Genomic DNA, 56,494 nt, shown 5'->3' with positions numbered 1-56,494 from the left:
AATATCTGAACATGAAAGCTCCCTCACTTTTTAATTGTGGTTAGTTACTGAGGCAGTCACGGCCACGCAGCCGCAAGTACACGGAAAATTCTCCGCGCGATGACATCTTTTTATTCTTTAAACCGCACACAATTAGCGTGCGGGTAATGGTTCAGGAAACGCTCAACGCAATTGAAACCAGGTGGTTTTCAACTGGGTGTATTTATCGAACGAGTGCAACGACAGGTCCCGGCCGAAACCCGATTGCTTGCCACCGCCGAACGGCACGCTGACATCGAGGGCGTCCACGGTGTTCACCGAAACCGTGCCGGCCTTCAGCGCACGCGCGACCCGGTGCGCGCGATTCAGATCATCGCTCCACACCGAAGCCGCCAGCCCATAGATGCTGTCGTTGGCCAGTCGTACCGCTTGCTCTTCGGTGTCGAACGTGGAAATCGCCAGCACCGGCCCGAACACCTCTTCGCGCGACAGGTGCGAGTCATGATCGACGTCGGCAAAAATGGTCGGTTCGATAAAGTTGTCGGAACCGTTGAAGCTCAAACGACGACCACCGGTGAGCCGTCGGGCTCCGTCTTCGTGGGCGCGCTCGATAACGCTCATCACGCGCGACGCCTGGGCCGAATCGACAATGGCGCCCGCGGCGCTTGCAGGATTCAAAGGATCGCCGGGCATCCAGGCTTTGGCTTTTTCCAGAAGACGCTCGATAAACTCATCTTTGATCGAACGCTGTACATACAGCCGCGAGTTGGCTGAACACACCTCGCCCTGATTGAAGAAGATGCCGAAAGCCGCTTTCTCCGCCGCCAGATCAAGATCACGGCAATCGTCGAACACCAGGCTCGGGCTCTTGCCGCCACACTCAAGCCAGACCTGCTTGAGGTTCGATTGCGCGGCGTACTGCATGAAGTACTTGCCCACCTGAGTGGAGCCGGTAAACACCAGACAGTCGACATCGGGATGCAGGCCCAGCGCCTTGCCGGCGGACTCGCCCAGCCCCGGCAGCACGTTCAGAACGCCCGGTGGCAAACCGGCCTCCAGCGCCAACTCGGCCAGACGCAGCGCAGAGAACGGTGATTGCTCGGCGGGCTTGAGCACCACGCTATTGCCGGCCGCCAGGGCCGGGGCAAGTTTCCAGGCGGCCATGTCGAGGGGGAAGTTCCACGGCACGACGGCCGCGACGACGCCCAGCGCTTCACGGGTGATGGTCGCCAGCGCCGATGACGCGGTGGGAGCGACCTGATCGTAAAGCTTGTCCAGCGACTCGCCATACCAGGCGAACACATGAGCAGCACCGGGAACGTCGATGTTGTAGGCATCCATCACTGGCTTGCCCATGTTCAGCGAATCGAGCAACGCGAGCTCTTCACGATGGGCCAGAACCAGTTCAGACAGCCGCAACATCACCCGCTTGCGCTCAACCGGCGCCATCCGTGCCCACGGGCCTTCGTTGAAGGCGCGGCGCGCACTGCGAACCGCCAGCTCCACTTCCACTTCGCCACAAGCCGCAACTCGGGCAAGCAACTGATTGGTCGCCGGGTTGATCGAATCGAACGTCGCGCCTGAAGCGGCAGCGACCTGCCGGCCATCGATCAAGGCTTTATCAGAGAAGGTTTGCCGGGCAGCTCGTTGCTGCCAATAGTCGAGGTCGAACACGCTACGCTCCCTTTACGACCACCAGGGTGGTCGGGGTTGTTATCAGAGGTTGTAGAGATAGTGCGTCAACCGTACGAAGAGGAAAATTATTAAAAATGTGCTCGGGGTATAAGAAAAAACTTGGCAAGCGCTTACCCAGCCCGGAACCCTCATAGGGTAAGGTTCAGTCAAGAATCTGTGCGACGGCCATCCAGGCTTTCAGCGCAAAACAGAGCAGAACGAGGTGCGTGTGGCTTCCTATACATTGCGGCAACTCAAGTATTTCGTCACAACGGTAGAAGCCGGCAGCGTCGCCGAAGCCTCGCGACAGCTGTATATCGCGCAACCGTCCGTTTCCACGGCGATCAAGAGTCTGGAGGAGTCGTTCAACGTCCAGCTGTTCATCCGCCACCACGCCCAAGGCGTTTCGCTGACGCCCACCGGCACGCGCTTCTACCACAAGGCGCAAGAGCTGCTGCGAATGGCGAGGGAGTTTGAACAGAACGCGCTGGCCGATAACGACACGGTGTCCGGACAAATCGACATTGGCTGCTTCGAGACCGTCGCCCCGTTATATTTGCCACAACTCATCGCCGGCTTTCGCAAGCTTTACCCGGGCGTGGACATCCGCATTCGTGATGGCGAACAACAAGAGCTGGTGCAAGGCCTGACCGCAGGCACTTTCGACGTGGCCTTCCTCTACGATCACGGGCTGGACGGCACCATCCAGACCACGCCGCTGATGCCGCCCCAGAAGCCTTACGTCCTGTTGCCTGAAGGCCACCGCTTCGCCGACCAGAAAGAGGTATCGCTGCGGGACCTGTGCAGCGAGCCGATGATTCTTCTCGATGTGCAGCCGAGCCGGACCTATTTTGTCAGCCTGTTCCACGAGCTGGAATTGACGCCCAACATCGTGTTCAGCTCACCCTCCATAGAGATGGTGCGCGGCATGGTCGGCCAGGGATTCGGCTTCTCGATCCTGGTCACCCGCCCGCACTCGGAATGCACCTACGATGGCAAGAAGGTGATCTCGGTGAACATAAAAGAGCCGGTCACCCTGTCCGGCCTGGCGTCCGCCCACCTGAAACGCAGTCAACTGACCAAGCCTGCGCAGTTGTTCGTGGATTTCTGCCGCGAACAGCTGACCCAGAAAGTCGCAAGCACCCTGTAGGAGCGAGCCTGCTCGCGAAGAACGTGCAGGCGCCGCGCTTATTCAGACAACACGCGTTATCGTTAACGACCATCGCGAGCAGGCTCGCTTCCACAGTTCGCGTCGCCACACAGATAGTCGGCCAATCGAACCAGCATCGCATCGCAGCCGTTCAACTGATCCAACGCGATGAACTCGTCGGGCTTATGCCCCTGATCCATGCTGCCAGGTCCACAAACAACCGTGGGAATTCCAGCCTGATCAAACAGCCCGCCCTCGGTGCCGAACGCGACCGTTCCAAACGCCGAAGAGTTGCTCAACAACGCCAGCAGCCGCGCCGCTTCACTCTCGGGCGGGGTTGCCAATCCGGGATAAGCACTCAACGGCCGCAGGCGGATGTCGGTGTCCGCTTGCACTGCGCGCATCTTCGGCAGGACATGTTCCTCGGCGTAGGTCTGTAGCTGGTCTGCGACGTCTTGAGCATCGAAGTCCGGCAGCGCCCTGACCTCGAAATCGAACTCACACTCAGCGGGAACAATGTTCAGCGCCCGGCCACCTTTGATCACACCCGTTTGTACCGTCGAAAACGGCGGATCAAAACGCTCGTCATGATGATCAGGATGAGCGAGCCCGGCACCGATAACACCCAACTGGCCAATCAGCTGTGCGGCATATTCGATCGCGTTCACCCCATAAGGCGCATACGCCGAATGGCACGCGGCACCGCGCACCTCGCAACGCATCGCCAGTTTGCCTTTGTGGCCGAGCACAGGCTTGAGCCCTGTCGGCTCACCGATCAGGCACAACCGGGGTTTGTGTGGCCGTTTCTCCAGTTCGGCGAGCATCGGCCTGACACCCAGGCAACCGACTTCTTCATCGTAGGAAAACGCCAGGTGCACCGGCCTCAGAAGTGGACGCTGCACAAAGGTCGGCACCGCCGCGAGCACCGAGGCGATGAACCCTTTCATATCCGCTGTTCCGCGACCATACAGGCGCCCATCCTTTTCCGTCAGACGGAACGGATCGACCGTCCAGGCCTGCCCGTCAACCGGCACCACATCGGTGTGACCGGAGAGCACTACGCCACCTGACGTGAGCGGGCCGATGGTCGCAAACAAGTTCGCCTTGGTCCGTTCTTCGTTGTAGAAGAGCTCGCTCTGAACGCCGTGCCCGGCCAGGTACGCCTCGATGAAACGAATCAATTCGAGGTTGGAATCCCGGCTGACGGTGGCGAAGCCGATCAGGCGTTCCAGCAGGTCACGACTGGACGCTTCACTCATCCCCCGGCACTCCGTAGCTCGGTGCAGTCGTCGGGTTGAGTGCGCGCGTCAGGTAGTCCTGCATTTGCGGTCGATACGCCTGCCAGAGTCCGGCAAGCTGCCCGATAGGGTCTTCCTCGGCCCAGTCGACCCGCAAGTCGATGATGGGCCAGGTGTGGTCACCCACCACTTTCAGCGCGGCGGAATGAACCGGCCCTGCTTCGCCACCGGCCGCCATGGCCGCATGCATGGCCGCCAGCAAACGGTCCGCCAACTGACCCGGCTCGGCCTCGAACGCCGCGACCATGGCCTCGATGACCCGCACATCGCTGAGCAGGTTACCTGCCGCGACACACTGCTCGCCCTTCACCGCGTTATGCACGCCCAGCGACTCCTTGCCGCTGAAAAAAGCAATCCGGCCCGACGCATTGATCACCGTGACTTGTCGGTACTGACTCCAGCCGTTGGACGTCAGCGCCTTGTCCAGGGCCGCGTCAGGCTCCAGATGCTGATGTTCCAGCAGGTCCAGGATCTGCGGCCCCAACGCCGGCAGCGTAATGTTCTGCGTAGACACCGCACCGACACCCGCCCGCGCCCACGGGCAACGTGCGCCGACCGCAATGCTTGAAGAGCTGATGGCAATACCGAGCTGCCCGGTTTCAGGGCAGCGTCCGATAATCGAGAACGTCATGACTCACTCCTTAAAATTCCAATGCACGCGCAGTTGCATTCTGTTCATGCACTGGAAAGGGAGAAAGCAGGTTTTTTGTGGTTTTGGGGAAGGAAAAAACTGGTCAGCCCCGCAGTCTTACTCAGGTGGATCAATCTGATCCAGCACCCGGTTCGCCGTGATCTGCGCCAGCATCACGCTGTTGGAAATACCCAGCAGCGCATTGCGCGATCCGCCGTCCAGGTGAGGCGCTTTGATACACCCCGAGCGACTAAACCCGATCACTGATGAGCAGTGACACGAATCAAGTTACCGATGGCCTCCAAAGCGCACAAGCCGGCGGATTCTGGCGTAACGGTAGGCAACGGCGCAAGGTCTTTTAGCTTGCAGGAAGTATCCTTAAACGCCTTTAAACACGCGCTTTCCAGCGGTAAAATCTGTAGGAGCGAGCCTGCTCGCGAAAGGCTCAAGACCACCGCTGGGCATCTGGTTTTACGCGTTATCGTTCACGACCTTCGCGAGCAGGCTCGCTCCTACAGGGTACTCGCTGGATTTACTTGCGCGGTTTGATCCGTGCGGTCGCCTCAGCCACCAAGGGGTCATCCGGCCAATAATGCTTCGGATAACGACCCTTCAAATCCTTCTTCACCTCGGCGTAGGTACTGCGCCAGAAGTTCGCCAGGTCCTGGGTTACCTGCACCGGTCGCCGCGCCGGGGACAGCAAGTGCAGCTTGACCACTTGCCGGCCACCGGCGATGCGCGGGGTTTCGGCCAGGCCGAACAGCTCCTGCAAGCGCACCGCGAGAATCGGCGGCTGTTCGCTGTAATCCAGACGAATCGATGAACCCGACGGCACGCTCAAATGATGCGGCGCCAACTCGTCGAGCCGTTGCGGCAGCGGCCAGGGCAGCAGATTGTGGACGATGCTCGACAGGTCCAGATTGGCGAAGTGACTGAGCCGCGAGACTTTCCCCATATACGGCATCAGCCAGTGTTCGAGGCTTTTAAGCAGGGCGGCGTCGCTGACATCCGGCCACTCACTCTCACCCTTGCTGCCAAGGTCCAACTGCCGCAACAACGCCACCCGCGCCTGCCACTGACGCAACTCCGGGGTCCACGGCAACAGCTCCAGCCCTTTGCGCCGCACCAGGTTTACCAACGCCTGACTACGGGCGGTTTCATCGAGGCCGGTCAGCGGTTCACGGCTGAGGATCAATTCACCGACCTTGCGCTGACGCTCGGCCCGTAACACGCCTTCGCGCTCATCCCAATCCAGTTGATCGACGCAGCGCACTTGCTCGGCCAGCACCGAGTCGAACAGCGCCGGATCGAAATCCGCCGCCAGATAAATACGTTCTTCACGCTGCCCCTGACGGCTGCCGAGATCGGCGATTACCAGCCACGGTTGTTTCATCAAACTGTCGGCTTCGGCGAACAGCGCTGCGCGACCGTTGGCCAAGCGATACTCCGCGCCACCGGCCCGTCGCTGTTGGGCGACCCGATCCGGATAAGCCAGTGCCAACAGCGCGCCGAGCCAACGCGGATGATCCGGATCGCTGACCGGTTCCGACGCTTTGCCCCGCAGGTAACCGCGATACTGCCGCGCCAATTGCCGGGCACGTTGAACGCCGCCCTGAGCGCCGCGTGCGGCCCGCTCTTCACCGGACAACAACACCAATCGGCTGTGCAGATCCGCTCCGGCACCACGCAAAATATCCCGCTCACCGAGCAATGCCGCGACGTCGCACGCCATCTCTGCCAGGCCGAGCGCCTGACCGCGCAACAACAAATGGGCGATGCGCGGATGAGCCGGCAGTTCGGCCATGGCCTGACCGTGACGGGTCAATGCTTCACCGTCCAATGCACCCAAGCGCTCCAGCAGATCTTGAGCCTGTGCATAAGCCGCCGCGGGCGGTACGTCGAGCCAGACCAACTGTCCCGGCGTAACGCCCCAGCGACCGAGTTGCAAGGCCAGACCGGCGAGATCCGCCGAGAGAATTTCCGCGCTGGCGTAGGCCGCCAGTTGTTCGTGCTGATCCTGCGACCACAACCGATAACACACGCCCGGCTCCAAGCGCCCTGCCCGACCCGCGCGCTGAGTGGCGCTGGCACGAGAGATACGTTGGGTGTCGAGGCGGGTCATGCCGCTGCCGGGATCGAACCGCGGCACTCGCGCCAACCCGGCATCGATCACCACACGCACGCCGTCGATGGTCAGACTGGTCTCGGCGATGTTGGTGGCCAGCACCACTTTGCGAAAGCCTGCCGGTGCCGGATCGATCGCGGCGCGTTGCGCGGCCAGGTCCAGTTCACCGTGCAACGGGCAGAGCCACACCTGCGTGCGCTCGCCCAGCGCATCGGCGAGTTGCTGATGCACCCGACGGATTTCCGCCTGCCCCGGCAGGAACACCAGCACGCTGCCGGTTTCATCATTCAAGGCTTCAAGGATGGTCTGTACCAGACGTGGTTCGATGAACTCACCGGGCTGGAACGGTCGGCCCCAGCGCATCGCTACCGGATACATGCGACCTTCACTGCGCAGAATCGGCGCGTCGTCCAGCAACCCGGCCAGGCGTTCGCCTTCGAGCGTTGCCGACATCAGCAGGATTTTCAGCGGCTGATCATCACGGAACAGTTCCCGGCCATTGAGGCTCAGGGCCAGCGCCAGATCGGCATCGAGACTGCGCTCATGGAATTCGTCGAAGATCAGCAAGCCCACGCCTTCGAGCGCCGGGTCGTCCTGCAAGCGTCGGGTGAGGATGCCTTCGGTGACCACTTCGATACGGGTTTTGGGGCCGACTCTGCTGTCGAGACGAATGCGATAACCGACGGTTTCACCGACCTTCTCGCCCAGCTCACTGGCCAACCGCTCCGCGGCCGCCCGCGCCGCCAAGCGACGCGGCTCAAGCATCAGAATGGTCTGCCCGGCCAGCCACGGCTCGTTGAGCAAGGCCAACGGCACGCGTGTGGTTTTACCGGCGCCGGGCGGTGCTTCGAGCACGGCTTCGTGGCGTGTCGCCAAGGCTTCACGCAGGGCGGGTAAAACTTCATCAATCGGCAAAGAAATCATGCTGGCTCCCAAACAGAGGGCCGAGTATAACGGCGAACTGCTCGGTGTTTGTCGCGGTCCTAATTCATACAGATGCCCCTTCGTTTCCAGATAACTCAGGAGATTTCACATGCGTGCTCCCTTTCGCTTGATTGGCGGTGTACTGGTCGCGACCTTGCTGACCCAAATAACTGCCTGCGGCACGATTTTCTACCCCGATCGTCGCGGTCAGATCGATGGCAAGATCGACCCGGTCATCGTCGCGCTGGATGCCGTGGGTCTGCTGTTTTATATCATTCCGGGCCTGATTGCCTTTGCGGTGGACTTTGCTACTGGCGCCATTTACTACGAGCCCGGCCGAACCGCCCAGGTGGCTCCGGAAAAACTCAAGGAAGCCATCGGTGCCGATGGCAAGGTCGATAACCACAAGTTGCAGACTATTCTCGAAACTGAGTTGGGCCGCAGCTTCCCGCTGGACGATCCACGTCTGATCCAGCACAAGGGCAGCACCCAGCAACTGGCCATGTTCGGTCTGCAACCTGCTGCGTAATCCGTGTATTGAAAGAGACACTTAAAGGAAAAGCCGCACCTATGATTTCCAGTTCCGAACACGCCCGCCTGTTGCGGCTGGCGACCCGCGCCTCGGTGGCGGTGGCGTGTACGTTGATCGTCGCCAAGGCCATTGCCTGGTGGTTGAGCGGTTCGGTGAGCATGCTCGCCGGACTGACCGATTCGGCACTCGACGGCGTCACCTCGCTGCTCAACTTGCTGGCGGTGCATTACGCCTTGCGTCCCGCCGATGACGATCACCGTTACGGGCATGGCAAGGCCGAGTCGCTGGCGGGCATGGCTCAGGCGTTGTTCATTGGCGGCAGTGCGGTGCTGATTGCCTTGCAGGCGTTTGATCGGCTCAAGCATCCGGAACCGGTGGGTGCGCCGTGGATCAGCATCGGCGTGATTGTGTTCTCCCTGGCGCTGACCCTGGCCCTGCTGACGTTGCAACATCGGGTGGTCAAGGCCACCGGCTCCAACGCGGTGCGCGCCGACGCCCTGCATTACCGCTCGGACATGCTGCTCAATGGCAGCATTCTGGTCGCGCTGGTGCTGGCCGGGTTTGGCTGGCATCAAGTGGATGCGTGGTTCGGATTGGGGATTGCCGCTTACATCCTGTGGAGCGCGATTCAAATCGCCCGGGAAAGCTTTACGGTGCTGATGGATGAGGAGCTACCGCCGGATGTCAGCCAGCACATGCTCGAATTGGCTTGCAGCGTGCCAGGGGTTTTGGGCGCACACGACTTGCGCACCCGGGTGTCTGGCAACCAGTGGTTCGTGCAGCTGCATCTGGAGTTACCGGGGCATTTGACCCTGTCAGTTGCCCATGGCATCAGCGATCAAGCCGCCGATGCAATTCACGCCGCCTACCCGCGAGCCGAAGTGCTGGTGCACGCCGACCCGAAGGAAGTGGTGCTTGCAGCCAGGGTTCAGAAAGAAACCTGATAGCCGCGACTGCTCAGGCAGTTGCCCTGGGCCTGGCGGTAGGCTTGCACCACCGACGGGGCCGGTTGATAGGTAGCCGTTCGCGGATCGAAACCACTCTGCTGCACCGCGTATTGATAGCACTCGTAACCGTCCTGACTGACTTGCTCCGGCGACTGCCCGTTAGCCGGGTAAGCCACCACATCATAACTATTGCTGACCGGTTGCGGCTGCGGTTGCACGGGCGGCTCGACCACGACGTAATCCTGAGTGCTCTCCTGATAGGCGTAATACGAACCCGCCGCCAGGAACAGCAGCGCACCGCCAATCCACACTTCACGCGCGTAATCGGGCAGGTAGCTGACGCGAATCCCACGAGGCGGCTGCACCACCACATAACGCGGGCCGAGCGGGCGATACCAGTAGCCGCCGGAGTAGAAAAAATCCTGACCTCGATAAGGCACGCGGTAGTCACGATCCGGGAAGCGATCGATCACATGACCGGGGCGATATTGCGGGCCGGGACCCCAGCCATTGCCGTGCCCATCCGGGCGACCGGCCCAGCGATGGTCATCGGGACGCAGACCGTTGTTGTTCTGCCAGTGCTGGTTGTTGTCGTTCTGCCAGTGCTGATTGCTATCGTTGCGCCGCGGCACGTCCTGATAGTAACCACGTTGTGGCTGCTGGGTTTGGCGCACGGTGTCGGGCCGGCCCTGGATCGGCAGGTCATTGGCCGGTAGTTGCGGCGGTGGTGGCGGCGGCCGAACCGGGCTGTTGTAGTCGTGCGGCTGACGGTTCTGCTGATTCTGGCCGTTGTGCTCGAACTGGCGGCTATTGTCGCCACGAATGATGTCGTTGTTCTGCGGACGCGGTTGATTGTTTCCGCCATGGCCCTGACTGTTTCCCTGATGGCCGTCCGAGCCACGTTGTCCGCCATCGGGACCCCGGTTTTGCGGCTCATCGGCCAGCGATTGCGCAGTGACACTGATACACAGCAAACCAACCCCGGCCAAACGCCAGATGCGCGACTTCATGCTTTTCCTCACTGCGGGGTAGGGCCTGTACGTAAGACTGGGAAAGCACCGGCCGGTTCTGCAACAGGTTATCAGCCCTCCACTTATTTATTGAGGAAGACTTTCTCAAGGGCATACCAAATTCCAGGCAAAAGAAAAGGGAGAACCGTCGGCCTCCCTTTGAGAACTTCGTCCGTGCTCGACGCTTATGACGTCGGCTCACCTCACGCCGTCTTCTGGACAGTGTGTAGCTCGGGGGCCGGCTCATCCCCTGTGGGGGTGGCGACCGCGGCTGGCCGGATTGGGCGAGCCGCTGTGGACTGTTTGTCCGAGCAGTGATTCTGGTGATAAGAATAGGCTCGCGGCACCGACAGAGGATTGCGAAGATTGCTCAAATAAACATCACTTGCGCAATTTTTAACCCTGGATAGATAATCCACCGCAATAGTTATGACAAAGGCCTGATTGATGAGCAAACTCGACCGATACGACCTGAGCATTTTGGCGGAATTGCAGCGTGACGCGCGCATCTCCAACCAGGAGCTGGCCGAACGCATCGGCCTGTCTCCCTCGCCCTGCTCGCGCCGCGTCAAACAGCTGGAAGATGACGGCTACATCTCGCGCCAGGTGGCTTTGCTGGATCGAAAGATGCTCGGTTTGAGCCTCACGGCCTACGTATTGATCGGCATGGACCGACATACGCCGGAGCGTTTCGAGAACTTTGAAGCCGCGATTCGCACGTTACCGCAGGTGCTGGAATGCAGCTTGGTGACCGGGATGGATGCCGACTATCAGCTCAAGGTGGTGGTGCCGGACATGGACCATTATCAGAAATTGCTGCTGGGGCATCTGACCCGGATCGAAGGGGTGACGAGCGTGCGGTCGAGTTTTGTGTTGAATCAGGTGCTCAACAGTACTGAGCTGCCCTTAACCCATCTACGCAGCTGAGACCCGCTTCTGTAGGAGCTGCCGAGTGAAACGAGGCTGCGATCTTTTGATCTTGTCGGTACGTGTCAAGGTACCTGTCGCCTTGGTACTCCTGCTGCTATGCCATCGCGGCCTTAACATCAGGGCGTTCGGGGTTCAAATACACCGCATCTGCCAATTTCCAGTTGCGCGTTCTGGTACTCCAGCGGCTCGGATTAGCTTCCCTGGCGTCTTCATACAGTGCTGCTCTGGCTTGTAATAGAGCCGTTGCCTTGCCTTCGTGGCGCTCGTTCGGCGTCACGTATTTCAAGGCACTGTGACGGTGGTCTTCGTTGTACCACTCGATAAATTTTTGCACCCAAAGCCTTGCTTCAGTGAGCGTATCAAACGGTTGGTCCGGCCAGAGCGGGCAGTACTTTGCCGTACGAAAAAGTGCTTCGGCGTAGGCATTGTCGTTGCTTACTCGCGGGCGGCTAAATGAAGGCTCGACGCCCAGAGCAACCATGCTTTCGCGTAATAAAGAGCCTCTCATGACGTGGCCGTTGTCCGAGTGCAGCACCAAAGGACGTCCCGCCGTTTGCTCTCGTAGACAGCCCTTTTCAAGCAGCTCACATGCATGCTCGGCGCACTCCACTTCATGCACTTCATTGGCTACCAAAAAAAACGGCCCTTAACTGTGCTCGGCAACCAGGTGATATCCCAGCACCAAACCTGATTGGGGCCCTCAGCACGATGTGTCGTCAGCACTCTGCGTTTCGGGGCTTTGACCCGACCACGGCGAACGTTTTGATTGGCGGCTTTTAATACGCGATAAAAGGTCGATTCCGAAGCCAGATAAATACCTTCATCTGCCAGTTTGGGCACGATCTGGTGGGGTGTGAGGCTGGCGTAGCCAGCCTGATTAGCGGCATCAAGCACTGCTTGGCGTTCTGCCTCGCTGAGTTTATTTGACGGTGCTGTCCGCTGAGCTAGCAGGCGCCCGTCGCCGTCGGTGTGTCGCCAACGTTGAACTGTGCGCAGGCTCAGTCCCAGCTCATCACATGCTCGATATCGGCGAGCCCCACCCAAGACCGCTTCAGTAATCAACTTCATGGCTTGCGTGCGATCAGAGGCGCTGATCAGTCTTCCTTGTCCTTGCCCCAAATCGCATTGGCTTTTTTTCTGAGTTCCAGCAAAGCCTCCGCTTCGGCCCGACCAGCGTCTGATCGGATCAACTGACGCTCCAGCTCTTTGATCCGTCGTTGCTCGGCAGTTTTCTCTGCGCTGGGCTTCAGATCAGCCAAGGTGTTGGCGTTTTGGCAGGCTTCGCGCCATTGCTGGATTTGCTCCGGATAAATGCCCTTTATTCGGCAATATTGAGAGATCTCCACCTCGCTCAACGGTGCGGTTTCCATGACGGCATTGAATTTGTCGGCGCTGGACCATTGATCACTGGTCTTTCCGTTCCCGGGCACGATCAGACCTTTATCTCTAGCCATTTGTCTCCAGTTACGCAGTGACTGTGGCGTGAGTTTGAGCGCAATCGCGAGCTCTGCCACCGAGCGATTAAGGGGCGGCATCATCTGCAGGACAACCCAGTCTTTGAAGTTGTCGTCATAACGTTTGGGCATTGCTAAATACCTTCGCCCTCTTGAATGAATGAGTCAATCAACAAGGGCGACAGGTAGCCTGACACGGAGGGTTGTTCTTAAAAGCAAAATCAAAAGATCGCAGCCTCGTTTCACTCGACAGCTCCTACAAGAGCAGGCCGGGCGACGAATAGCTGCGACACACTGCCGCAGGTCAATCCTCGACCACTCCCCCATGCCGTATACTCCAGCGCCTTTTAGCCCCGTCCGCGCTGGAGATGTTCGATGGATCCTGCAGTATTCGAAGAGTGGATGATGACCGGACTGGTCAGCATTCTGATCATTTTCATGGGTTTCATCGTTTGGGACCTGGCGAAGAAGTCCAAGGCCGGGCGCTTTGGCTCGTTCATTCTGTTTTCCGTACTCGGCCTGGGCGTGGCCGCGTTCGTGATCAAAAGCGTGGTGATCGGCCTGATCGAATCCGGCTCGTTATAAACGCGCCGGCACTTCCTTCCACTGGCCCTGATCAAGCCCTTCGATCGACCAGTCGCCGATTTTGACCCGCACCAGGCGCAACGTTGGCAAGCCAACCGCCGCGGTCATGCGCCGTACCTGGCGGTTGCGACCTTCGCGAATCACCAGCTCCAGCCAACTGGTCGGCACGCTTTTGCGAAAGCGTACCGGCGGGTTGCGTGGCCACAATTGCGGCTCATCCAGTTGCCGCGCCTCGGCCGGCAAGGTCATGCCATCGTTCAGTTCGACGCCATCGCGCAAGCGCTGCAATTGCTCGGCACTCGGCTCGCCTTCCACTTGCACCCAATAGGTCTTGGCCAATTTGTGTTTCGGATCGGCGATCCGCGCCTGAAGCTGGCCATCGTTGGTCAGCAACAGCAAACCTTCGCTGTCACGGTCCAGCCGTCCTGCCGGGTAAATCCCGGGAATCTCAATGAAGTCCTTGAGCGTCGCCCGCCCTTCGCCGTCGCTGAACTGCGTCAGCACATCGAACGGTTTGTTGAACAGAATCAGCTTCGGCTCGGCCGGCGGCGCTTTGGCGACTCGGCGCGGGGCTGAGGAAGGTGGCGCAGGCTTCACGCCAGGACGGCGGGAAACGGGACGTTGAGGACGAGACATGGGAAAGGAACATCTAACGGTCAGGGCTGCTAATGCTAGTGCCCCGACCGCCAAATGACCATGACAACTATTACCGGAACGGCGGTTCGTCAAAGCTGCGCAGTTTGCGTGAGTGCAGCGAGTTGAGCTCGGTGCGCAACAGGTCCACCGCTTCGATGCCGATCTTCAAGTGCTGGCTGACGGCGCGCTCATAGAAAGCGTTGGCCGAACCCGGCAGCTTGATTTCGCTGTGCAACGGCTTGTCCGAGACACAGAGCAACGTGCCGTACGGAACCCGCAAGCGATAACCTTGCGCTGCGATGGTGCCGCTTTCCATGTCCACCGCCACGGCGCGAGACAGGTTGATCAGCGGACGTTCCTGAGCCCAGCGCAATTCCCAGTTACGGTCGTCGTAGGTCAGTACGGTGCCAGTGCGCAGGCGTTTCTTCAGCTCATCGCCCTTCTCACCGGTGATATTGGCTGCCGCTTGCTGCAACGCCATCTGCACTTCCGCCAAGGCCGGAATCGGGATATTCGGCGGCACGACCCGGTCGAGAATCCCGTCGCGACGCATGTAAGCGTGCGCCAGCACGTAATCGCCGATGGTCTGCGACTGACGCAAGCCGCCACAGTGGCCGATCATCAGCCAGCAATGCGGACGCAGCACTGCCAGGTGGTCGGTGATGTTCTTGGCATTGGACGGGCCGACGCCGATGTTGACCAGGGTCACGCCATGGCCGTCGGTGGCGATCAGGTGATAGGCCGGCATTTGATAGCGATGCCAAACCACGCCCGCGGCAATCGCCGAGGCTTCTCCGTGGTCCATGCTCTTTTCGATGATCACGTTGCCCGGCAAGACCATGCGCACGAAACGCGGATCGCTGCGCAACTGTTCCAGACCATGGACGATGAACTGGTCGACGTAGCGGTGGTAGTTGGTCAGCAGAATCCATGGCTGCACATGACGCCAGTCGCTGCCGGTGTAGTGCACCAGGCGGCGCAAGGAGAAATCCACCCGCGCGGCGTCGAACAAGGCCAACGGCAACGGATCGGTGTTTTCCCAATCATACAAACCGTCGGCGATGCCATCGGTCGCGGCCGACAGATCAGTACTCGGGAACACCCGCGCCAGCACGGCAGCGGTGACGCCGGAGCCGGCCAGCTCATCGCCCTGCTCGACCACGTACGGATAAGGAATATTCTGCTGGCTGATACCGACTTCCACCGTCACGGTGAAGTCGTGCATCAAAGGAACAAGCTGTTCCAGCAGATATTTTCGAAAAGCCGCCGGATGGGTGACGGTGACGCTGTAGGTTCCCGGCAATTGAACCTTGGCATAGGCGCGCGTGGTCTGTGGGACTTCGCCATGGCAATGGTAGGTCAGACGCAGTTCGGGATAACGAAACATCGCACGCTGTTCGGCGTCCGGTTCGACACGATCCTTGAGGTAACGCTTGAGCGCCTGGTTCAGCGCGGTGGTTGCACGATTGTGCAAGAGCGCAAGCCGGTCCACGGCTTGCTCGGCGGTTTGAACGACAATAAAAGCTTCGGTCACGATCAGCATCCTGTGTTCTGACTTGCAGACCTTCATCTTGCCTGCAAGTCAGCGCGATCAGAAGCCCTGTGGTGTCGAGCGGGCCACAATGGCTTCAACATCCAGTCCACGTGGCAACGCGCCATACACCCGACCGGCCGAACCGAGGCGGCTGGCGATGAAGGCATCGCTTACGGTGGAGTTGCCCGCTTCCAGCAACAACTTGGCCTGAAGACCCAAGGCGATGTCTTCGGTCAACTTCCGGGCGCGGTATTGAATGTCGCTGGTGTCTTTGAAAGCCACCTTCAATTGGCTGATGTGCGCAGCGAGGCGTTGGTCGCCATGACCATCGCCCAATTCGCTGAACAGTACGTCGAGCACACCTGGCTCCTTCGACAACGCTCGCAATACGTCGAGGCATTGCACGTTGCCGGAACCTTCCCACGTCGAATTGACCGGTGCCTCACGGTACAACCGCGGCAAGATGCTGTCTTCGACATAACCGGCACCGCCCATGCATTCGGCGGCTTCATTGATCATTCCGGGCGCGCGTTTGCAGATCCAGTATTTGCCTACCGCCGTGACCAGCCGAGCGAATTTGCCTTCATGGTCGTCATCCAGATGATCCAGCGCCCTGCCCATGCGCAGGCTCAAGGCCAGGGCGGCTTCGCTTTCCAGGGCCAGGTCGGCCAGTACGTTCTGCATCAAGGGTTGTTCGCTGAGCAACTTACCGCCGACTCTGCGGTGAGCGCAGTGATGGCTGGCCTGGGTCAGGGCCTGGCGCATCAGCGAGCTGGAGCCGACCATGCAATCGAAGCGGGTCATGGCGACCATTTCGATGATGGTCGGAACGCCTCGCCCCTCCTCGCCGACCATCCATGCCAGCGCACCACGGAACTCCACTTCACTGGAAGCGTTGGAGCAATTGCCGAGTTTGTTTTTCAGTCGCTGTATATAGAACTGATTGCGCGTGTCGTCCGGACGGTGGCGCGGCAGCAGGAAACAGGTCAAGCCCTTGTCAGTCTGGGCCAGGGTCAGGAAGGCATCGCACATCGGTGCCGAACAGAACCACTTGTGACCCACCAGTTCATACGCCTGGCCCGGACCACTGGCGCCGACCGGATATGCCTTGGTGGTGTTGGCCCGCACATCCGTGCCGCCCTGTTTCTCGGTCATGGCCATACCGATGGTGACCCCGGACTTGTGGGCCATGCCGACATTGCGCGGGTCGTATTCGGTAGAGAGGATTTTCGGCAGCCACTGCTTGGCCAGATCTGGTTGCAGGCGCATGGCCGGGACACTGGCGAAGGTCATGGTCAGCGGGCATCCACTACCGGCTTCGGCCTGGCTGTGCAGGTAGGTCATGGAGGCGCGGGCGACGTGGGCGCCGGACTGCGGATGCGCCCAAGGCAACGAGGTCAAACCGTGCTCGACCGCCGTGCGCATCAGTTCGTGATAGGCCGGGTGAAATTCCACCAGGTCGATGCGATGGCCGTAACGGTCATGACTGCTGAAAACCGGCTTGTTCTGATTGGCCAGGAACCCCGCTTCCATCAGCGGCCCGCCGGCCAGCGCGCCGTAAACGTCAATCCGCGACTCGGCCCACCCGGCCCCGAAACGCCGCGACCACTCCTGCAACGGCAGGTCGATGCGATACAGGTTGGTACCGTCCAGCGACGGTGGCTGGTTGGTGACTTCGTGGGTTTCGGCGAACTGATGCAGGTTCATGACGGGGCTCCTTTGGTCAGCCAAGGGACTTCAGTTAAGCACCGCCCCATGACCGAACAAAGTGTCATACCCGCCTAACTGTCGGCGCTTTCGCCTTGCGTCGGACACAACACGCGACGATAGAGCGCTGCCTGCAGGTCTTCGAACTTCACGGGTTTGTTCAGGTAATCGATCAAGGCACCGGTCGGGTAGCGTTCCCGATCAATGCTCAAGGCAATTACGAATACCGGCAATTCGCTGCAGCCCGGCAATGCGCGGATCTGGCAACAGAGGGAGGCGCCGTCCAGAGGTGTCAGCTGGCAATCGAGCAATACCGCATCAAAGGTTTCGCGCTGCAAGTGATCGAGCGCGGTAGCGCCATTGTCGGCGGTGCGCACCCGGAACCCCAGCTTGAGCAACATCCCGCGCATCACCAACTGATTGATGCTGTTGTCATCGACCAGCAGCACCCTGCAGTCCTGAGGCAGTCGCAGGCGAGGAAATTCCCGGGTCATCAAGGGCACTGACGGCCGTTCCACCACGGGCAGTTCGAACTCGACGTCGAGCTGAAAGCGGCTGCCCCGGCCAAGCTCGGAGCGGTGAGTCAGGCGCCCGCCGAGCAATTCCACCAGTTGTCGACAGATCGCCAGGCCGACGCCCAGACCGCCGTATTCTCGGGTCATCGAGCCGTCGAGCTGGAAGAACCGCTGATAAAGGGTCGCCTCCCCCAGATCGGTAAAGCCGATGCCGGTGTCGATCACCGCAAAGGACAGTGCCAGTCGGTTGGGCTCCACCGGTTTACCCGTCACCCGCAGCGCTAACCCGCCAGTTCGAGTGAATTTGATCGCGTTATCCAGCAGACATTCCAGGCACTGCGCCAACTTGGCGCTGTCGCCGTGCAAGCGATCCGGCAGCCCCACCGTCACGTCGACTTTGAAGTCCAGCGACTTGCTCAGAGCGTTGCCCTCGAACTGCAGGCGCAAAGCATCAACCACGCCGCGCAAACTGAAGGTGGCCGGATACGCCTTGAGTTTGCCGGCCTGCAACTCGGTCAGGGTCAGGATGCCGTTGACCATGCGCATCATGTCTCGCGCCGAACCTGCAGCCGTTTGCTGGTATTGCTCCAACTCCGTGCCCATCTCGACGGTCTGCATCAGTTCCAGCGAACCAATTACACCATTCATGGGCGTGCGCAGTTCGTGGGTCAGGGTGGCGAGGAATTCGTCCTTGAGCTTGTTACTGTGAGCCAGTTGCTGGTTCAGCACTTCGAGCTTTTGACCGGCATCGAACAGGGTCTGCGCCTGTTGCTCGCGCATGTCGTTGATGCGATCGGCCAGTGCCAGGGACAGCAGCGCCACTTCAATCGCCGAGCCGATCTGGCTGGAATACATGGTCAGGAACACGTTCGGCAGGTAACCCAGCACCATCAGGGTGTTGACGATGCCGCCGAGCAGGAAGGCCGACCAGGCGATGATGAAATACCGCGCCACTCGCAGGCCACGCAGCCAGGCGAAAATCCCTGCGGCAAAAATCACTAGGGTGAAGGTCAGTGCCAGCGCTGTCGCCAGACGCAAAGCCAAGGCGTAACTGGCCAGCAATGACAAACCGACCACCACCGCGCTGAACACAATCAATGCCAACAGCAAACGGTCGAGCCAACGACTGTACGTTGAGGTCTGCAAGAAACTACGGGCGAACTGGGTGCCGAAGAGCCCCGCGCAACCGATGAAAAACGGCGTGGCGGCGTTGGCCCACCACGGGTTGTCCGGCCAGAAATATTCCACGGCTGCGCCGTTCACCGAGAGCTGATACAGGCCGAACGAGGCGATGTAGAAGATGTAATAGAGGTAACTGGTATCGCGCACGCTGAGGTAGATGAACAGGTTGTAGACCAGCATGCCCAGCAACACGCCGTAGATCAGGCCCAACACATAGAGTCGGATCGGTTGTTCTTCGAGGAAAGCCGTGCTCGACCACAAGGTGACCGGTGCCTGGATCGACCCTTCACTCTGCAGGCGCAGGTACACGGTTTGCTCTTTATCAGCGGTGAAGTTCAAATCGAACAGGTAGTTGTTCTGGCGGATCTCGCGAGTGGCGAACGGCAAGGCATCACCGGTCTGTCGGGCCAACTGATAGCCACCGGCAGCATCGGGCAAGTACAGATCAAGGTGATCAAGGGGCGGATAGGCCAGTTCCAGCAACCAGGTGCGTTGTACCGCGGGGTTGGTCGGGCGGTAATGCAGGTCGATTTTCAACCAGAACGCTGAACGCGAGTAACCGGCGTTGAGGGTGTCTTTGTCGTGGGGCTTGAAGTTTCCGGTGGCGGCTTGCGCACGGACATCGGCGATGGTCGCCTGACCGCCCGCGTCTTCGAACACTTGCAGGGTTCGGCCCAGGGGAAGGCTTTGAGTAGATTCATCGAACTCGACGGCACTCGCCATGAGGGGCAAGCACAACAGCAACATCAGCAAATAGAGCATTTAAGCCCCAGCGTGGCCTGTCCGGTTATCTCAGGAAGCCCCTCATTCCTTTTGAGTAGACGTAAAACCGGTATTACCTGTTATTGGTTTGGATCCACTCTAGCATAGCCGTTGATGGCCATTGAACACCATTGAAATTTTTCCTACAAAGGCTCTAGAACGGGCGTTCCAGCTGCATGCATTGGGCTAGAGCTGTTTCGCCGGTCAGTTTGTGACAACGGCCTATATCCCTGTAATTGGATGGACTCGCCCAAGCCGAGGCGTCAATGCGCCACGGTGGCAGTCTAAACAGCCAACGACAGCGAGGGCGAGTCCATGAAAAATCATAGTTCGATTGATCAATCCCTGTCTTCTTCCGATTTGTCGGCCTGCACAACCTTGGCGGTCGATCTGGCCAAGCAGGTCTTTCAGGTCGCCGGTGAAGATGTCCTCGGCCAGGTGCGCTATGAGCAGCGGATCAAGTCGCGTGAGGCGTTTTATGAGTTTCTCCAACAGTTACCGCCTCATGTCGTGGTTTTGATGGAAACCGGTCCGGGCGCTCAAGCCTGGGCCCGGCAGCTGCAAGACCAAGGCAATCTGGCGCGCATTCTTCCAGCCGGTTTGGTGGCCACACACCGCAGCGGGCCTAAAAATGATCGCAACGATGCGCTGGCGATTCTGCGGGCTGGTCGCGATGAAAAAATCTGCGCAGTACCGGTCAAAAGCGTTGCGGCGCTGGCAATGCAGGCGCTGCATCGCGCCCGTCAGGGCTATGTGCGTCGACGCACGGCGGTAAGTAATCAGATGCGCGGCCTGCTGCTCGAGCACGGCGTGGCCTTGGCGCAGGGCGATGTTGCGATCAGCCAGAAAATTCCGCGGGTACTGGAAGATGCTACCCAGCCGGTGCCTGGCCTGCTGCGTGAACTGATCGACGAACTGTTGGCCGAGTGGCGCCATTTGGGCGAGCGCATCAGCGTGCTGACGGGACGCCTGGAAGTGGCCGCCAACGCCGACATGACGGCGAAGCGACTGATGACTGTGCGCGGCATCGGCCCAGTCACTGCCACGGCACTGGTGGCCAAGGAAACCAAGCCTGAGCGATTTCCCAATGCCCGCAAGTTTGCCGCGTACTTTGGCATGGTGCCTGACCAGCACAGCAGCGGGCAGACGGTCCGGCTGGGGGACATGACCAAGCGAGGCGATGTTTATTTACGCAGCCTGATGATCCAGGGAGCCCATGCGGTGCTGCAACAACTACGACCTGATTCCCAGCAACCCGATGACCGCCGCTTGTTGCGCTGGATGAGCCGGCTGGGTCGTAAGGAGGCTGCGATCAGGCTAGCCAACCGCAACCTGCGAATCGTCTGGGTGCTTCTACAGAATGACCAGACTTATCGTCGCCACGCTGGTGATGGCCAGCAAGCGACGATGAGCCACTGAGCGACAGAGTTCTGCCACCGAGGTACTGACTGTCCGACCCTTTGCTGAAGAAAATTGACCCCAGGTAAGACCGGCGTGGATTGATGCCTTAGCTGCTACTGGCCTTCGAGGCCTGACTGTAATCGGCATACCACGAGCTTTTCCAATTTTGGCCAGAAGCCGAAGACGGCTTCCACGAATAGGCCTAATACATAGATGCAACGGGGCGACGGTTTTTTCAAAAGCGGGTAGACAGTGGGGGCGAGTCCATACATAGCAGCTGGCGAAGCCTGCGTTCGGCTGCGCAGCAGTCGTAAAACCTGGACACGCGGTCTGCCTGATACACCGCAGCGACTGACTTCACGACTGCTGCGCAGCCGAACGCAGCCTTCGGCAGCTGCTACATGGACCGTCATGACTCGTCGGTCGACTGGTGGTAAGCTCGCGCACCATGAATATCTACAGCTCTCGCCCCGTTGTCCTCTGTCTCTCCGGCCACGACCCAAGTGGTGGCGCCGGCTTGCAGGCAGATATCGAAGCCCTGCTCGCTCAGGGTTGTCATGCGGCCCCGGCCGTCACCGCCCTGACCGTGCAAGACACGGTCAACGTTACTGACTTTCGCGTTCTCGACCGAGAGTGGGTGTTGGCTCAGGCCAACGCCGTGCTCAACGACTCGACGGTAGCCGCAGTCAAACTGGGCATGCTCGGGTCCCTGGAAATGGTCGACACCGTGGTCGAACTGCTGTCGGCGCACCCGCATTTGCCGGTGGTCTGCGACCCGGTGCTGCGCGCTGGCGGCGGCGGACGCCTGGGCAAGGACGAGGTCGGCTACGCCATGCGCGAACGCCTTCTGCCCCTGTCGATCATTGCCACCCCTAATCTTCCCGAAGCCCGCATCCTCGCTGAACTGCCCGAAGGCACCGCGGACGAGTGCGCTGAAAAACTCCTGCCATTCGTCAAACACCTGCTGATCACTGGCGGTCATGGCGATGAACACGAAATCCACAATCGCCTGTACAGCCGCGACGGTCACCGCGAAACCTTCACCTGCCAACGTCTGCCCGGCAGTTATCACGGTTCCGGTTGCACCTTGGCCAGTGCCCTGGCCGGTCGTCTGGCCCTGGGTGAAAACCTCGCCAGCGCGGTCAAGACTGCGCTTGACTACACTTGGCGCACCCTGCGTGACGCGGAACAGCTAGGCAAAGGCCAGTTCGTGCCGCGCCGCCTGCCGCTGGACTTCTGTTCGTAACTTTCTATAAGCAATGCGGTGAGGCTTGTCCGATGAAACTACGTGGCCTGTACGCCATTACCGATAGCCAGCTGCTGGCCGGTAAATTTCTTTCGTACGTGGAGGCGGCGCTGGAAGGTGGCGTCACTCTGCTGCAATACCGCGACAAGAGCAGCGACGAAGCCCGCCGCCTGCGCGAGGCCGAAACGCTGCGCGATCTGTGCGAGCGCTACAAGACCCATCTGATCATTAACGACGATGCCGAACTGGCCGCGCGCCTGAACGTCGGCGTGCACCTGGGCCAGACTGATGGCCCGTTGACCCCGGCGCGCGCGTTGCTCGGTCGCCAGGCGATCATCGGTTCGACCTGCCACGCGCAACTCGAACTCGCCGAGCAAGCGGCGAAAGAAGGCGCCAGCTATGTCGCGTTCGGCCGCTTCTTCAACTCCAACACCAAACCCGGCGCCCCGACCTGCAGTCTCGAACTGCTCGACCAGGCCCGCAACAAACTGCACCTGCCGATCTGCGCGATCGGCGGCATCACCCTGGACAATGCCGCGCCGTTGGTGGCCCATGGGGTCGATCTGCTGGCGGTAGTCCATGGCTTGTTTGGCGCCGAGAGCACGGCTGAAGTGACACGCCGCGCCCGCGCCTTTAACGAATTGCTTCATATTTAGAAAGCTAGTCTGACTTTGAGAGCCAAATCATGTCTCGTTCCGAAACGCTGTTTGCCAATGCCCAGAAACACATTCCCGGTGGCGTGAACTCGCCTGTTCGCGCGTTCAAAAGCGTCGGCGGCACGCCGTTGTTCTTCAAACACGCTGAAGGCGCCTACGTCACCGACGAAGATAACAAGCGTTATGTGGATTACGTCGGTTCCTGGGGGCCGATGATTCTCGGTCACAGTCATCCGGACGTATTGGATGCGGTACGCAAACAGCTTGAGCACGGATTGTCCTACGGCGCGCCGACCGAGATGGAAACCCAGATGGCTGATCTGGTTTGCTCGATCGTGCCGTCGATGGAAATGGTGCGCATGGTCAGCTCCGGCACCGAAGCCACCATGAGTGCGATTCGTTTGGCCCGTGGTTTCACCGGCCGCGACAGCATCATCAAATTCGAAGGCTGCTACCACGGTCACTCCGACAGCCTGCTGGTCAAGGCCGGTTCCGGCGCCCTGACCCAAGGCGTGCCGAGCTCGGCCGGTGTGCCGGCGGCCTTCGCCAAACACACCCTGACCCTGCCGTTCAACGACATCGACGCGGTCGAAACCCTGCTCGCCGAAGTCGGCCAGGAAGTGGCGTGCATCATCGTCGAGCCAGTGGCCGGCAACATGAACTGCGTGCCGCCGGCGCCAGGTTTCCTCGAAGGCCTGCGGACCCTGTGCGACAAGCATGGCGTGGTGCTGATTTTCGATGAAGTGATGACCGGTTTCCGTGTCGCCCTCGGTGGCGCACAAGCCCACTATGGCGTGACGCCTGACCTGACCACCTTCGGCAAGATCATCGGTGGCGGCATGCCGGTTGGCTGCTTCGGTGGCAAGCGCGAAATCATGTCGCACATCGCGCCATTGGGCCCGGTCTATCAGGCGGGGACCTTGTCGGGTAACCCACTGGCCATGGCTGCCGGTCTGACGACCCTGCGACTGATCAGCCGCCCGGGGTTCCACGCCGAGCTGAGCGACTACACCAGCCGCCTGCTCGATGGCCTGCAACAGCGCGCCGATGCGGCGGGCATTCCGTTTGTGACCACACAGGCCGGTGGCATGTTCGGCCTTTACTTCAGCGGCGCCGACGACATCGTGACCTTCGATGACGTGATGGCCAGCGACGCTGCCCTGTTCGGGCGCTTCTTCCACCTGATGCTCGAAGGCGGCGTGTACCTGGCGCCGAGCGCATTCGAAGCGGGCTTCACCTCGATCGCCCATGGCGAAACCGAGCTGAAACTGACGCTGGATGCCGCCGAGCGTGCATTTGCCGCGTTGAAATAACGCTGTACCGCTGACGTTGGCGATTGCCAGCGTCAGCTTTCACCTACCTTCACGCCTTTATTCCTAAGCTTCTGCTTAATATCCCCAGCAAAGTGGGCGATATATTCCCCGCGCAGCAGAAAAACGAGTAAAGACTTTGTAAGGTTGGCCCTGCTTATTTCATAATGCGCGCTTATTGGATCCCTCGATGGGTCCGCGCGCCCTTCAGAGGTAAGTCGATTCCCATGAACCGCACCGGCCGCGCCCTTTCATTGGGCTGCCTGTTGCTCCTTCAGCCCCTGCTCGCGCTCGCACAAGCAGGCGGCAACTCGTTGTTAATCCCAGCGATGGGTCGTTGCACCCTCAATACTCAGCCGCAAGACCTGGCGCAGGCTCTCGCCGCCTGCCAGAAAGCGGCGGATGAAGGGGATGCGCAAGCGCAATACGAGTTGGGTGAGTTGTACTACGATGGCAAAAACACGCCGCGCGACCTCAAAAAAGCCATGGGCTACTTCGAAAAGGCCTCGCTGCAAGGCCACGCCCAGGCGCAGTTCAAACTCGGCACCATGTTCTTCCATGGCGAAGGCGTACCGGCCAATAACATCCAGGCTTATATCGTGCTGAAAATGGCTGCGGTCAATGGCGCTGAAGATGCGTTGGACACCGCTGACGAAGTCGCCGAGAAAATGCCCCGCGAAGAACTTGAGGTGGCTACCCAGGTGCTGGGGCAAATCTTCCGCAAATACCTGTTGGAATTGCAAAGCGCCGATGGGCGTACGCCGTTTTCGCCACTTCCCTGAATTCTGCGTCGTTCTGACTGGCCCCTTCGCAAGCAAGCCCGCTCCCACAGTTTTCTCTGGCGTACACAGATAATGTGTTCACAGACAATTCATTGTGGGAGCGAGCCTGCTCGCGAATGGGGGCGACTCGGTCTTGAGGCCTACTTCTCAGGCATCGGCATCGGAAACGGCATGACGTTGCCGACCGCACCGCGGGCTTCGCTGATTTTCGGCGTACCCAGGCGCTCGACCTCGTCGATCCGCACGATCGAATGCATTGGCACAAAACTGCGCACAACGCCTTCGAACTGAGCCTTGAGCTTCTCTTCGCTCGGATCGACGACCACTTGCGTGCGCTCGCCAAAGACGAACTCTTCCACTTCCAGGAAGCCCCACAGATCACTTTGATAGATCTGCTTGGCATACATTTCGTACACCTGGCCCTGGTTGAGGAAAATCACCTTGTAGATTGGAGCTTCACGTTTGGTCATGGCGGGCGAGCAACACATCGGGGGATAAAAATGAGGGCGCGAACTATAGCATAGCCGCCGGACGCACAGCGGTAGGAACCTTGGGACATGTTCCCTATAATGCGCGGTTCTTTGAATCACGTGAGACTGGGGTCCATGGCCAAGAAGCTTTACATCGAAACCCACGGTTGCCAGATGAACGAGTACGACAGCTCGCGCATGGTTGATCTGCTGGGTGAACACCAGGCCCTGGAAGTCACCGCTCGCGCTGAAGATGCCGACGTGATCCTGCTCAATACCTGTTCGATCCGTGAACGCGCCCAAGACCGCGTGTACTCCCAACTGGGCCGCTGGCGCGAACTGAAACTGGCCAACCCGGACATGGTCATCGCCGTCGGCGGTTGCGTGGCCAGCCAGGAAGGGGCGGCCATCCGCGACCGTGCTCCGTATGTCGACGTCGTGTTCGGCCCGCAGACCCTGCACCGCCTGCCGGAAATGATCGACGCCGCGCGCTCCACCAAATTGCCACAAGTCGACGTCTCGTTCCCGGAAATCGAAAAATTCGACCACTTGCCCGAGCCGCGCGTCGACGGGCCGAGCGCCTATGTGTCGGTAATGGAAGGTTGCAGCAAGTACTGCACCTTCTGCGTGGTGCCTTACACCCGAGGTGAAGAAGTCAGCCGACCGTTCGATGACGTGATCGCCGAGATTATTCACCTGGCCGAAAACGGCGTGCGCGAAGTGACGTTGCTGGGTCAGAACGTGAACGGTTATCGCGGGACCACGCACGACGGCCGCCTGGCGGACCTCGCCGAGCTGATCCGCGTCGTGGCCGCCGTCGATGGCATCGACCGCATCCGTTACACCACCTCACACCCGCTGGAATTCTCCGACAGTCTGATCCAGGCCCACGCCGACGTGCCGGAACTGGTCAAACATCTGCACTTGCCGGTGCAGTCGGGCTCGGACCGAATCCTGGCGGCGATGAAGCGCAACCACACAGCGCTGGAATACAAATCCAAACTGCGCAAGCTGCGTGCCGCTGTGCCGGGGATCTGCATCAGTTCGGACTTCATCGTCGGCTTCCCGGGTGAGACCGAAAAAGACTTCGAACAGACCATGAAGCTGATCGAAGACGTCGGTTTCGACTTCTCCTACTCGTTCGTCTATAGCCAGCGCCCGGGGACTCCGGCTGCCGATCTGGCCGACGAAACGCCGGAAGCGTTGAAGAAAGAACGCCTGAATGCGCTGCAACATCGCCTGAACCAGCAAGGTTTCGAGATCAGCCGACAAATGGTCGGTTCGATCCAGCGGATCCTGGTGACCGATTATTCGAAAAAAGACCCCGGCGAACTGCAAGGCCGGACCGAGAATAACCGCATCGTCAACTTCCGCTGCGACAATCCCACGCTGATTGGCCAGTTTGCCGACGTGCACATTGACGCCGCCCAGCCGCACTCGCTGCGGGGCTCGCTGATCCAATAACCGCAGCAGATCAATGTGGGAGCGGGCTTGCTCGCGAAAGCGGACTGACATTCAACACAGATGCTGAATGTGATGCCCCCTTCGCGAGCAAGCCCGCTCCCACAGGGACCGTGCCAGACGCCCGATTCAGATTGGCCTGTATAAGAGCTTTCGCACCCAGGCCACTGGCGTTATCCTTGATTTCATCTTAATTGCCCCAGGGCGGCTAAATACGACCTTGAACGCACCCATAGAACCACATCGTTTTATCCTCGAGCCCTTTGAGGCCCGTCGCTTCGCCAATCTGTGCGGGCAATTCGACGAGCATCTGCGCTTGATCGAACAGCGCCTGACCATCGAGATCCGCAATCGCGGAAACCAGTTCGAACTGATCGGCGACCCCAAGCACACCACTTCCGCGGAAAATCTGATTCGCCGCTTGTACCGGGAAACCAAAGGTACCGAGCTGTCGCCGGATACGGTTCACCTGTTCCTGCAGGAATCCGCCGTCGAAGAGATGGACAACGTCTCCCCCTCCGAACCCTCCGTCGCCCTGCGCACCAAAAAAGGCATGATTCGCCCTCGCGGCTTGAATCAGTTGCGCTACGTGAAGGAAATCCTCGGCAACGACATCAACTTCGGCATCGGCCCGGCCGGTACCGGCAAGACCTATCTGGCCGTTGCCTGCGCGGTAGACGCGCTGGAACGCGAACAGATTCGCCGCATCCTGCTGGTGCGTCCGGCGGTTGAAGCCGGCGAAAAGCTCGGCTTCCTGCCCGGCGACCTGTCGCAGAAGATCGACCCATACCTGCGCCCGCTCTACGACGCACTCTACGAAATGCTCGGCTTTGAACACGTCGCGAAGTTGATCGAGCGTCAAGTGATCGAAGTTGCGCCGCTGGCCTACATGCGCGGTCGCACCTTGAACAACAGTTTCATCATCCTCGACGAAAGCCAGAACACCACCGTCGAGCAAATGAAGATGTTCCTGACCCGGATCGGCTTCGGTTCCACGGCGGTCATCACCGGTGACATCACCCAGGTCGACCTGCCAAAAGGCACCAAGTCCGGCCTGCACCATGTGATCGAAGTACTCAAAGACGTGCCGGGCATCAGCTTCACCCATTTCAAGCCCAAGGATGTCGTGCGCCATCCACTGGTGCAACGCATCGTCGAAGCCTATGAGCGCTTCGAAAATCGCGTGGACGATGAAGCTCCGAAGGATAGCCGCCGCGATGCTTGAGCTTGATCTGCAACTGGCTACCGAAGCGCCTGCCCCAAGTGAAGCCGAGTTCCGCCAATGGTGTGAATTGGCCCTGCGCCAGCGCACAGCCGACTCCGAAATGACCATCCGTTTGGTCGATGAAGAGGAAGGTCGCGAGTTGAACCACACCTGGCGGCAAAAGGATTACGCCACTAACGTTCTTTCGTTCCCCGCCGATGTCCCCGATGAATTTCTGGATATTCCGCTGCTGGGCGATCTGGTGATCTGCGTGTCGGTGGTCGAGCGTGAAGCCACCGAGCAAGGCAAGGAACTAAAAGCCCATTGGGCGCATCTGGTGATTCACGGCTGCTTGCACCTGCTGGGTTACGACCATATAGATGACGACGAAGCCGAAGAAATGGAAGCACTGGAACGAACGTTACTTGCAGAGTTGGGCTATCCCGACCCTTATGCGGACGATGAAACAGACGCATCCCCTATCGTTACAACAAAGGATTCAGAGTAATCGCTATGAGCGAAGATCGATCGAGCAACGGGCAAAAGTCATGGCTGGGTAAACTCACCCAGGCTTTTGCCCACGAGCCGAAGAACCGCCAGGAGCTGCTGGAGCTGCTGCGCGATGCACACCAAAACAAGTTGCTGGACAGCGAAGCGCTGGCCATCGTCGAAGGCGCCATCCAGGTCGCTGACCTGCAAGTACGGGACATCATGGTCCCGCGCTCGCAGATGATCAGCATCAAGGCGACCCAGACACCCCGCGAGTTTTTGCCCGCCGTGGTCGACTCGGCCCACTCCCGCTACCCGGTGATCGGCGAAAGCCACGATGACGTAATGGGCGTGTTGCTGGCCAAGGACTTGCTGCCGTTGATCCTCAAGGAGAACGGCGACAGCTTCAACATCAAGGACCTGCTGCGCCCGGCCACTTTCGTGCCCGAATCCAAGCGTCTGAATGTGCTGCTGCGCGAGTTTCGCGCCAACCACAACCACATGGCCATCGTCATTGACGAATACGGCGGTGTGGCGGGCCTGGTGACCATCGAAGACGTGCTGGAACAAATCGTCGGCGATATCGAAGACGAGCATGACGTCGAAGAAGACAGCTACATCAAGCCACTGCCCAGCGGTGACTTTTTGATCAAGGCTCTGACGCCGATCGAGAACTTCAACGAGTTCTTCGACAGCCAATTCTCCGATGACGAATTCGACACTGTCGGTGGCTTGGTGATGAGCGCGTTCGGACACTTGCCAAAACGCAACGAAATCACCGAAATCGGCCCTTATCGCTTCCGCATTCTGAACGCCGACAGCCGTCGGATTCACTTGCTGCGCCTGACGCCCATTGCCCGTTAAGGATTGACATGCTCCGCGTAACCCGCCCCGGCTGGCCCGGTAATCTGCTGGCCGTGGTGGCCGGTGCAATCACCACCCTGGCCCTGGCGCCGTTCGATATCTGGCCGTTGGCGTTGTTGGCGGTCGGCTTCTTCTATGCCGGCTTGCGTGAACTGAACCCCCGTCAGGCCCTTGGCCGCGGCTGGTGTTTCGGTTTCGGCCTGTTTGGCGCCGGTACCAGCTGGATCTACTACAGCATTCACCACTTCGGCGGCGCTTCAGTGCTGCTGGCCGGTTTCCTGATGTTGATCTTCACAGCGGCGATTGCCTGGTTCTTCGCCCTGCCCGCCTGGATCTGGGCGCGCTGGCTGCGCCGTAACGAAGCACCGCTGGCCGACGCACTGGCGTTCGCGGCGTTGTGGGTCGGTCAGGAAGCTTTTCGCGGCTGGTTCCTGACCGGCTTCCCCTGGCTTTATTCCGGCTACAGTCAGCTCAACGGCCCGCTGGCCGGGCTCGCACCAGTGGGCGGGATGTGGCTGATTTCCTTCACCCTGGCCCTGACGGCCGCCCTGATCTATAACGCCTTGCGTCTGGTCCGCACAGGCCGCAAAGGTTTCATCGCCGCAGGCGTGTTGCTGCTGGTCGGCCCTTGGGTGGCCGGCGTGGCGCTCAAGGAGCATGCCTGGACCAGCCCGGCGGGCGCACCGCTGAGTGTCGCGGCGATTCAGGGCAACATCGAACAGAACATGAAGTGGGACCCGGCGCAGCTTAACGCGCAGCTGGCGTTGTACCGCGACATGAGCTTCAGCTCGAAACGGGTCGACTTGCTGATCTGGCCGGAAACGGCCATCCCGGTGCTCAAGGAGTCCGCCGAGGGCTACCTGAACATGATGGGAAACTTCGCCGCAGAGCGTAAGTCCGCGCTGATCACCGGTGTACCGATCCGCCAGGAAGTCCATCACGAGAGGCGCTTCTTCAACGGTATTACCGTGGCGGGTGAAGGCGATGGCACTTACCTCAAGCAGAAACTGGTGCCGTTTGGCGAATACGTTCCGTTGCAGGAAGTGTTGCGAGGGCTGATCGCTTTCTTCGACCTGCCGATGTCGGACTTTGCCCGTGGCCCCGCCGACCAGCCGATGCTGCAAGCCAAGGGTTATCAGATTGCGCCGTTCATCTGCTACGAAGTGGTTTACCCGGAATTCGCCGCCAGCCTCGCGGCGCGTAGCGATTTGCTGCTGACCATCAGCAATGACACCTGGTTCGGCACCTCCATCGGCCCGCTGCAACACCTGCAGATGGCGCAGATGCGCGCGCTTGAGGCCGGTCGCTGGATGATCCGCGCCACCAACAACGGCGTGACCGGCTTGATCAACCCGTTCGGCCAGATCACCGTGCAAATCCCGCAGTTCGAACGCGGCATTCTGTACGGTGAAGTGGTGCCCATGCACAACCTGACGCCTTATCTGGAATGGCGTTCGTGGCCGCTGATCATTGTTTGCGTGCTGTTGTTTGGCTGGGCGCTGGTAGCGAGCCGGATGGCGAAAACCGTTTAAGTATTGCGGTATCTGCACAAAGATCGCAGCCTCGTTTCACTCGACAGCTCCTACAGGGGATTGCGTACTCTGTAGAAGCTGTCGAGTGAAACGAGGCTGCGATCTTTTGATTTTCAGCGATAGAAAAGTGAATACCCGATCTGCCCCACCGCCTCATTCATCAACTGCCCGCTCTGCCAGATCGACTTGAATTCCGGCATCCAGCCGCCCAGTGGCCGGGCGTTATCCACGCCTAAAAACCCCACCGGCGCTGGCACTACTTCAAATCCTGCCTTTTTGAAACTCCAGACCGCTCGGGGCATGTGCCAGGCCTGAGTCACGACGACCACGCGCTTGATTCCTTCCGGCAACAACACCTCGGCGCTGAACTGCGCGTTCTCCCAGGTCGTGCGGCTGCGCCCTTCCTGCCAACGCACGGTCACACCGAAATCATCCTGCAACGAGTCGGCCATCAACCGGGCTTCAGTCGGCGGCGTGCCGTAGTGCAGGCCGCCACTGGTCAGGACCGGCAAGCCCGAGGCCTTGGCCAGCCGCGCCGCATAACGCTCGCGCTGCAGCGCCACACCCGTCGGCTGGTCGCTACCCCAGGCCAGGTCGCCACGTTCACGCCCCGCCCCCAGCACCACAATCGCGTCGGCTTGCTGCGCCAATGTTGCCCATTCGTCGCGCGCCAACGGCGCTTCACGCTCCAGCGCCTTGGCGCCCCACTGCACGACCACCGGCAAACTCATCAGCCAGAAGCCGCCCACGCCCAGCGCAAAGCACAATCCGGCAAGGCGCGGTCTTGAGCGGCGCAACCACCACGCAAGCAGCAACAACAGCAAAAGAATGCCGGGAGGCAAGAGAAGTTGTTTAACGAAATATCGAAAAGGCATCGAGCATCTCCAAAAGATGCCCGAAGCCTAAGTGGGTTGACGCAATGCGACAACAAATGCGGAAGGACTATGCTTCAAAACACCATACGTCATGGCTTCAAGCGCCCTTACTTGAATTGCAGAGACCGGACCTTTACCGCGTCCCTGCCAGGTGTTTTGTCCTTGAGCCAGATGATCTTGGCCGAACGTGGTGCGTCGAGTTGCTTCACTGCTTCTGACAAGCATCCGTGTGTCTCACGTTCACTGCGATCGAGATACGCCTTCACCAGTGCAAACTCTGCGGGGCTCAGGCCACGCAGTTCCAGCTCCAAGGGGCGCTCATCACGCAACCGATCAGCGGTTTTGGCCGCGTCCAGGGCCATTCCCAGACGATCGATCAATCTTTCATACAGCTCCGGTTTTGTAACTTTACGTTGTGACTCAACCATCCCTCACCTCATTGAAGATAAGACTCACTCCCCAATTAGGAGCTTAGCTTCCATGAACAAACCGGCTGAACACTGCGACCAACGGCCCTCGCAGCGGTTTTTGGGAGGCCCGCAGCAGTAATCAGGGTTTCCCTCGGTAGAGTGCGGTCATGTATGCTACGGCGCTTCCTGTAACTCCACTTCCAGCTCGTCTGGACACCGAACCGCCGATTTGGCGTGATCACCGTCCAGCGTTGCATTGAAGAGGATTAGGCCACCCCTATTCAGTTCAAAAGTAGCCATGCACGAACAATATCAGCCCCGTGAAATCGAAGCCGCCGCCCAGTCGTTCTGGGACGAGCAAAAGTCCTTTGAAGTCAGTGAACAGCCAGGCAAGGAGACTTTCTACTGCCTGTCGATGTTCCCTTACCCCAGCGGCAAGCTACACATGGGGCACGTGCGCAACTACACCATCGGCGACGTGATCTCCCGCTACCAGCGCATGCAAGGCAAGAACGTCCTGCAACCCATGGGTTGGGACGCCTTCGGCATGCCGGCGGAAAACGCCGCGATGAAGAACAACGTAGCGCCCGCCAAGTGGACCTACGAAAACATCGCCTACATGAAAACCCAGCTGCGCAGCCTGGGCCTGGCGGTGGACTGGTCCCGCGAAGTCACCACCTGCAAGCCGGATTACTACCGCTGGGAACAATGGCTGTTCACTCGCCTGTTCGAAAAGGGTGTGATCTACCGCAAAAACGGCACCGTGAACTGGGACCCGGTCGATCAGACCGTTCTGGCCAACGAACAGGTGATCGACGGTCGCGGCTGGCGTTCCGGCGCGCTGATCGAAAAGCGCGAAATTCCGATGTATTACTTCAAGATCACCGCTTATGCGGATGAGTTGCTGTCGAGCCTCGACGAACTGACTGGCTGGCCTGAACAGGTCAAGACCATGCAGCGCAACTGGATCGGCAAGTCTCGCGGCATGGAAGTGCAGTTCCCTTACAACGTCGATTCCATCGGCGAAGCCGGCGTACTGAAAGTCTTCACGACCCGCCCGGACACCCTGATGGGCGCGACCTACGTCGCGGTAGCCGCCGAACACCCTCTGGCGACCCTGGCCGCGCAGAACAACCTTGAGCTGCAAGCGTTCATCGCTGAATGCAAGGGCGGCAGCGTCGCCGAAGCCGACGTCGCCACTCAAGAGAAAAAAGGCCTGCCGACTTCGCTGTTCGTCGAGCACCCGCTGACCGGTGAGAAACTCCCGGTGTGGGTCGCCAACTACGTGCTGATGCACTACGGCGACGGCGCAGTAATGGCGGTCCCGGCGCACGACGAACGCGATTTCGAGTTCGCCACCCAGTACAACCTGCCGATCAAATCGGTAGTGCGTACCAGCTCCGGCAGCACTAACCCGTCGCCATGGCAGGACGCCTACGGCGAACACGGCACGCTGATCAATTCCGGTGAGTTCGACGGCCTCGACTTCGAAGGCGCCTTCGATGCCATCGAAGTCGCGCTGATCAAGAAGAACCTTGGCGTTTCGCGCACCCAGTTCCGCCTGCGCGACTGGGGCATCAGCCGCCAGCGCTATTGGGGCTGCCCGATTCCGATCATCCACTGCGATACCTGCGGTGATGTACCGGTTCCGGAAGATCAATTGCCTGTCGTGCTGCCGGAAGACGTCGTACCGGACGGCGCCGGTTCGCCGCTGGCGCGCATGCCCGAGTTCTACGAGTGCACCTGCCCGAAATGCGGCGCACCGGCCAAGCGTGAAACCGACACCATGGACACCTTCGTCGAGTCCTCGTGGTACTACGCCCGTTACGCCTCGCCGCACTATGAAGGCGGCCTGGTGGAGAAATCCGCGGCTGACCACTGGTTGCCGGTGGATCAGTACATTGGCGGCATCGAACACGCGATTCTTCACCTGCTGTACGCGCGTTTCTTCCACAAGCTGATGCGTGACGAAGGCCTGGTGAGTTCCAACGAGCCGTTCAAGAACCTGCTGACCCAGGGCATGGTAATCGCGGAGACGTACTATCGTCGCGAAGCCAACGGTGCCTACACCTGGTTCAACCCGGCGGACGTCGAACTCGAGCGCGACAGCAAGGCCAAAGTTGTTAGCGCCAAGCTGATCGCAGACGGCCTGCCGGTCGAAATCGGCGGCACCGAGAAAATGGCCAAGTCAAAGAACAACGGCGTCGACCCACAGTCGATGATTGACCAGTTCGGCGCAGACACCTGCCGTCTGTTCATGATGTTCGCCTCGCCACCTGACATGAGCGCGGAATGGTCCGATTCCGGAGTCGAAGGTTCGCACCGTTTCCTCAAGCGCGTCTGGCGTCTCGCTCAAGCCCACGTCACACAGGGCCTGCCGGGCAAACTGGACGTCGCCAGCCTGAATGACGAGCAAAAAGCCATTCGCCGTTCGATCCACCTGGCTATCAAGCAGGCCAGCCACGACGTCGGCCAGAACCACAAATTCAACACCGCCATCGCTCAGGTGATGACGCTGATGAACGTGCTGGAAAAAGCAGCGCAAGGCACCGAACAGGATCGCGCACTGGTTCACGACGGTCTGGAAGCCGTGACGTTGCTGCTGGCTCCGATCACCCCGCACATCAGCCACGAGCTGTGGAATCAACTGGGTCACCCTGACCCGGTGATCGACGCCAGCTGGCCGGTGGTGGACGAAACCGCGCTGGTGCAGGACAGCCTGACGCTGGTCATCCAGGTCAACGGCAAGCTGCGCGGCCACATCGAAATGCCGGCCAGCGCCAGCCGCGAAGAAGTCGAAGCCGCTGCACGGGCCAACGAGAACGTGCTGCGCTTTGTCGATGGGCTGACTATTCGTAAAGTGATCGTAGTGCCCGGGAAACTGGTCAATATCGTCGCCAGCTAATTGGATCAGGCGCCAGGTCATGCCTGGCGCCGAGTAAAACCTTTCGGGCCGCATGATCGGCCCACCTGGTTTCAAGGGGAGCAACAAGATGATCAAACGCAATTTGCTGGTGATGGGCCTTGCGGTCCTGTTGAGCGCCTGCGGTTTCCAGCTGCGCGGCACCGGCACCACCGAACTGGCGATCAAGGAACTCGACCTGAGCGCCCGTAACGCCTACGGCGAAACCGTGACTCAACTGCGTCAGGTGCTGGAAAGCAGCGGCGTCAAGGTTTACACCGGTGCCCCCTACAAACTGGTGCTGACCGATGAGCAGGAAAGCCAGCGCATCCTCAGCTATGCGGGTGCCGGCCGCACTGGCGAGTACCAGGTCTCTACGGTGCTGAGCTACGATATCCGCGGGGAGCGCGACCTGCCGCTGCTGAGCGACAAGCTCGAAGTGCAGAAGATCTTCATCCACGACGGCAACAACCTGGTAGGTTCCGACCAGGAAGCCACCACTGCCCGCGTAGAAACCCGTCGCGAACTGGTTCAACGCATGATGCTGCGTCTGCAGCAGCTCACTCCGACTCAGCTGGATCAGCTGCAACAGACCGCCGACGCGAAGGCCAAGGCTGAAGCCGCGGCACTGGAAGCGGCGCAGAAAGCTGAAGCGGACACTCCGCGTCAGTCGCCTATCCAACTGCCGCAGCAGTAAGACTTACGGGGCGCTCAGGCGCCCCGTTCGCCCTCTCCTATGAAACTCGCCCCCGCCCAACTCGCCAAACACCTGCAAGGCGCCCTCGCGCCGGTCTACATCATCAGTGGCGATGACCCACTGCTGTGTCAGGAAGCCGCCGACGCCATTCGTGCCGCCGCCCGTCAACAGGGATTCGACGAACGCCAGGTCTTCGCCGCCGATGCCAGTTTCGACTGGGGTACGTTGCTGCAGGCTGGCGCGAGCATGTCGTTGTTCTCTGAAAAGCGTCTGCTGGAACTGCGTCTGCCGTCCGGCAAACCCGGTGACAAAGGCGCCGCCGCGTTCATCGAGTATTGCTCGCGACCGGCCGAAGACACGGTGTTGCTGATCAGCCTGCCCAAGCTTGATGGCAGTGCGCAGAAAACCAAGTGGGGCAAGGCGCTGGTCGAAGGTCAGCAGACACAGTTCGTGCAAATCTGGCCGGTAGAGGCCAACCAGTTGCCGAGCTGGATCCGTCAACGGCTGTCCCAGGCCGGGCTTTCCGCCAGCCAGGACGCCGTCGAATTGATCGCCGCGCGGGTCGAGGGCAATCTGCTGGCTGCCGCCCAGGAAATCGAAAAGCTCAAACTGATGGCCGAAGGCGGTCAGATCACTGTTGAAACCGTGCAAGCGGCAGTAGCCGACAGTGCGCGCTTCGATGTCTTCGGCCTGACCGATGCGATTCTGAACGGTGAAGCGGCCCATGCCCTGCGCATGCTCGAAGGGTTGCGCGGTGAAGGCGTCGAACCACCCGTGATTCTCTGGGCGCTGGCCCGTGAGCTGCGTCTGCTGACCAACCTTTCGCTGCAATACAGCCAGGGTGTGCCGCTGGACAAAGCCTTCAGCTCTGCCCGACCGCCGGTCTGGGACAAACGCAAACCGCTGATGAGCAAAGCCCTGCAACGCTACTCGGCGCAACGCTGGGCGCAGTTATTGCTGGAAGCGCAGCGCATCGACGCACAGATCAAAGGCCAAGCGGCCGGTTCGCCGTGGATGAGCCTCAGTCGGTTGACGCTGTTGATGGCTGGCCAAAGATTGTCGTTGCCCGCTGAATAAGATCAAAAGATCGCAGCCTCGTTTCACTCGACAGCTCCTACATTGGAATGCGTCCCCCTGTAGGAGCTGTCGAGTGAAACGAGGCTGCGATCTTTTGATCTTGCTTCCTACAAATCAAATCTGAATTTCCCCTCTAGACAGCCCCCCAACTTCGGCAGACTATTTCCCCCGCAAAACCCACTCAATCGAGAGATCTGATCATGAGCAAAAAGCCATCCAAAAATGGCCCCAACAAGGCCAAATCCATCATCGCCCAGCCACTGTTCCGCAGCCGTCAGGAACCCGCCGGCAAGGGCAAAGGCAGCTACCGCCGCGAAGCCTTCCAGTCTAATAGCTGGGAGGCTTCTTACTTTCTGGCGGCCTGAAAGGCAAGCGCTCGCTCAACATGTTAAGGTCTGCACCTGATTCGTACTCCCTGGACCCGTGCATGCCCCTTTGTATTTCCCGTCGTTGGCACCTGCGCCAACTGATAGCTGCCTCCAGCCTCATTTTGCTTGTTGCCTGCGCGGAAAAACCCACCGCAGCCGACGCCAAGCCGCTTCAGACCCTTCCCGTCGCGACAGCCCCTGCGATCATTCCGCCCGTGGTTCCGACCGGTGAAAACCTCGATATCCAGCCAACCCAGACGTTCGCCGAATGGCAGGCGGGTTTCCGCAAGGATGCGCTGGCCGCTGGCATCCGCGCCGACCTGTTCGATCGCGCCTTCGCCAATGTCAGCCTGGACACCAGCGTGATCCGTGCCGACCGCAGCCAACCGGAATTCTCTCGCCCGGTCTGGGAATACCTCGACGGCGCCCTTTCGCCGCTGCGGGTACGCAATGGTCAAGCGCTGGTCAGCCAGTACGCCGATATCCTGCAAAGCATCGAACAGCGCTACGGCGTCGACCGTCAGGTACTGGTTTCGGTGTGGGGCATGGAAAGCAACTTCGGGCAGTTCCAAGGCAACAAGTCGGTGATTAATTCCCTGGCGACCCTGGCTTATGAAGGCCGGCGCCCCGGATTTGCCCACGCACAGCTGATCGCCGCCCTGCAGATCCTGCAACAAGGTGATATCGAACCTGAGAAAATGCTCGGTTCCTGGGCGGGTGCCATGGGTCAGACCCAGTTCATCCCGACCACTTACAATACCCACGCCGTGGACTTCGATGGCGACGGCCGCCGCGACATCTGGGGCAGCCCGGCCGACGCACTGGCCTCGACGGCGCACTACCTGCAAAGCTCAGGTTGGCAGAAAGGCCAGCCGTGGGGCTTCGAAGTGCGACTGGCGAGTGGCTTCAACTACGTCCTGGCCGATGGCACGATTCGCAAGAGCGTCGCTGAATGGCTGCAGCTGGGCGTCACCCTGCCCAATGGTGGCCAGGCTCCGGCAGGCTCCGAACACCTGTCAGCCGCCCTGTTGCTGCCGGCCGGATACCGTGGCCCGGCGTTCCTGGTCCTCGACAACTTTCGCGCGATCCTCAAGTACAACAACTCGTCGTCCTACGCATTGGCCGTGAGTCTGTTGTCCGAGCGTTTCAACGGCGGGGGTCTGATCAGCGGCACATGGCCCAAGGATGATTTGCCTCTGAGCCGAACCGAGCGGATCGAACTGCAAAGCCTGCTGAGTGCGCAGAATTACGACGCGGGCACAGCCGACGGGATTATCGGCGCCAATACCCGCAAAGCGATCCGCAGTGCACAGCAGTCGTTTGGCTGGCCGGCGGATGGGTATCCGACGCGCAAGTTGCTCGAAGGCCTGCGTAACCGCTAAAAAAGCTTCGTCGGAACGCCGCCCGGAGCCGGCTCGCTCCCACATTTGATCTTCAGTAAATACAGCATTTGTATTCGACGCAGATCAGTGTGGGAGCGAGCCTGCTCGCGAAGACTGACTATCAGACGACCAAGCTCTAAGCCTTGACCACCACATCCTGCTCCAACACCAACTCCTTGTTCACCGCATCCAGTCTCACCAGCGCGCCCATCGGCAACGTCAGGTTCGGATCGCAATGCCCGCTGCGCCACCCTGCCAGTACCGGTATGCACAACGGCTCAAAGGTCTGCTTGAGCAAACGCTCCAGCGCAACCGTATCAACCCCCGCCACATCCCCCACCAGAACCCCGCGCAGTCTGTTCAACGTGCCCGCCAGGCGCAGATGGGTCAGCAGCCGGTCGATGCGATACAACGGCTCGTTGATGTCCTCGATGAACAGGATGACGCCCTCGGCATCCATCTCATACGGCGTGCCCATGGTCGCCGCGATCATCGACAAATTGCCCCCCAGCAAACGCCCGTGAGCAATGCCAGGCTCAATTGAGGTCAACGGGTAGGCCACCGGGTGCGCCAGCACGCTGCCCGCCTTCATCTGCCCTCTGAGCATGTTGAAGAACGAAGACTCGGTAGGTTTTTGCTTGTCACCCAGCAGGTCCGCATTGAGCAAAGGGCCATGAAAGGTCACGAAACCCGCATAACGGCTGATCGCAAGGTGTAACGCTGTGATGTCGCTGTAGCCGATGAACGGCTTGGCATTGTTGCGCAGCAATTCGAAATCAATACGATCGAGCAAACGCGGCGTACCGTAACCCCCGCGCAGACAGATGATTGCATCGACCTCAGTGTCGGCGAACGCTGCGTGCAGGTCATTGAGCCGTACATCATCACTGCCGGCCAGGTAATCATCTTTCTCGTACACGCTGGGGAAAACCCGCAGCGAATATCCGCGAGCGCGCATCCAGGCAATGGCTTTATCGGTGTCCAGCGGTGCGGGACCGGCGGGCGCGATGACGCCAATCAGCCCTTGGGACGGCAAGGCCGGAACGGGTGTGTGAGGACAAAGCGTGTGGGTCGGTCGAACGGTCATCCATGAATCTCCCTGCGTGAAAGCGTCAAGCACACAGTAGTCAGGAACGGGGACAAACAGAAGAGGGTCAGTCGCCCCGCAAGTTGCAGGAAAATACTGTCATTGCCGTGGGCAAGGCAAAAAAACGCCCGCAAGGTTAAATGCCTTGCGGGCGCTTTTCATGTCTTGCAGCTAATCAGGACGACATCAGCTCGGCCTTGACCAGTTTCGCCTGCTCGTCGGCGTGGTACGAGGAACGTACCAGCGGGCCGGAAGCGACGTTCTTGAAGCCCATCTTGTAACCTTCCTCGGCGAACCAGGCGAAAACGTCCGGGTGCACAAAACGCTGCACCGGCAAGTGGCTGCGGGACGGTTGCAGGTACTGGCCCAGGGTCAGCATGTCGATGTCGTGTTCGCGCATACGCTTCATGACTTCGATGACTTCTTCGTCGGTCTCGCCCAGACCCAGCATCAGGCCGGACTTGGTCGGAATGTGCGGCATCATCTGCTTGAAGCGTTGCAGCAAGGTCAGCGACCACTGGTAATCCGAACCCGGACGCGCAGCCTTGTACAGGCGCGGCACGGTTTCCAGGTTGTGGTTGAACACATCCGGCGGCTCGGCAGCGGTGATTTCCAGTGCGACGTCCATACGGCCGCGGTAGTCCGGGACCAGGGTTTCGAGCTGTACGTTCGGCGACAGCTTGCGGATCTCGCGGATGCAGTCGGCAAAGTGCTGGGCACCGCCGTCACGCAGGTCGTCGCGGTCTACCGAGGTGATCACCACGTACTTGAGTTTCAGGTCGGCGATGGCGATGGCCAGGCTTTCAGGCTCGTTGACGTCCAGTGGCTTCGGACGACCGTGGCCCACGTCGCAGAACGGGCAGCGACGGGTGCAGATGTCACCCATGATCATGAAGGTCGCGGTGCCGCCGGAGAAGCATTCGCCCAGGTTCGGGCAGGACGCCTCTTCGCACACACTGTGCAACTTGTGTTTGCGCAACAGCGCCTTGATGCGGTCGACTTCCGGGGAAACCGGGATGCGCACGCGGATCCAGTCGGGTTTCTTCGGCAGTTCGGTGGTCGGAATGATCTTCACCGGGATACGTGCAACCTTCTCGGCGCCGCGCAGCTTGACGCCGGCTTCAACCTTGGCACGCGGGGCCGGACGCTCGGTGACATCGAGCGTCGGGATCATGGTTTGCACTGCATCAGTAGTCATATCAGTCGATTCCGCCCGTTAGGGTCGTCTGCTCAGCATAGTCGAGGTGTTTGACGAGCTGCGCGCGCAGCCGGGCACTTACCTCGGCAAATTCAATCGATCCTGCGTGATCGCGCAGCTGGGTCATCGCCAGCCCGGCATAGCCGCAGGGATTAATCCGTCGAAACGGTTCCAGGTCCATGTCCACGTTCAGGGCCAGGCCATGAAAGGAGCAACCATGGCGGATCCGCAGACCGAGAGAAGCGATTTTCGCCCCATTGACGTAGACACCCGGAGCATCCGGCTTGGCCACGGCAATGACGCCGTAGCTGGCCAGCAACTCAATCAGGCATTGTTCCATGCGGCTGACCAGGTCACGCACGCCGAAACCCAGCTTGCGTACGTCAAGCAACAGGTAGACCACCAATTGACCGGGACCGTGATAAGTCACCTGACCACCGCGATCCACCTTCACCACCGGAATATCCCCCGGTAGCAACAGGTGCTCGGCCTTGCCGGCCTGCCCCTGGGTGAACACCGGTGGGTGCTCGACCAGCCAGACCTCGTCGGCGCCATCGCTGCCGCGCTCATTGGTGAAGCGTTGCATGGCATGCCAGACCGGCTCGTAAGCCATCTGGCCGAGCTCGCGGAAGCCCAGCGAGCCAGACATCACAGCACCATGTGCACGAAACCGGTAGCCCGCAACTCGCTGTTGATGTCGTACAGCTGATCTTGACCGGTGGCGACGATGTGCAACTGGATCGTGGTGTATTTGCCGTTGCTGCTCGAACGCTCGTCAATACGCTCATCGTTGATGGTCGCGTGCTTCTTGACGATTGCGATGATCTTGTCTTTGTTGCCGGCACCCGTGTCGCTGATCACCTTAACCGGGTAATCATTGGCAGGGAATTCGATCTTTGGCGCCTTTACTTCGGTATCGGTCATGGCGTAACGGCCTCGTAAGTGCAAGCCGTGGTAACGCGCATGGCCCCGCGCCGGATCGGGGCGGGGCCATGCAGGTCAACACAAATCAGTTGAACAAGCCGTAGAAGAATAGACGGATGCTATCCCACATGCGACGGAAGATACCACCCTCGTCGACCGCGTCCAGAGCGATCAGGTCAGCGCTGTGCACGACCTTGTCGTCCAGTTTCACTTCGACTTTACCGATTACGTCACCCTTGGCGATTGGCGCAATCAGTTGCGGGTTCATGGTCATGCTGGCGGCGAGCTTTTTCAGCTGACCTTTCGGCAGGGTCATGGTCAGGTCTTGGGCCAGGCCGGCCTTGACTTGATTGGTGGTGCCTTTCCAGACAGGAGCCTGAGCCAGCTCGGCGCCTTTCTGATAGAAGGTCTGGGTTTCGAAGAAGCGGAAACCGTAAGTCAGCAGCTTCTGGGTTTCGGAGGCGCGAGCCACTTCGCTGTTGGTGCCGAACACCACGGCGATCAGGCGCATGCCATCACGTACGGCCGAAGACACCATGCAGTAGCCGGCTTCATCGGTGTGACCGGTTTTCAGACCATCAACGGTCTTGTCGCGCCACAGCAACAGGTTACGGTTAGGTTGCTTGATGCCGTTCCAGAAGAACTCTTTCTGCGAGTAGATCGCATAGTGAGCCGGGTCTTCGTGGATGATCGCGCGAGCCAGCACGGCCATGTCGTGAGCCGACGAGTAGTGCTCAGGGTTCGGCAGACCGGTCGGGTTCATGAAGTGGCTGTTGGTCATGCGAAGGTCGGCCACGGTTTTGTTCATCATGTCAGCGAAGGCGTCTTCGCTGCCGGCGATGTGCTCGGCGAGCGCAACACTGGCGTCGTTGCCCGACTGAATGATGATGCCGTGCAGCAGATCGCTCACAGTCACCTGCGTGCCAACCTTGATGAACATCCGCGAACCGCCGGTGCGCCAGGCGTTTTCGCTGACAGTCACCGGATCGTTCTCGCCAATCTGGCCACGACGGATTTCCAGGGTCGCGAGGTAGGCGGTCATCAGCTTGGTCAGGCTGGCCGGCGGCAGACGCTGGTCACCGTTGTTCTCGACCAGCACGTTGCCGCTGCTGGCGTCCATGAGCACATAGGACTTGGCAGCCAGTTGAGGTGGCGAAGGCATCATCTCGACCGCGAATGCGGCTGGCGAGAGGAGCAGCGGGACTAACAGGCAAAGGCGTTTGGCAAAGGTGGTGATGTTCATCCGTCTCTCGAAATCGCTAATGGAAACTGCCCGAAGGCAAAACTAATCAGACAGCTTTCTAACGAGCTGTCGCGTGTTCAGTTGCTCACTCTGTAACCCTTGCCGGGCTTTTGTTCTTCAACGAGCCAACAACCCGGTTCACCCCCCAAACCGCAAGCGAACCGTCAATCAAGTACTACGTATTACTCGGCAGTGACCAGGCTCGGCGAACCGAGATTGGCCATTCGCACGCTGTTCTGCACTTGCTGGATTTCACCCGGCGAACCGATCGGCCCCAGGCGCACCCGATGCAGCGTCTGTTGATTGCGCACGATCGAGCTGATGAACACCGGAGCGCTCACCATCCCGCTGAGCTTCGATCTCAGGAGTTCTGCAGCGTCCGGGTTGGCGAACGCGCCCACCTGCAGATACTGGCCAGAGGCTGGTACAGAAGCGTTTTTTTTTGCATCGAGCGGCACGGGCACAACGGCCGCGGCGTGTTGCTGCGGCGGTGGCGTCCATTGTTCGACCGTGCCGGCCGAAGCGGTAATCACCGGGGCGCTATTCTGCGCGACTTGCGGCTCGTTGAGCATCAATGGCGCCGGACGGCCCTTTTGTGCCCACCACTGCTGCGGATCGATACCTTCGACCTTGACCCGCGCGGTACCGGTTTCGGCATAGCCGAGTTTCTTGGCGGCAGCATAGGACAAGTCGATGATCCGGTCCGAGTAGAACGGCCCACGATCGTTGACCCGCAGGATCACGGCTTTGTTGTTGTCCAGGTTGGTCACCCGAACGTAACTCGGCAGTGGCAACGTCTTGTGAGCGGCACTCATGCCGTACAGGTCATACACCTCGCCGTTGGCGGTGTTCTGACCGTGGAACTTGGTGCCATACCAGGACGCGGTGCCCGAAGCGACGTAAGTCTTGGACTCTTGCTGCGGGAAATAAGTCTTGCCCAGCACGGTGTACGGGTTGGCTTTATAAGGACCGGAGTGCAGGGTCGGCGTGGCATCCGGGATGCGCGATACATCGACGTCCCACCACGGCGCGCCATCTTTGTGCGCGCGGTTGATGTCCAGGCCTGGCGTTGCGCGCACGGCGGGGGAAGACTTTTGGGTCGGCGGACGGCTGGTCGAACAACTGGCGAGCAGCACCGCCATCGCGGCGAATGCCATCAGCTTCAGGGGTTTATTCATAGGCAATGCCCGCATTACTTGACGCCCCGTGCTTGTACCAGCTGTTCAGACAGTTGATGTACGGCCATGGCGTACATCACGCTGCGGTTATAACGCGTGATTGCGTAAAAATTCTTCAGACCCATCCAGTATTCCGGGCCCTTGTCACCTTCCAGGCGGAAAGCCGTGACCGGCATATCATCGCGCAGCGCATCATGACTTGACCACCCTAGCGCCCGCAACTCCCCGACGGTTTTAGTCGGCTCGATGCCGGTGGTCAAACCTTCGTCCACCTGATCGCCTCGAACATCGGCGCGGCCGACCACCGGTTCGCCGGCGACCCAGCCGTGACGCTTGAAATAACTGGCGACGCTGCCAATGGCATCAATCGGATTGGTCCAGATATTGATGTGGCCATCACCGTCGAAGTCCACCGCATAGGCACGAAAGCTGCTCGGCATGAACTGCGGCAAGCCCATTGCGCCGGCGTATGAGCCTTTGAGGGTCAGCGGATCGACCTGCTCTTCCCGGGCCAGCAACAGGAACTCGCGCAATTCCTTGCGGAAGAATTCGGCACGGGGAGGATAGTCGAAACCCAAGGTCGACAAGGCATCGACCACCCGGAAATTACCGGTATTTCGGCCGAAAAAAGTCTCAACACCAATGATCGAAACAATAACCTGAGCCGGCACGCCGTATTCCTGCTCGGCACGAGCCAATACCGCCTCGTGCTGACGCCAGAAGTCGACACCACGGGCGATGCGCGCGTCGGTGATGAACATCGGGCGATACTCGTTCCACTGCTTGACCCGCTCGGCAGGTTTCGAGATAGCGTCCAGAATCGACTGCTTGCGCTCTGCTTCGCGGAACACGCCCATCAGTTGTTCACCGGCGAAACCGTAGTCGCGGGTCATTTCACCGACGAATTCGGCCACCTGGGGTGAACCTTCGTAATCGCCGGCAAACGCTTGCTGCGCTGTGCCAAGGATGCTTACCAGGCTGACCCATGGCGCATATCGACTCGCCCAGCCACGCATTACTTGCATTGAAATCTTCACCTTATTCAAACCTGAGCGATCCACTTACGATGGGTATGGATCGACATCAAAACCCCAAACGCTGACAGCAGCGTCACCAGCGAAGTTCCTCCGTAGCTAATGAACGGCAACGGCACCCCCACAACCGGCAACAGGCCACTGACCATACCGATGTTGACGAAAACGTAAACAAAAAACGTCATGGTCAGGCTGCCTGCGAGCAATTTGCCGAACAATGTCTGGGCCTGGGCAGTAATCACCAGCCCCCGACCGATTAACAGCAAGTAAATCAGCAGCAATGCGCAGATACCCACCAGGCCGAATTCTTCGCCCATGACCGCAATAATGAAGTCGGTGTGGCTTTCCGGCAGGAAATCCAGGTGCGACTGAGTACCAAGCAGCCAGCCCTTGCCGAACACACCGCCGGAACCGATGGCGGCTTTCGACTGGATGATGTTCCAGCCGGTGCCCAGCGGATCGCTTTCCGGGTCGAGGAACGTCAGGACTCGCTGCTTCTGGTAATCGTGCATGACGAAGTACCACATGGCGACTGCCACCGGCACCGCCGCGGCAAGCACGCTGAGGATCCAGCGCCAGCGCAGGCCGCCCATGAACAGAACGAACGCGCCACCCGCCAGGATCAGCAACGAAGTACCGAGGTCGGGCTGGCGCACGATCAGGATGAAAGGCAGCCCGATCAGAAACAGACTGACGCCCACATGCTTGAGTTGCGGCGGCAAGGTGCGCTTGGACAGGTACCAGGCAATGGTCGCCGGCATCAGGATCTTCATGAATTCCGAGGGCTGGAAGCGGATCACCCCGGGAATGTTGATCCAGCGCGTGGCACCCATGGCGTTGTGGCCCATGACGTCCACCACCACCAGCAACAGCACACCAAGCACATAACCGACTGGCACCCAACGGGCCATGAAGCGTGGCTCGAACTGAGCAATGACGATCATCGACACCAGGCCGATGCCGAACGAAGTGGCTTGTTTGGCCAGCAGATCCCAGCTCTTGCCGCTGGCCGAATACAGCACGAACAAGCTGCCAGCGGCGAGGGTCAGCAGCAGGATCAGCAACGGGCCGTCGATGTGCATGCGTTGCAACAGCGTCGCGCGGCGACGCATCACGTCCTCGCTGGAGAGGATGCGATCGAAATTACTCTTCACGGGCCGTAGCCTCCGCACTGATAGGGCTGGCGTATTCGGCCTTCAACCGACCGTCCTGGTCCAGAAGCCAGGCGTCCATGATCTGACGCACCACCGGCGCGGCAACGCCGGAGCCGGATTCACCGTTCTCGACCATCACCGACACTACGATTTGCGGGTTTTCGGCCGGCGCGAAGCCGACGAACAAGGCGTGGTCGCGATGGCGTTCCTGAACCTTGGAGCGGTCGTACTTCTCGCCCTGCTTGATCGCAACGACCTGGGCCGTACCACTTTTACCCGCAATGCGGTATTGCGAACCGATCGCCGCTTTGCGTGCCGTACCACGGGCACCGTGCATGACCTGCTGCATCCCGTGATTGACCTTGGTCCAGTCGGAGGGGTCACGCAGGACGATGTTCGGCATCGGGTTTTCGTCCTTCGGCTTCTCGCCTTCGACGGTCTTGGCCAGGTGCGGTCGGTTCCAGACACCTTTGTTGGCGACCAGCGCGGTGGCCTGGGCCAGCTGCAACGGCGTGGACTGCATGTAGCCCTGTCCAATCCCGAGAATCAGTGTTTCTCCCGGGTACCAGGCCTGACGTCGGGTTGCACGCTTCCATTCCCTAGTCGGCATCAGCCCAGGCGACTCTTCGAACATGTCCAGCGAGACCTTCTGGCCAATGCCGAACTTGCCCATGTAAGCCGACAACCGATCGATCCCCAGCTTGTGGGCCAGGTCGTAGAAGTAGGTGTCGTTGGAACGCATGATCGCCATGTCCAGATCGACGTAGCCGTCGCCGGTACGGTTCCAGTTACGGTATTTGTGGTCGTAATTGGGCAACTGGTAATAGCCGGGATCGTAGACCCGACTCGACGCAGTCACGACACCAGCATCCAGCCCGGCAATCGCCACCGCCGGCTTGATGGTCGAGCCCGGCGGGTAGAGGCCGCGCAGCACGCGGTTGAACAGTGGCCGGTCGATGGAATCGCGCAGCTCGGCATAGGCTTTGAAGCCGATGCCGGTGACGAACAGGTTCGGGTCGAAACTCGGCGCGCTGACCATCGCCAGGACTTCGCCGGTTTTCGGGTCCAGCGCCACCACCGCACCCCGACGACCGCCCAGTGCAGCTTCGGCCGCTTCCTGCAATTTGATGTCCAGGCTCAGGACGATGTCCTTGCCGGGAATCGGATCGGTACGCTTGAGCACACGCAATACGCGGCCTCGAGCGTTGGTCTCGACTTCTTCGTAACCCACCTGACCGTGCAGCTCGGGCTCGTAAAAGCGCTCGATACCGGTCTTGCCGATGTGGTGGGTGCCGCTGTAATTGACCGGATCGAGCGACTTCAGCTCTTTCTCGTTGATCCGCCCCATGTACCCCACCGAGTGCGCAAAATGCGCGCCCTGCGGATAGTGACGCACCAGCTGCGCGACCACTTCCACACCCGGCAGACGGAACTGATTCACCGCGATGCGGGCGATCTGCTCTTCGGTCAGCTCGAACAGGATCGGCACCGGCTCGAACGGCCGGCGCCCCTGGCGCATGCGCTTCTCGAAGATCACCCGGTCCTCGGGCGTCAGCTCCAGCACTTCGACAATGACGTCGAGCACTTGCTGCCAGTCGCCGGAGCGCTCGCGGGTCATGCTCAGGCTGAAGCTGGGCCGGTTATCGGCCACCACCACGCCATTACGGTCGAAAATCAGCCCGCGCGTTGGCGGAATCGGCTGCACATGCACGCGGTTGTTTTCCGACAGGGTCGAGTGGTACTCGTACTGAATCACCTGGAGGAAATACAGCCGCGCGATCAGCACACAGATCAGCGCCACCACCGCAATTGCCCCGAACACGACGCGGCCACGCACCAGACGGGCGTCTTTTTCGTGGTCCTTGATGCGGATCGGCTGGGGCATGAGGGCAGAACTACTTGTGGTAAGGGTGGCCGGACAAGACTGTCCAGGCACGATACAGCTGTTCGCCGATCAGAATTCGCACCAGCGGGTGCGGCAACGTCAACGGCGAGAGCGACCAGCGCTGATCGGCCCGGGCACAGACTTCCGGCGCCAGCCCTTCCGGGCCGCCGACCATGAAATTCACCGTGCGCGAGTCCAGCCGCCAGCGATCGAGCTCGACCGCCAGTTGCTCGGTGCTCCAGGGCTTGCCGTGGACTTCGAGGGTCACAACGCGCTCGTTCGGCCCGACCTTGGCCAGCATGGCTTCGCCTTCCTGACGGATGAAGCGTGCCACGTCGGCGTTCTTGCCACGGGTGTTGAGCGGTATTTCCACCAGTTCCAGCGCCAGCTCGGACGGAAGACGCTTGGCATATTCATGCCAGCCTTCTTCCACCCACTTGGGCATACGTGAACCGACGGCGATCAGTCGCAGTCGCACAGCGGTCCCTTATTGCTGGTCTTTGTTGAGCTTGACGAAGTGCTCATGGGTGTTTTCCGGGCTGTGGTGAGCCGCGTTCAGAGCACGGCTCTGTTCTGCACCGGACCACAGACGCTCCAGGTCGTAAAACTGACGAGCCGAGGCGGTCATCATGTGCACGATGACGTCATCCATATCCAGCAGCACCCAGTCGCTGTCGCCCTTGCCTTCTTCACCCAATGGCTTGACGCCCAGGGCCTTGACCGCTTCGCGGACCTTGTCCAGCATCGCGCCGATCTGACGGTTCGAAGTACCGGTGGCGATGATCATGAAGTCAGTAATGCTCTGCTTTTCACGAACGTCGATGACCTGGATGTCCTGGCCTTTCACGTCTTCCAGGGCTGCTACGGCAACCTTGACCAGCTCTTCGCCGCGCAGCTCCGGCCCGGTTGGAGCCTCTACTGGCAGCGGGGCGCTCTTGAACGTGCCTTTGCGCTTTACTTTAGTTACGTCTTTGTTCGTCATATAAAACTCGTTTTGCTCGTATGTTCGGGCGCTTCGTTACACGTGATCACGTGCCTTGAAGCGCGCCCTTTTCAGTTCGACGCACGGTAGAGTCCGTGCGCATCGATGTAGGCCAGGACCGCGTCGGGCACCAGGAAACGTACCGACTTACCGCTGGCCAGCAGTTGACGGATCTGGGTGGCGGATACCGCGAGCGGTGTCTGCCAGACGAATGCAATCTGTCCGCTCGGCCCCTTGAGGGCCAGCGGGTCGCTTACCGAGCGCGCTGCCAGCAGATTGCGCAAGGCATCCGGCGGTTCGCTGTCGGCATCCGGGCGTTGCAGCACCAGGATGTGGCAATGCTGGAGCAACTCTTCCCAGCGGTGCCAAGTGGGCAGGCCGCAAAATGCGTCCCAGCCCAAAAGTAGAAACACCTGGTCTTCAGCGGCCAATTCAGCGCGCATCAGCTCCAGGGTGTCGATGGTGTAGGACGGTTTGTCCCGCTGCAATTCGCGGGCGTCCACCACCAACGGTGCCACGCCGGCCACCGCGCACTCGACCATCGCCAGACGGTCCTTTGCCGACACCTGCGGCGTACCGCGATGCGGCGGTCTGGCACTGGGTGTCAGACGCAACTCGTCGAGCGCCAGCGATTCGGCGACTTCCAGCGCACCGCGCAAATGGCCGATGTGCACCGGGTCGAAGGTCCCGCCCAACACGCCAATGCGTCGAGGCGCAGGCTCGCTGGTGGCTTGCGGGGCTGACGGGTCGAGGTCGCCCAAGTCAGACCGACGCCTGGCCGCGCAACTGGCCATCACCGACCACGACGTACTTCTCGCAGGTCAGCCCTTCGAGGCCCACCGGGCCACGGGCGTGCAGCTTATCAGTAGAAATGCCAATCTCGGCACCCAATCCGTATTCGAAGCCATCGGCGAAGCACGTCGGGGTGTTGATCATCACCGACGATGAATCGACTTCCGCAACGAAACGCCGGGTGTCTGCCAGGTTTTCGCTGACGATCGAATCGGTGTGATGGGAGCCGTACGTATTAATGTGCTCGATGGCCTGGTCCAGCCCGTCGACCACGCGGATCGACAGAATCGGTGCCAGGTATTCGGTGTTCCAGTCTTCTTCAGTGGCCGCAACGACGTCGATGATCGCCCGGGTGCGCCCGCAACCGCGTAGTTCGACGCCTTTTTCGCGGAACTGAGCAGCCATCGACGGCAGGAAATCCTTGGCAACGGTTTGATCCACCAACAGCGTTTCCATCGCGCCGCAGATGCCATACCGGTAAGTTTTGGCGTTGAAGGCGATGCGCTGGGCTTTCGGCAGATCGGCGTGAGCGCTGACGTACACGTGGCAGATGCCGTCCAGGTGCTTGATGACCGGCACGCGGGCATCGCGACTGACCCGTTCGATCAGGCCACGACCGCCACGGGGCACGATGACGTCGACGTATTCAGGCATCGTGATCAGCGCGCCAACGGCGGCACGATCGGTCGTTTCGACCACTTGCACCACGGCGGCGGGCAAATCGGCCTCGGCCAGACCGCGCTGGATGCAGGCAGCAATGGCGCGATTGGAATGAATCGCCTCGGAGCCGCCACGCAGGATGGTCGCGTTGCCGGACTTCAGGCACAGGCTGGCGGCATCGATGGTCACGTTCGGCCGCGATTCGTAGATGATCCCGATCACGCCCAACGGCACGCGCATCTTGCCGACCTGAATGCCCGACGGCCGAAAGCTCATGTCGCGGATCGCGCCGACCGGGTCCGGCAGAGCCGCTACCTGACGCAGCCCCACAATCATGCCGTCGATGCGTTCCGGGGTCAGCGCCAGACGTTCAAGCAATGCGGGCTCAAGACCATTGGCACGGCCAGCAGCCAAATCCAGCTCATTGGCAGCCGTCAGCTCAGCGCGTGCAGCGTCCAACGCATTGGCAGCAGCCTGCAAGGCGCGGTTTTTCTGCGCGGTGCTGGCACGGCCGATGACGCGAGAAGCTTCGCGGGCAGCGCGACCCAAACGGGCCATGTAGTCAAGAACGGACTCAGTCATTGTCTGTGGTGGTCTTTGCTAAGGTCTTGGTAAAGAGTAAAGCGGCAGATTATAGCTGGCGCGTCCCCCGACTAACAGCGGTGACGGGCGGATGGTCGAAATGGAGGGCAATTTGCCGACGTTCAGCCGTGATTAAGCTGCAAATTGTTATCATCACGACTCAATGAGCCCTGATTAACACCGTTCATCATGTCTAACCTGACCGTTCGCACGTCCGCTACAAGCCTGCCCAACGGGCTCGCGGATGCATTTTTCGACAGAGATGCCCAAACGCTGGCCCGGGATTTAATCGGCAAAATCATCCGTCACCGGGTCGGTAATCTGTGGCTCAGCGCCAGAATCATTGAGACTGAAGCCTATTACTTCGAAGAAAAAGGCAGCCACGCCTCTCTCGGCTACACAGAAAAACGTAAGGCTTTGTTTCTGGATGGCGGCCATATCTATATGTATTACGCCCGGGGCGGCGATTCCCTGAACTTCAGCGCCAAAGGTCCCGGCAATGCGGTGCTGATTAAATCCGGCTATCCATGGGTTGATGAACTGAGCGGGCCGGCGAGCCTTGCGCAGATGCTGTTGAACAATCCCGACGCTCAGGGCCGCCCTCGCCCGTCACAAAAGCTTTGTGCGGGACAGACTCTGCTCTGCAAGGCGCTGGGCCTGAAGGTACCGGTCTGGGACGCCAAGCGCTTCGACCATGAAGTGCTGCTGGTGGAAGATGTCGGTCCGGCGCCTGCCCACATCATACAAACCACGCGCCTGGGCATTCCCCACGGACGCGATGAGCATTTGATGTACCGCTTCGTCGATGCGGCGTACGCGCCGTATTGCACGCGGAACCCGCTGCGACGTGGGCAGGTTGAAGGTCGCGATTATTTTTTGTTGTGAGTACAACTCCTGCGGGGGTCAATCAATAAGAGGGAGTTGTTTTTATGGGCCCATGGCTCGATAGCGTGACCGGTTGGTTGACGGTCAACCCGCAATGGCTGGCTGTGGCGGTGTTCATAGTGGCCTGCGTGGAATGCCTGGCGATTGCCGGGCTGATCGTGCCCGGCACGGTGCTGCTGTTTGCCGTGGCAGTACTGGCCGGCAGCGGCGCGCTTCCGTTGGGAGAAACGCTACTGCTGGGCTTTCTCGGCGGCGTGCTGGGCGACATCATTTCGTACTTCCTCGGGCGACATTTCCATCAGAACATCCGGCGCCTGCCAGGGTTACGCCATCATCCGGAATGGATCGCCGGGGCCGAGGCCTATTTCCAGCGTTACGGCATCGCCAGTCTTTTGGTCGGGCGCTTCATCGGCCCGCTGCGGCCGATGCTGCCGATGGTCGCCGGCATGTTCGACATGCCCTTCCCGCGCTTCGCCGCCGTCAGCCTGCTGGCCGCCGCCGGTTGGAGCGTCGCGTATCTGCTGCCCGGCTGGGCCACCGGGGCTGCGATTCGCTTGCCATTGCCCGACGGGTTCTGGCCTGAAGCGGGTATCGTTGCCGGCAGCATTGCGGTAATGATCGGCTTGAGCGTGACCAGCAGCCTGCGCCGCCATCGCCACGCCAGCGCCTATATAGCCAGCCTCGGCCTGTTGATTCTGGCAGGCCTGTTTATCGGCTACCCGCACCTGACCGCGCTCGATCAAGGCGTGATGACCTTGGTGCAGGAACATCGCAGCCCGTTGCTCGATGAAGTGGCGGTGACATTCACGCTGATCGGCGAATTCCGCAATATGCTGATCTTCAGCGCCCTGCTGACCGGCCTGTTGTTGCTCACTCGACAATGGCGACAAGCGATCTTCGCCGGTAGCACCCTGCTTTGCACCGCGCTGGGCAACACCGTGACCAAACATTTTTTCGCCCGCGTGCGCCCGGAAGTGCTGAGTGACCCTCTGACCACCTTCAGCATGCCCAGCGGACACGCCTCAGGCTCTTTTGCGCTGTTTCTGACGCTCGCCGTGCTGGCCGGCCGCGGACAACCACCGCGGATGCGCCTGACTTGGCTGCTGCTGGGTTGCTTGCCGGCGCTGGCGATTGCCCTGTCGCGGGTGTACCTGGGCGCGCACTGGCCAACGGATGTGCTGGCTGGCGCCATGCTGGCGGCATGCGTGTGTGCGGCGAGCTTGTGGCTGAATCAGCGCCAGGCGCCGCTCAACGCCATGCCACCGAAGATCTGGTGGCTGGTGTTGCCGGCGTTGGTGGCGCTGTTCGGATTCTTTGCTTTGCGGCATTTACCGAATGCGATGTTGAGATATGCCTACTAAAGATCAAAAGATCGCAGCCTGCGGCAGCGCCTACAGGTATACGCCTTACCCATGTAGGAGCTGCCGAAGGCTGCGATCTTTTAGCGGGTGTCAGGCAAACAACTCACCCTGCAACTCATCCAGCAGCGCCTGAATCGCATCCAGTCGCTGCTGCGGGTCATCGAGTTGCAGCAGGTCGATCTTGTCCACTTCGGCAAACGGCAACAGATACGCCAACTGATTGGCCAGCGATTGCTGCCCGGTCGCTTCGGTGCCCATGTTCAATGCTTCGACCATCGGGTGTTCGGCCAGCGCCTTGAGCAGCGCGACGAGGTCGGCGTCCTCATCCTGCAGCGGCTGCTCCGGCTCGTCCTCCAGCCACTCGACCTCGGCGACGGTCAGATGATCGCGCTGAATCTCGGTGCGCAATACATGGAAACGCCGTCCGCCCTGCACCCGGATGCCCAGCAAACCATTGTCCTGCTGTTTGAAATCTGTGATCAGCGCCTCGCACCCGACCAGCGCGTAGCCCGCCGGGGCGATGCCGACTTCTTCGCCGTCGAGGATGCACACCACGCCGAAGCCGCCGCCCTGTTTCATGCAGCGACTGATCATGTCCAGGTAGCGCGCCTCGAAAATCTGCAAATCGAGGATACAGCCCGGAAACAGCACCGTGTTCAGCGGAAAAAGCGGCAAGCTCATAGACATTTCCTTACACCACCATCGACACCGCCAACGGCAGGAAAACTGCCGTGGCCACGCCCATCAGACTCATCGCCAGCGCCGCGAAGGCGCCGCATTCGTCACTTTCCTGCATCGCCACCGCAGTGCCGACCGCGTGCGCCGTCATGCCCAGCGCCATACCGCGTGCCTCGGGGCTGTGAACACCCAGCCGGGTCAAAAGACTCGGCCCGAAGATCGCCCCGATCACCCCGGTGATCAATACGAATACAGCCGCCAGCGCCGCGACGCCACCGATCTGCTCTGCCACCAGCATGGCAATCGGCGACGTCACCGACTTCGGCGCCATGGTCATCAAGATCATGTGTTCGGCACCAAACGACCAGCCCAGCAATACGCCCATGCCAGTGGCGACGACGCCACCTATCACCAGCGTAGTAAATATCGGCCAGAACAACTGCCGAATGCGTCGCAGATTGAGGTACAGCGGCACGGCCAGCGCCACGGTCGCAGGCCCGAGCAAGATGCTGAGGATCTCGGTGCTCTTGCGGTACTCGGCATAGGTCAGGCCGCAGCCCACCAGCACGCCGATCACCAGCAGCATCGAGACCAGCACCGGTTGCAGAAAGATCCAGCGGGTTTTCTCGAACGCCGCCAGCACCAGCTGATAAGCACCCAGCGTAATGCCGATGCCGAACAACGGATGATGAATCACCGACGCCCAGGCGCCGTGCCAGTCGAAAATCATTGGCCGTCCTCACGATGAGCGTGACGCTTGACCATGCGCTGCATCAGCACGCCGGCGAAGGCTAGGGACAGCAACAGTGACAACACCAGCGCGCCGACGATGGCCCAGAAATCCGCGGCAATGTCTTTGGCGTAAACCATCACACCCACGGCGGGCGGCACCAGCAACAACGGCAGGTAACGCAGCAGACTGCTTGCCGCGAGGTTCAGCGGTTCGCCGACCTCGCCACGGCTGATCAGGAACACCAGCAGTAACAGCAGGCCGACAATCGGCCCCGGCAGTACCGGTAAAAACAAGTGGTTGATGGCTGTGCCCAGCAATTGGAACAGCACCAGCCAGGTCAGTCCACGTAACAACATCCGTCATCTCCCGCCAATATCATCCCGCACAAGCGGGCCGACCATTATAAGCACGCCAACGCTATAGATCGGTATTCGCCAAAAGCATGGACAGTTGACCGGAGCCATTTGCCATGTTGATCTAAAGTAGTAATCCGGGAGGTCAAATCCCCCCCCCTAAAAACTATAAAACCGATGAACCCAAGGAGATGCTCAATGCCCTATGTTCCCGTTGCAGAGCTCAAAGATTATGTCGGCAAGGAACTCGGACGTTCCGAATGGCTCACCATCGATCAGGAGCGCATCAACCTGTTCGCCGAAGCCACAGGGGATTATCAGTTCATCCACGTCGACCCGGTCAAAGCCGCGCAAACGCCATTTGGCAGCACCATTGCACACGGTTTCCTGTCGCTGTCGCTGATCCCCAAACTGATGGAAGACATTCTTATCCTGCCTGAAGGGGCGAAGATGGTCGTCAACTACGGCTTGGACAGCGTACGTTTCATCCAGCCAGTGAAGGTCAACTCCAGGGTTCGACTCAAGGTCGACATGAACGAAGTCACCGAAAAGAAACCCGGCCAATGGCTGCTCAAGGCCACCGCCACGCTTGAGATCGAAGGCTCGGACAAACCGGCCTACATCGCCGAGCCACTGTCACTCTGCTTCGTGTAAACCATCCCGGATGCGAAGCAGCCCAGGCTGTTTCGCGCCCTCTCCTGTTTTCCCGGCTATATATGGTCATAGAGCTGCGGCATACTCGCTCGCCTAATTGCCCGGATCCGGCTATGCGCTCACTTGCACTCCTCGCTCTGACCCTATTGCTCACCGCTTGCGGCGACGGCGAATCGCTATTGCCCCCCGACGCCCGATTGCCGGACGGCGGACGCTATCGCGGTGAACTGGTCAACGGATTGCTGCAAGGCCAGGGCCGTATCGACTACCCGAACGGCAGCTGGTACGCCGGCGACTTCGACAAGGGCCAATGGCATGGCCAGGGTGAGTGGCACGGCGGCAACGGCGAAGTCTATCGCGGGGCATTCAATCAAGGGCTGTTCGACGGCAAGGGCGCACTGACCACCAGC

53 protein-coding genes and 2 pseudogenes (2 of these 55 only partly in view) are annotated in these 56,494 nt (G+C 60.1%); 24 read left to right on the top strand and 31 right to left on the bottom strand.

What is annotated here, in order from left to right; all coding sequences use genetic code 11:
• Positions 1-13, bottom strand: partial view of an ABC transporter substrate-binding protein gene (locus ACYZTX_RS05790; protein WP_462033292.1) — the beginning only. 1,043 nt of this gene lie to the left of the window's left edge; 13 of the gene's 1,056 nt are visible here — the first part of the coding sequence; the start codon lies at positions 11-13; the stop codon falls past the left edge of the window.
• Positions 14-162: 149 nt separating this feature from the next.
• Positions 163-1,653, bottom strand: coding sequence for an aldehyde dehydrogenase (locus tag ACYZTX_RS05785; protein WP_462033291.1), 1,491 nt, complete (start codon positions 1,651-1,653; stop codon positions 163-165).
• Between the two features lie 229 nt (positions 1,654-1,882).
• On the opposite strand from ACYZTX_RS05785, the gene ACYZTX_RS05780 reads away from it, so the two are divergent.
• Positions 1,883-2,803 (top strand): LysR family transcriptional regulator, encoded by a 921-nt coding sequence (locus ACYZTX_RS05780; protein WP_462033290.1) that lies wholly within the window; start codon positions 1,883-1,885, stop codon positions 2,801-2,803.
• Positions 2,804-2,865: 62 nt separating this feature from the next.
• On the opposite strand, the gene argE is transcribed toward ACYZTX_RS05780, so the two are convergent.
• The 4 genes and pseudogenes from argE to hrpB form a co-directional block, all read right to left on the bottom strand.
• A complete protein-coding gene (gene argE / locus ACYZTX_RS05775; RefSeq protein WP_462033289.1) occupies positions 2,866-4,062 on the bottom strand; it encodes an acetylornithine deacetylase in 1,197 nt (398 codons plus the stop codon).
• Positions 4,055-4,732: a DUF1028 domain-containing protein gene (locus ACYZTX_RS05770; RefSeq protein ID WP_462033288.1), complete on the bottom strand. Its 678-nt coding sequence runs from the start codon at positions 4,730-4,732 to the stop codon at positions 4,055-4,057. Before ACYZTX_RS05770 ends, argE begins: the two co-directional genes overlap by 8 nt.
• Before the next feature lie 117 nt (positions 4,733-4,849).
• Positions 4,850-4,957, bottom strand: a pseudogene (locus tag ACYZTX_RS05765) (DUF6124 family protein); the annotation flags it as partial.
• A 307-nt stretch (positions 4,958-5,264) separates the two neighbouring features.
• Complete coding sequence (gene hrpB, locus ACYZTX_RS05760; protein WP_462033287.1) at positions 5,265-7,781, bottom strand: ATP-dependent helicase HrpB; 2,517 nt, start codon at positions 7,779-7,781, stop codon at positions 5,265-5,267.
• Positions 7,782-7,890: 109 nt separating this feature from the next.
• On the opposite strand from hrpB, the gene ACYZTX_RS05755 reads away from it, so the two are divergent.
• Both ACYZTX_RS05755 and ACYZTX_RS05750 read left to right on the top strand, forming a co-directional pair.
• A complete protein-coding gene (locus tag ACYZTX_RS05755; RefSeq protein WP_462033286.1) occupies positions 7,891-8,310 on the top strand; it encodes a polyribonucleotide nucleotidyltransferase in 420 nt (139 codons plus the stop codon).
• 41 nt (positions 8,311-8,351) lie between these two features.
• Positions 8,352-9,257 carry a cation diffusion facilitator family transporter gene (locus tag ACYZTX_RS05750; RefSeq protein WP_462033285.1) on the top strand — a complete coding sequence of 302 codons (906 nt, stop codon included), beginning with the start codon at positions 8,352-8,354 and terminating at the stop codon, positions 9,255-9,257.
• On the opposite strand, the gene ACYZTX_RS05745 is transcribed toward ACYZTX_RS05750, so the two are convergent.
• On the bottom strand, positions 9,242-10,270 hold the full coding sequence (locus tag ACYZTX_RS05745) for a DUF6515 family protein (RefSeq protein ID WP_462033284.1): 1,029 nt from the start codon (positions 10,268-10,270) through the stop codon (positions 9,242-9,244). The two genes, ACYZTX_RS05750 and ACYZTX_RS05745, sit on opposite strands and share 16 nt — an antisense overlap.
• A gap of 447 nt (positions 10,271-10,717) precedes the next feature.
• Between ACYZTX_RS05745 and ACYZTX_RS05740 the strand changes: the two genes are divergently transcribed.
• Positions 10,718-11,197, top strand: a complete 480-nt coding sequence (locus ACYZTX_RS05740) for an Lrp/AsnC family transcriptional regulator (RefSeq protein ID WP_007937367.1) — start codon at positions 10,718-10,720, stop codon at positions 11,195-11,197.
• Between the two features lie 97 nt (positions 11,198-11,294).
• On the opposite strand, the pseudogene ACYZTX_RS05735 reads toward ACYZTX_RS05740, so the two are convergent.
• Positions 11,295-12,786: pseudogene (locus ACYZTX_RS05735) on the bottom strand (IS3 family transposase).
• 243 nt (positions 12,787-13,029) lie between these two features.
• On the opposite strand from ACYZTX_RS05735, the gene ACYZTX_RS05730 reads away from it, so the two are divergent.
• Complete coding sequence (locus ACYZTX_RS05730) at positions 13,030-13,239, top strand: DUF2788 domain-containing protein (RefSeq protein ID WP_283181783.1); 210 nt, start codon at positions 13,030-13,032, stop codon at positions 13,237-13,239.
• On the opposite strand, the gene ACYZTX_RS05725 is transcribed toward ACYZTX_RS05730, so the two are convergent.
• The 4 genes from ACYZTX_RS05725 to ACYZTX_RS05710 form a co-directional block, all read right to left on the bottom strand.
• A complete protein-coding gene (locus ACYZTX_RS05725) occupies positions 13,234-13,875 on the bottom strand; it encodes a pseudouridine synthase (RefSeq protein ID WP_462033283.1) in 642 nt (213 codons plus the stop codon). The genes ACYZTX_RS05730 and ACYZTX_RS05725 overlap by 6 nt on opposite strands.
• 70 nt (positions 13,876-13,945) lie before the next feature.
• Positions 13,946-15,445 (bottom strand): AMP nucleosidase, encoded by a 1,500-nt coding sequence (amn, locus tag ACYZTX_RS05720; protein WP_462033282.1) that lies wholly within the window; start codon positions 15,443-15,445, stop codon positions 13,946-13,948.
• A gap of 21 nt (positions 15,446-15,466) precedes the next feature.
• Positions 15,467-17,116, bottom strand: a complete 1,650-nt coding sequence (locus ACYZTX_RS05715) for an acyl-CoA dehydrogenase family protein (protein WP_462033281.1) — start codon at positions 17,114-17,116, stop codon at positions 15,467-15,469.
• A gap of 74 nt (positions 17,117-17,190) precedes the next feature.
• Positions 17,191-19,575 carry a 7TM diverse intracellular signaling domain-containing protein gene (locus ACYZTX_RS05710; RefSeq protein ID WP_462033280.1) on the bottom strand — a complete coding sequence of 795 codons (2,385 nt, stop codon included), beginning with the start codon at positions 19,573-19,575 and terminating at the stop codon, positions 17,191-17,193.
• A gap of 360 nt (positions 19,576-19,935) precedes the next feature.
• Here ACYZTX_RS05710 and ACYZTX_RS05705 point away from each other — a divergent pair, with 360 nt between their 5' ends.
• The 5 genes from ACYZTX_RS05705 (at position 19,936) to ACYZTX_RS05685 (ending at position 24,970) form a co-directional block, all read left to right on the top strand.
• Entirely contained in the window at positions 19,936-20,994 is a 1,059-nt protein-coding gene (locus ACYZTX_RS05705; protein ID WP_461972970.1) for an IS110 family RNA-guided transposase, read from the top strand.
• Between the two features lie 430 nt (positions 20,995-21,424).
• Entirely contained in the window at positions 21,425-22,222 is a 798-nt protein-coding gene (locus ACYZTX_RS05700) for a hydroxymethylpyrimidine/phosphomethylpyrimidine kinase (RefSeq protein WP_462033279.1), read from the top strand.
• A gap of 32 nt (positions 22,223-22,254) precedes the next feature.
• The gene (thiE, locus tag ACYZTX_RS05695; RefSeq protein ID WP_462033278.1) at positions 22,255-22,878 is read left to right on the top strand and encodes a thiamine phosphate synthase; all 624 of its coding nucleotides are present in this window, start codon (positions 22,255-22,257) and stop codon (positions 22,876-22,878) included.
• 29 nt (positions 22,879-22,907) lie between these two features.
• Positions 22,908-24,191 carry a glutamate-1-semialdehyde 2,1-aminomutase gene (hemL, locus tag ACYZTX_RS05690; protein WP_462033277.1) on the top strand — a complete coding sequence of 428 codons (1,284 nt, stop codon included), beginning with the start codon at positions 22,908-22,910 and terminating at the stop codon, positions 24,189-24,191.
• 224 nt (positions 24,192-24,415) lie between these two features.
• Entirely contained in the window at positions 24,416-24,970 is a 555-nt protein-coding gene (locus tag ACYZTX_RS05685) for a tetratricopeptide repeat protein (RefSeq protein ID WP_462033276.1), read from the top strand.
• A 140-nt stretch (positions 24,971-25,110) separates the two neighbouring features.
• Here ACYZTX_RS05685 and ACYZTX_RS05680 read toward each other — a convergent pair whose 3' ends face one another.
• Positions 25,111-25,440, bottom strand: a complete 330-nt coding sequence (locus ACYZTX_RS05680) for a DUF1820 family protein (protein ID WP_007894425.1) — start codon at positions 25,438-25,440, stop codon at positions 25,111-25,113.
• A gap of 135 nt (positions 25,441-25,575) precedes the next feature.
• Between ACYZTX_RS05680 and miaB the strand changes: the two genes are divergently transcribed.
• The 5 genes from miaB (at position 25,576) to lnt (ending at position 30,990) form a co-directional block, all read left to right on the top strand.
• Positions 25,576-26,904 carry a tRNA (N6-isopentenyl adenosine(37)-C2)-methylthiotransferase MiaB gene (gene miaB, locus ACYZTX_RS05675; protein ID WP_462033275.1) on the top strand — a complete coding sequence of 443 codons (1,329 nt, stop codon included), beginning with the start codon at positions 25,576-25,578 and terminating at the stop codon, positions 26,902-26,904.
• A 217-nt stretch (positions 26,905-27,121) separates the two neighbouring features.
• On the top strand, positions 27,122-28,126 hold the full coding sequence (locus ACYZTX_RS05670) for a PhoH family protein (protein WP_462033274.1): 1,005 nt from the start codon (positions 27,122-27,124) through the stop codon (positions 28,124-28,126).
• Positions 28,119-28,613 (top strand): rRNA maturation RNase YbeY, encoded by a 495-nt coding sequence (gene ybeY, locus ACYZTX_RS05665; protein ID WP_462033273.1) that lies wholly within the window; start codon positions 28,119-28,121, stop codon positions 28,611-28,613. Before ACYZTX_RS05670 ends, ybeY begins: the two co-directional genes overlap by 8 nt.
• Positions 28,614-28,618: 5 nt before the next feature.
• On the top strand, positions 28,619-29,458 hold the full coding sequence (locus ACYZTX_RS05660; RefSeq protein ID WP_008152854.1) for an HlyC/CorC family transporter: 840 nt from the start codon (positions 28,619-28,621) through the stop codon (positions 29,456-29,458).
• An 8-nt stretch (positions 29,459-29,466) separates the two neighbouring features.
• Positions 29,467-30,990 carry an apolipoprotein N-acyltransferase gene (lnt, locus tag ACYZTX_RS05655; RefSeq protein WP_462033272.1) on the top strand — a complete coding sequence of 508 codons (1,524 nt, stop codon included), beginning with the start codon at positions 29,467-29,469 and terminating at the stop codon, positions 30,988-30,990.
• Positions 30,991-31,103: 113 nt separating this feature from the next.
• Here the strand turns inward: lnt and ACYZTX_RS05650 are convergent, their stop codons facing one another.
• Positions 31,104-31,865 carry a YdcF family protein gene (locus ACYZTX_RS05650; RefSeq protein WP_462033271.1) on the bottom strand — a complete coding sequence of 254 codons (762 nt, stop codon included), beginning with the start codon at positions 31,863-31,865 and terminating at the stop codon, positions 31,104-31,106.
• Positions 31,866-31,972: 107 nt separating this feature from the next.
• Positions 31,973-32,293: a hypothetical protein gene (locus ACYZTX_RS05645; protein ID WP_054052445.1), complete on the bottom strand. Its 321-nt coding sequence runs from the start codon at positions 32,291-32,293 to the stop codon at positions 31,973-31,975.
• A 280-nt stretch (positions 32,294-32,573) separates the two neighbouring features.
• Between ACYZTX_RS05645 and leuS the strand changes: the two genes are divergently transcribed.
• From leuS to ACYZTX_RS05620, 5 genes are all read left to right on the top strand, one after another.
• Positions 32,574-35,180: a leucine--tRNA ligase gene (gene leuS / locus ACYZTX_RS05640; protein ID WP_462033270.1), complete on the top strand. Its 2,607-nt coding sequence runs from the start codon at positions 32,574-32,576 to the stop codon at positions 35,178-35,180.
• 88 nt (positions 35,181-35,268) lie between these two features.
• The gene (locus tag ACYZTX_RS05635) at positions 35,269-35,874 is read left to right on the top strand and encodes an LPS-assembly lipoprotein LptE (RefSeq protein WP_462033269.1); all 606 of its coding nucleotides are present in this window, start codon (positions 35,269-35,271) and stop codon (positions 35,872-35,874) included.
• Between the two features lie 39 nt (positions 35,875-35,913).
• Complete coding sequence (gene holA, locus ACYZTX_RS05630) at positions 35,914-36,951, top strand: DNA polymerase III subunit delta (protein ID WP_462033268.1); 1,038 nt, start codon at positions 35,914-35,916, stop codon at positions 36,949-36,951.
• Between the two features lie 200 nt (positions 36,952-37,151).
• Positions 37,152-37,316 (top strand): alternative ribosome rescue factor ArfA, encoded by a 165-nt coding sequence (gene arfA / locus ACYZTX_RS05625; RefSeq protein WP_008152840.1) that lies wholly within the window; start codon positions 37,152-37,154, stop codon positions 37,314-37,316.
• A 62-nt stretch (positions 37,317-37,378) separates the two neighbouring features.
• A complete protein-coding gene (locus tag ACYZTX_RS05620) occupies positions 37,379-38,701 on the top strand; it encodes a lytic murein transglycosylase (protein WP_462033267.1) in 1,323 nt (440 codons plus the stop codon).
• Between the two features lie 136 nt (positions 38,702-38,837).
• Here the strand turns inward: ACYZTX_RS05620 and ACYZTX_RS05615 are convergent, their stop codons facing one another.
• The 13 genes from ACYZTX_RS05615 to ACYZTX_RS05555 all read right to left on the bottom strand — a co-directional run bounded on the left by ACYZTX_RS05615 (position 38,838) and on the right by ACYZTX_RS05555 (position 51,420).
• Entirely contained in the window at positions 38,838-39,788 is a 951-nt protein-coding gene (locus tag ACYZTX_RS05615; protein ID WP_462033266.1) for a S66 peptidase family protein, read from the bottom strand.
• A gap of 175 nt (positions 39,789-39,963) precedes the next feature.
• Positions 39,964-40,986, bottom strand: coding sequence for a lipoyl synthase (gene lipA, locus ACYZTX_RS05610; RefSeq protein WP_059402097.1), 1,023 nt, complete (start codon positions 40,984-40,986; stop codon positions 39,964-39,966).
• Between the two features lies 1 nt (position 40,987).
• Positions 40,988-41,635, bottom strand: a complete 648-nt coding sequence (lipB, locus tag ACYZTX_RS05605; RefSeq protein ID WP_462033265.1) for a lipoyl(octanoyl) transferase LipB — start codon at positions 41,633-41,635, stop codon at positions 40,988-40,990.
• Positions 41,635-41,910, bottom strand: coding sequence for a DUF493 domain-containing protein (locus ACYZTX_RS05600; protein WP_462033264.1), 276 nt, complete (start codon positions 41,908-41,910; stop codon positions 41,635-41,637). The genes lipB and ACYZTX_RS05600 overlap by 1 nt, the downstream gene beginning before the upstream one ends.
• Positions 41,911-41,995: 85 nt before the next feature.
• Positions 41,996-43,153, bottom strand: a complete 1,158-nt coding sequence (locus tag ACYZTX_RS05595) for a D-alanyl-D-alanine carboxypeptidase family protein (protein WP_462033263.1) — start codon at positions 43,151-43,153, stop codon at positions 41,996-41,998.
• 182 nt (positions 43,154-43,335) lie between these two features.
• A complete protein-coding gene (locus ACYZTX_RS05590; protein ID WP_462033262.1) occupies positions 43,336-44,346 on the bottom strand; it encodes a septal ring lytic transglycosylase RlpA family protein in 1,011 nt (336 codons plus the stop codon).
• On the bottom strand, positions 44,346-45,356 hold the full coding sequence (gene mltB, locus ACYZTX_RS05585) for a lytic murein transglycosylase B (RefSeq protein WP_462033261.1): 1,011 nt from the start codon (positions 45,354-45,356) through the stop codon (positions 44,346-44,348). The genes ACYZTX_RS05590 and mltB overlap by 1 nt, the downstream gene beginning before the upstream one ends.
• Positions 45,357-45,373: 17 nt before the next feature.
• A complete protein-coding gene (gene rodA, locus ACYZTX_RS05580) occupies positions 45,374-46,477 on the bottom strand; it encodes a rod shape-determining protein RodA (protein ID WP_282379335.1) in 1,104 nt (367 codons plus the stop codon).
• Between the two features lie 31 nt (positions 46,478-46,508).
• Positions 46,509-48,404, bottom strand: a complete 1,896-nt coding sequence (mrdA, locus tag ACYZTX_RS05575) for a penicillin-binding protein 2 (protein WP_462033260.1) — start codon at positions 48,402-48,404, stop codon at positions 46,509-46,511.
• A gap of 10 nt (positions 48,405-48,414) precedes the next feature.
• Entirely contained in the window at positions 48,415-48,882 is a 468-nt protein-coding gene (gene rlmH, locus ACYZTX_RS05570) for a 23S rRNA (pseudouridine(1915)-N(3))-methyltransferase RlmH (protein ID WP_007937439.1), read from the bottom strand.
• Between the two features lie 9 nt (positions 48,883-48,891).
• Positions 48,892-49,386, bottom strand: coding sequence for a ribosome silencing factor (gene rsfS / locus ACYZTX_RS05565; RefSeq protein WP_449645717.1), 495 nt, complete (start codon positions 49,384-49,386; stop codon positions 48,892-48,894).
• Positions 49,387-49,457: 71 nt separating this feature from the next.
• Entirely contained in the window at positions 49,458-50,147 is a 690-nt protein-coding gene (gene nadD, locus ACYZTX_RS05560) for a nicotinate-nucleotide adenylyltransferase (protein ID WP_462033259.1), read from the bottom strand.
• A 1-nt stretch (position 50,148) separates the two neighbouring features.
• Complete coding sequence (locus tag ACYZTX_RS05555; RefSeq protein ID WP_462033258.1) at positions 50,149-51,420, bottom strand: glutamate-5-semialdehyde dehydrogenase; 1,272 nt, start codon at positions 51,418-51,420, stop codon at positions 50,149-50,151.
• Positions 51,421-51,609: 189 nt separating this feature from the next.
• Between ACYZTX_RS05555 and ACYZTX_RS05550 the strand changes: the two genes are divergently transcribed.
• Both ACYZTX_RS05550 and ACYZTX_RS05545 read left to right on the top strand, forming a co-directional pair.
• Positions 51,610-52,305, top strand: coding sequence for a DNA-3-methyladenine glycosylase (locus ACYZTX_RS05550; protein ID WP_462033257.1), 696 nt, complete (start codon positions 51,610-51,612; stop codon positions 52,303-52,305).
• A 44-nt stretch (positions 52,306-52,349) separates the two neighbouring features.
• Complete coding sequence (locus tag ACYZTX_RS05545; protein ID WP_462033256.1) at positions 52,350-53,666, top strand: bifunctional DedA family/phosphatase PAP2 family protein; 1,317 nt, start codon at positions 52,350-52,352, stop codon at positions 53,664-53,666.
• Positions 53,667-53,756: 90 nt separating this feature from the next.
• On the opposite strand, the gene ACYZTX_RS05540 is transcribed toward ACYZTX_RS05545, so the two are convergent.
• From ACYZTX_RS05540 to ACYZTX_RS05530, 3 genes are read right to left on the bottom strand one after another with little or no spacing between them, the layout of a single operon-like run.
• Complete coding sequence (locus ACYZTX_RS05540) at positions 53,757-54,347, bottom strand: LON peptidase substrate-binding domain-containing protein (protein WP_462033255.1); 591 nt, start codon at positions 54,345-54,347, stop codon at positions 53,757-53,759.
• A 10-nt stretch (positions 54,348-54,357) separates the two neighbouring features.
• Positions 54,358-55,074 (bottom strand): LrgB family protein, encoded by a 717-nt coding sequence (locus tag ACYZTX_RS05535; protein WP_462033254.1) that lies wholly within the window; start codon positions 55,072-55,074, stop codon positions 54,358-54,360.
• Positions 55,071-55,433 carry a CidA/LrgA family protein gene (locus ACYZTX_RS05530; protein WP_462033253.1) on the bottom strand — a complete coding sequence of 121 codons (363 nt, stop codon included), beginning with the start codon at positions 55,431-55,433 and terminating at the stop codon, positions 55,071-55,073. The genes ACYZTX_RS05535 and ACYZTX_RS05530 overlap by 4 nt, the downstream gene beginning before the upstream one ends.
• 195 nt (positions 55,434-55,628) lie before the next feature.
• On the opposite strand from ACYZTX_RS05530, the gene ACYZTX_RS05525 reads away from it, so the two are divergent.
• Entirely contained in the window at positions 55,629-56,084 is a 456-nt protein-coding gene (locus ACYZTX_RS05525) for a MaoC family dehydratase (protein ID WP_084319697.1), read from the top strand.
• 113 nt (positions 56,085-56,197) lie between these two features.
• On the top strand, positions 56,198-56,494 hold the 5' end (the start) of the coding sequence (locus ACYZTX_RS05520) for a C13 family peptidase (protein ID WP_462033252.1). 1,422 nt of this gene lie beyond the right edge of the window; only the first 297 of its 1,719 coding nucleotides appear in the window; its start codon is at positions 56,198-56,200; its stop codon lies off the right edge, out of view.

The sequence above is a fragment of the Pseudomonas sp. MDT1-17 genome (assembly GCF_054898105.1).
Note: the sequence above shows the minus strand (reverse complement) of the source record. Positions and strands in the feature narration are given on the sequence as shown.

Bases quoted from the DNA above. Each gene is read 5' to 3' on its own strand.
- argE (WP_462033289.1), bottom strand. From the start codon at position 4,062: ATGAGTGAAGCGTCCAGTCGTGACCTGCTGGAACGCCTGATCGGCTTC.
- ACYZTX_RS05770 (WP_462033288.1), bottom strand. From the start codon at position 4,732: ATGACGTTCTCGATTATCGGACGCTGCCCTGAAACCGGGCAGCTCGGT.
- hrpB (WP_462033287.1), bottom strand. From the start codon at position 7,781: ATGATTTCTTTGCCGATTGATGAAGTTTTACCCGCCCTGCGTGAAGCC.
- ACYZTX_RS05755 (WP_462033286.1), top strand. From the start codon at position 7,891: ATGCGTGCTCCCTTTCGCTTGATTGGCGGTGTACTGGTCGCGACCTTG.
- ACYZTX_RS05750 (WP_462033285.1), top strand. From the start codon at position 8,352: ATGATTTCCAGTTCCGAACACGCCCGCCTGTTGCGGCTGGCGACCCGC.
- ACYZTX_RS05745 (WP_462033284.1), bottom strand. From the start codon at position 10,270: ATGAAGTCGCGCATCTGGCGTTTGGCCGGGGTTGGTTTGCTGTGTATC.
- ACYZTX_RS05740 (WP_007937367.1), top strand. From the start codon at position 10,718: ATGAGCAAACTCGACCGATACGACCTGAGCATTTTGGCGGAATTGCAG.
- ACYZTX_RS05730 (WP_283181783.1), top strand. From the start codon at position 13,030: ATGGATCCTGCAGTATTCGAAGAGTGGATGATGACCGGACTGGTCAGC.
- ACYZTX_RS05725 (WP_462033283.1), bottom strand. From the start codon at position 13,875: ATGTCTCGTCCTCAACGTCCCGTTTCCCGCCGTCCTGGCGTGAAGCCT.
- amn (WP_462033282.1), bottom strand. From the start codon at position 15,445: ATGAAGGTCTGCAAGTCAGAACACAGGATGCTGATCGTGACCGAAGCT.
- ACYZTX_RS05715 (WP_462033281.1), bottom strand. From the start codon at position 17,116: ATGAACCTGCATCAGTTCGCCGAAACCCACGAAGTCACCAACCAGCCA.
- ACYZTX_RS05710 (WP_462033280.1), bottom strand. From the start codon at position 19,575: ATGCTCTATTTGCTGATGTTGCTGTTGTGCTTGCCCCTCATGGCGAGT.
- ACYZTX_RS05700 (WP_462033279.1), top strand. From the start codon at position 21,425: ATGAATATCTACAGCTCTCGCCCCGTTGTCCTCTGTCTCTCCGGCCAC.
- thiE (WP_462033278.1), top strand. From the start codon at position 22,255: ATGAAACTACGTGGCCTGTACGCCATTACCGATAGCCAGCTGCTGGCC.
- hemL (WP_462033277.1), top strand. From the start codon at position 22,908: ATGTCTCGTTCCGAAACGCTGTTTGCCAATGCCCAGAAACACATTCCC.
- ACYZTX_RS05685 (WP_462033276.1), top strand. From the start codon at position 24,416: ATGAACCGCACCGGCCGCGCCCTTTCATTGGGCTGCCTGTTGCTCCTT.
- ACYZTX_RS05680 (WP_007894425.1), bottom strand. From the start codon at position 25,440: ATGACCAAACGTGAAGCTCCAATCTACAAGGTGATTTTCCTCAACCAG.
- miaB (WP_462033275.1), top strand. From the start codon at position 25,576: ATGGCCAAGAAGCTTTACATCGAAACCCACGGTTGCCAGATGAACGAG.
- ybeY (WP_462033273.1), top strand. From the start codon at position 28,119: ATGCTTGAGCTTGATCTGCAACTGGCTACCGAAGCGCCTGCCCCAAGT.
- ACYZTX_RS05660 (WP_008152854.1), top strand. From the start codon at position 28,619: ATGAGCGAAGATCGATCGAGCAACGGGCAAAAGTCATGGCTGGGTAAA.
- lnt (WP_462033272.1), top strand. From the start codon at position 29,467: ATGCTCCGCGTAACCCGCCCCGGCTGGCCCGGTAATCTGCTGGCCGTG.
- ACYZTX_RS05650 (WP_462033271.1), bottom strand. From the start codon at position 31,865: ATGCCTTTTCGATATTTCGTTAAACAACTTCTCTTGCCTCCCGGCATT.
- ACYZTX_RS05645 (WP_054052445.1), bottom strand. From the start codon at position 32,293: ATGGTTGAGTCACAACGTAAAGTTACAAAACCGGAGCTGTATGAAAGA.
- leuS (WP_462033270.1), top strand. From the start codon at position 32,574: ATGCACGAACAATATCAGCCCCGTGAAATCGAAGCCGCCGCCCAGTCG.
- ACYZTX_RS05635 (WP_462033269.1), top strand. From the start codon at position 35,269: ATGATCAAACGCAATTTGCTGGTGATGGGCCTTGCGGTCCTGTTGAGC.
- holA (WP_462033268.1), top strand. From the start codon at position 35,914: ATGAAACTCGCCCCCGCCCAACTCGCCAAACACCTGCAAGGCGCCCTC.
- arfA (WP_008152840.1), top strand. From the start codon at position 37,152: ATGAGCAAAAAGCCATCCAAAAATGGCCCCAACAAGGCCAAATCCATC.
- ACYZTX_RS05620 (WP_462033267.1), top strand. From the start codon at position 37,379: ATGCCCCTTTGTATTTCCCGTCGTTGGCACCTGCGCCAACTGATAGCT.
- ACYZTX_RS05615 (WP_462033266.1), bottom strand. From the start codon at position 39,788: ATGACCGTTCGACCGACCCACACGCTTTGTCCTCACACACCCGTTCCG.
- lipA (WP_059402097.1), bottom strand. From the start codon at position 40,986: ATGACTACTGATGCAGTGCAAACCATGATCCCGACGCTCGATGTCACC.
- lipB (WP_462033265.1), bottom strand. From the start codon at position 41,635: ATGTCTGGCTCGCTGGGCTTCCGCGAGCTCGGCCAGATGGCTTACGAG.
- ACYZTX_RS05600 (WP_462033264.1), bottom strand. From the start codon at position 41,910: ATGACCGATACCGAAGTAAAGGCGCCAAAGATCGAATTCCCTGCCAAT.
- ACYZTX_RS05595 (WP_462033263.1), bottom strand. From the start codon at position 43,153: ATGAACATCACCACCTTTGCCAAACGCCTTTGCCTGTTAGTCCCGCTG.
- ACYZTX_RS05590 (WP_462033262.1), bottom strand. From the start codon at position 44,346: ATGCGGGCATTGCCTATGAATAAACCCCTGAAGCTGATGGCATTCGCC.
- mltB (WP_462033261.1), bottom strand. From the start codon at position 45,356: ATGCAAGTAATGCGTGGCTGGGCGAGTCGATATGCGCCATGGGTCAGC.
- rodA (WP_282379335.1), bottom strand. From the start codon at position 46,477: ATGCGTCGCCGCGCGACGCTGTTGCAACGCATGCACATCGACGGCCCG.
- mrdA (WP_462033260.1), bottom strand. From the start codon at position 48,404: ATGCCCCAGCCGATCCGCATCAAGGACCACGAAAAAGACGCCCGTCTG.
- rsfS (WP_449645717.1), bottom strand. From the start codon at position 49,386: ATGACGAACAAAGACGTAACTAAAGTAAAGCGCAAAGGCACGTTCAAG.
- ACYZTX_RS05555 (WP_462033258.1), bottom strand. From the start codon at position 51,420: ATGACTGAGTCCGTTCTTGACTACATGGCCCGTTTGGGTCGCGCTGCC.
- ACYZTX_RS05550 (WP_462033257.1), top strand. From the start codon at position 51,610: ATGTCTAACCTGACCGTTCGCACGTCCGCTACAAGCCTGCCCAACGGG.
- ACYZTX_RS05545 (WP_462033256.1), top strand. From the start codon at position 52,350: ATGGGCCCATGGCTCGATAGCGTGACCGGTTGGTTGACGGTCAACCCG.
- ACYZTX_RS05540 (WP_462033255.1), bottom strand. From the start codon at position 54,347: ATGAGCTTGCCGCTTTTTCCGCTGAACACGGTGCTGTTTCCGGGCTGT.
- ACYZTX_RS05535 (WP_462033254.1), bottom strand. From the start codon at position 55,074: ATGATTTTCGACTGGCACGGCGCCTGGGCGTCGGTGATTCATCATCCG.
- ACYZTX_RS05530 (WP_462033253.1), bottom strand. From the start codon at position 55,433: ATGTTGTTACGTGGACTGACCTGGCTGGTGCTGTTCCAATTGCTGGGC.
- ACYZTX_RS05525 (WP_084319697.1), top strand. From the start codon at position 55,629: ATGCCCTATGTTCCCGTTGCAGAGCTCAAAGATTATGTCGGCAAGGAA.